The organism is Algibacter lectus, assembly GCF_900112395.1.
Classification (GTDB): domain Bacteria; phylum Bacteroidota; class Bacteroidia; order Flavobacteriales; family Flavobacteriaceae; genus Algibacter; species Algibacter lectus.
On record NZ_FOLN01000011.1, the window covers coordinates 1 to 57,671 of the forward strand.

Genomic DNA, 57,671 nt, shown 5'->3' on the forward strand with positions numbered 1-57,671 from the left:
AAGTGCTGGAGCTACCGATATTGTAAATAATGAAGATGTTGGAAACAACACTACTTATAATTTAAGTTCAGATTTACCTGAAACATCTACAATATACGTTGCCATCATACCTTATAATGCCGTTGGTGGTGCCATTGGATGTAATGAAGAATCTTTTACTACGGAGATACTTTTAACACGTCCTGAATGTACAATCCTTAACAATCCTACACAAAATGATATCGACGTTTCTTTAGATACCGATTTTAGCTGGGATCCTGTTTCTAACGCTGATGGATATAAAATTTCAATAGGTTCTTCACCAGGAGGAACAGATATTCTAAATAACGAAGATGTTGGAAACTCCACTTCATATACTTTTTCAGAAGATTTAAAGCAAGATACCTCTTATTATGTAAACGTTATACCTTATAATATTATGGGAGACGCAACTTCTTGCGCAGAAAATGTTTTCACCACTTTAACTGCTCCAAAACATGATGTAAAATATGGTTTTTCACCAGATAACGATGGTATCAACGATTTCTGGAATATTGAAGGTATAGAAATGCATCCTGATAATATGGTTACTATATATAACCGATGGGGCGATATGGTATTCCAAATTAACGGATACAATAACACAACCCATGTGTTTAGAGGTATTGCAAATAAAAAGACTAAAATGGGAGCTGATGTATTACCAGAAGGCACTTATTTCTTTAAGTTTAATATAAGTGGTCCGCATAATTTTGACAAACTAGAAGGCTTTGTAGTTATAAAAAGATAAACCCATTTCAATGATTTTTACAAAAAACATAATAGCAATTGCTATCATCACCATATTTGCCTGTAAATTAAACGCACAGCAAACACCTACATTCTCGGAGTATAATTACAACCCTTTTATTATAAATGCAGCTTATACTGGCTTAACAGAAAACCCCGAGTTCTCTTTGAGTAATACAGGATTCTTTAATCAATTTGAAGGAAGTCCGAGAAATTTTTCATTTAGTGGCCATGGTTCTATAAACAGAAACAAAATGGGCATTGGGGCAGGTATTATGCGAGACGAAATAGGTGTTACTACCTCAACCTCTTTTTTCGCGGCATATTCCTATAAAATATTTTTCGATTTTAAAAGTAATAGACCTTACTGGCAATTGTATGATGCAGGTGTTCTATCTTTTGGTATTACCGCAGGGTTACAAGAATATCAAAGTAATTTAACCCAGTTAGGCATTATAGGAGATCCTAAATTTGCACAAGATATAAACAGTACGATACCAACCATTGGTTTAAGTTTTCTTTTTAATCACGCTTCTTTTTATGTTGGTTTTTCGACTCCAAATGTTATGGGCGATAGTTTGGCATCAGACAGTGATTTGGTGTTAAATAGTCCTTACTATGGATATTTTGGTTATCGTATTTATAATAATCGTTTTGAAGATTTTATGATAAAACCAAACATGCTCATAAAATATGAAGATGGAGCACCGTTACAAGCAGATTTTAATGTAGCCCTTAGTTTTAAAAATAAGCTAGAAATAGGAACAGGTTACCGAACTAGTAATTCCATAAACTTTTTAGCAGGAATCTATTTATTCAATAATCTACGCGCTATATACAATTACAATCTCGCCAACAAAAATTCTACCCTAGGAAACACACATGGTTTAATATTAAGTATTCAACTCGGTGATGGGTATAGTGTGAATTAAATTTACTTACAACGGGAAACAAAAAAAAGACGCTTATATAAGCGTCTTTTTTTGTTTATTAAAATATGATCGAAATATTACTTCACATCTAAACTATAAGGAAATAATAACTGAATACCTTTACGTTGCGTACGTGTTTTTACTTCTTTGTAAATATTGTATTGTACATCGCCTAGCTCTTCTTTTAAAATGGTCTCTTTAGCTTTCACTAAACCAAAATCTTGAAGCATTTTATCTAAGTCCTTTTTGAAAATAGGAAATTCGTTTATCTTGTATTCTTCAATTTCAGCAGCTTCAGCAGCATATTTTAAGGCTAAATCTAATCCGCCTAATTCATCAACTAAACCATTTTTTATTGCATCGGTACCCGTCCAAACACGTCCTTGCGCAATAGCTTTTACATCATCTTGATCCATACCACGACCATCGGCAACTCTTTTTGTAAACAACTCGTATACATCAATAATTCCTTCTTTAATAAAAGTACGTTGTACATCGCTCATAGGCTCATAAAAACTAAACGACACGGCGTTTGTATTAGTGATTACTTGCTCGGCGTTAATACCAATTCTATCTGCTAACGCTTTACCATTTGGCATCATTCCAAAGACACCAATACTTCCTGTAATGGTTGTTGGTTCTGCAATAATCTTATCAGCATTGCAAGCTATATAATAACCCCCAGATGCCGCTACGTTCCCCATAGACACAATTACGGGTTTTACTTTTTTAGTTAACTCTATTTCTCTCCAAATTAACTCACTGGCCACTGCACTTCCTCCGGGAGAATTAATACGCAAAACCACCGCTTTGACCTTATCATCTTCTCTTGCTTTTTTAAGCGAAGCTCCCATAGTACCTTGACCAACTTTATCCTCATCACCTTCACCATAGATAATTTCACCTTCGGCATAAATAACTGCAATTCTATTTTGATTACTTTTTAATTTCAATTTATCAGCTGCGTGAATAGCATAATCTGCAATAGAAATGGTCTTTAATTTTTTATCATTTTCAATACCAATAGCATATTTTAGTCCATCAATATATTCATCGTGATAAGCAATTTTATCAATCATTTTAGACGATTTAGCTAAAGTTGCATTACGAGCCAAAAGGCTATCTGCAATTGTATTGAGTTCCGCTTCATCAATCATTCTACTTTTTGAAATATCACGTTTCATTTCTGTCCAAAGCGAATTTAAATACACCGATATTTGCTCACGATTATTATCGCTCATCTCATTTTCTAAAAACGGCTCTACAGCACTTTTGTATTTCCCGAAGCGCACCACTTCCATTTTAACACCCGATTTTTCTTGTAAATCTTTAAAGTATAACTGTTCAGAATATAAACCTTTAAATTCCATCGCTCCAACAGGATTCATAAAAATAGTATCGGCAACCGAAGATAAATAGTAATCTTTTTGCGTATAAATATCGGCGTAAGCCACAATAAACTTACCCGATTCTTTAAACTTCAATAACGCATCTCTTAAAGCTTTTGTTTGCGACAAACCAGCTTGTATAAAATTATTATCAATAGATATTCCTTTTATTTTATCGTCTGTAGCAGCTAATTTAATACCGTCTATAATATTGAAAAGTCCATTTTTTTCATCTTCATTTAAAAAAGGATATTCAGCAAACTCCGTTTTACCTGCATAATCTTTAATTGGAAAATCTAATGTTAATTCTAAAACAGAATTATCTTTTACAGTAATAACATCATCACCTCCCGATCCCATAATAGCACCTAGAAAAATGATTCCTAAAAAGAAAAGTAAACAAAACAACATGATTCCTGTTAATGTCGATAATACACGTTTTATAAATTCCATATTTTTTAAATTATTATTTTTCTATAAGTATTAAAAAAGCCTAAGACGTTACACTTATGCCTCATTATTATTTTTAAATTTTCTAAAAGATTTAACTTTAAATGTGCTGACATAAAACAATAATACCCACCAAGCTATAAAAACCTAGTAGGTATTATTAAAATCACACATTATCGAGGTTTTAAAAAACAACCTGTTCTAAAGTGTTTTTACGATGAATTTTTCCCGAAGCCGTATTTACAAATTTACTTACCGCGTGAATAGCTTTTGGTTTTTCGTATTTATCCAAACCATCAAAAATAGATTCGTCTAGCTTATTATCTTTTCCTTCAATAATTAGAATAGCTTTCTCTCCTAAAGTCTCATCAGGAACAGATGTAATAAAAAATTGTTGAGGTATTTTACACTGTAGCTTCTCTTCTATCACCTCTGGATATAATTTAATACCACCAGAATTAATTACGTTATCAAAACGGCCTAACCATTCAAAACTACTATCTGAATGTATTTTTACAATATCATTTGTAACTATAGTTTCATCTAAAAGCTCTGGAGCATTAATTACTAAACAACTTCTATCGTCGGTAGAAATAGTAATATTTGGTAAGGTTTTAAAGTATTTATCAGACTCCGTATCTGTAAAGTTATTTATCTTCTTAATGGCAATATGCGATACCGTTTCCGTCATACCATAAGTTTCGTAAACATTAGGTTTTTTATCCTGAATTAAAGCTTTTATACTTTCAGAAACACGTCCGCCACCAACAATTACTGTTTTAATTTTATCGAAATATTTAGCGAAGTTTTTAAGTTGCATTGGTGTAAATGCGCAAAATTCGTAATCTTTTTCATAATCGATTCTAGGGAAAGCCGCAGGCTCTACCATATCTAATTCTAAACCTAAAACAATAGCACGAACCATCATCATTTTACCTGCAATAAAGTTTGAAGGCAAACAATGCAATACTTTTTTACCAGGTCTAAGGTCGAAGAAGTTACCAGTTGCAATGGCAGATTTTACCATAGCTTCCTTTTTAATTATTATCTCCTTGGGCTTACCGGTAGATCCCGATGTACGTACTTTTATAAAATCATGCTTATCTAACCAATCGAGTAAAAACTCACCCAATTCGCGCTCGTAAGCAACGCCTTCTTTTACAAAACTATACGCAACCTCCATTAAATCTTCATGAGAATAATGGTGATTATTTAATTTAAACCTTACATGTACTTTAGTGTAATCTGGTATCATAATTATTCTATTATTTTATAGTCTTCTTTTGTTGGTTCAATAACTTTTCCTATTAGTTTATCTTTCCAATTACTCCAATTATATTTCTTAGAAAGAATAAATAAAAGTATTGGAAAAACAACAAATACAGGTATAAATATTTCGCCTAATGCCATGGTATCTGGATCAGACATATCTTTTAAAATTGAGTCGGTTTGGAAGGCAGTCCAGTCGGCAGTAACCAACAGCGCTGTAAACAAGTTATTAGCGGCGTGAAACCCTAAGGCAAGCTCTAAACCTTCGTCCATTAAAGTTAAAACTCCTAAAAACAAACCGGTACCAATGTAATAAACCATTATAACGGCCCCTAATTGCTCTACTTCTGGATTTGCAATGTGCATAAGTCCAAAACCAACCGAAGTGATTAAAAGTGGCAACCATTTATTTTTACAAACTACACCAATACCTTGCATTAGGTAGCCTCTAAAAAAATATTCTTCGAAACTGGTTTGTAACGGTATTAAAGTAATAGCTATTGCTGCGAGTATTAAAAATGGTTTTAACCTAAAATTAAGCACATAATCTTCTGGCGCAAAAAAGAAATAATCTATCAATACAAAACCAGAAGAAATAACACCCCAAAGAATAAAAATAAACCAAAAACGGCTCCAATCTATCTTTTTTCGTGCTGTTGTTAATTGTACAAACGATTGCTTATGCAAAACTTTAGCCGAAAAAATAACGCCTGCCAATCCTGCCGCAAAAGAGACTAGCATTAAAAACAGAAACAAATTACTGCCCAAAGCCTCAATCATATCCGGGATTGTAACGGGTATATTTCCGGTCTCAAAAACTTTTATGCCTAATACAACTCCCAAAGGAATCATACCAACCATTTGCCAAGCGGTAAAAACTATTAATACACCTAATAAATATCTCCACCAATCGTGTAAGCCTTTAAAGGCTTGAGCTATATACATACTTCTAAATTAAATTTCCAAGGTTCTACCTTATTATACTGCAATGTACCATTTTTAACTAAAAGCGGTGAATCAAAATTGTTAGAAAACAAACTGCCCGTACCTAAACCTTGTGGTAAATTACTATTTAAACCATAGGTGTATTGTGCAATAGCATTTAAGCCTACATTACTCTCTAAGGCACTTGTAATCCACCAACCTATGTTTTGTTTATGGGCTAAATTAATCCAAGAATCGCTCCCTTTAAAACCGCCTATTAAAGTTGGTTTTAAAATAATGTACTGCGGACAAATGTTTTCTAATAATGCTTGTTTTTTTTCTTCGGAAAACACACCTATAAGTTCCTCGTCTAGAGCAATGGGCAATGGTGTAGCCTTACAGAGTTTTGCCATTTCGGCTATCTGGCCTTGCTTTATAGGTTGCTCAATGGAATGTAAATCGAAATCTGATAATATTTTCAGTTTTTCTAAAGCTTCCGAAGGTTTAAAAGCTCCATTAGCATCTACTCGTAATTCAATATCATTTGAATTGAATTCTTTTCGAATTGATTTTAAAAGATTAATTTCTGTTTGAAAATCGATAGCACCAATTTTCATTTTAATACAACTAAAACCAGCTTCTATTTTATCCTGAATTTGTTGTTTCATGAAACTTTCCGTCCCCATCCAAATTAATCCGTTAATAGCAATGCTATCTTCCGTTTTAGTGAATTTTGAAGGAAACAAATCGAAACCATCTATGCTTTCAATAGATTTAAAAGCCATTTCTAATCCAAATTGAATACTTGGAAATTCTTCTAACTGAAGTAATAAAGCATCTAAACCTAATTGAATATTTTTACAAACCCATTTTAATTTATCTTCAAAATCGGGTCTATCATCAATGGAAAGTCCGCGAAACATGCCGCACTCTCCAACACCTTTTTTTTCACCTTCATTTAAAATAATAAACCAAGTATCTTTAGTCTTTAAAATGCCGCGCGAAGTTCCGCTAGCTTGTTTAAAGTTTAAAGTGTATGGTTGGTAAGTTGCCGTCATAGTCATGCTAAAATAACGATTTATTTTATGGAACATCAAAACTAGAGAAGGATTATAATAAAAATTTGAGATTGATTAATTGTTCAATCTTTTACTATAAAATCGATAATTATTTGATGTATAATATTACAAATAACCACTTTCATCCATACACAAGGTATAGACTAAATAATTCAAAATCAATTTAATCAGTTTTAACGACTAATATAATACGTGTTAAAATGAATTTATTAAAGTTCGATGCTTTCTCCTATTTCTAAAAGCATTAAATCTTTATCCTTCTCGAAAAACTTGCGTTTAGCAGCTTCATGATCAATTTCAATATAGCCGAAAGTATCAAAATGGTAACCTAAAATTTTATCACATTCTACAAAATCGCTCGCTAAAATGGCATCGTTAATACCCATGGTAAAATTATCTCCAATAGGAAGAATAGCCAAATCTAACTTAGTTTGAAGCGGTATTAATTTCATATCAAAAGTAAGAGCCGTATCGCCTGCAATATAAATATTTTTATGTTCGCCTTCTATAATAAAACCGCCAGGTTGCCCACCATAAGTACCATCAGGAAAAGACGATGTGTGTATGGCGTTTACATATTTTACATTTCCAAATTCAAAATCCCATTGCCCACCATGGTTCATTGGGTGACCTTCGAAACCAAGATTACCAAAATGCGTAACAATTTCGAAGTTAGAAATTATAACAGCATTGGTACGTTTGGCAATAGCTTCAACATCTAGAATATGATCTTGATGTGCATGAGTTACCATAATATAGTCAGCTTTTAAAGTACTAATGTCAACGTTTGCAGCCTTTTCGTTTCCTGTAATAAAAGGATCAACAAGTATATTGATATCATCTATTTGAATACCTAAACAAGCGTGACCGTAAAATGTGATTTTCATTCGAAATGAATTATAAAATTGAACTCTAAATTTACTAAATATTTACAACACTTGCCCCAACCCCATCAAAATAGATAAAAGCACTGTTGTTAGCGCTAACTTTTTTAATTCGGGATCAAAATGTTTTGGGTTTTGTGTGTTATTCACTTTTTTAAGATGAAGAAATAAAGGAATAAAAGCGATAATAAAAATGAAATTAAATGGTGAATTATAAAACAGAACACCAAATAAAACGGATAACAAAATTGCCGAAACCACAAGAGTAATATGATAAGTTTTAGCTTTTTGACTACCTAATTTTAAGGCTAGCGTAATTTTGTTCGATTTAGTATCAGATTCTATATCTCGCATGTTGTTTAAATTAAGTACAGCTGTACTTAACAAACCTATTACCACGGCAGGTAAAACCACAACAAAATCTATGGTTTTTGCATACAAAATATAACCACCAATAACACTCACTAAACCAAAAAACAGAAACACAAAAACATCGCCCATAGCATTATAGCCATAGGCATTACCGCCAACAGTATATTTTATGGCTGCAATTATAGCAGCAACGCCAAGTGCAAAAAACAACACAGCCAGAAAGAAATGAGCTTGACCAAACGCATAATAAACAGTAAGTAAGGCTAAAATAACAGAAATCGCTACATTTATTGTAATGGCACGTTTCATTTCTATTGGAGATATCACACCACTTTGTATGGCACGCTCTGGCCCTATTCTATCATCATTATCCGTGCCTTTTACGCCATCGCCATAATCGTTTGCTAAATTTGATAGTATTTGAAAACTTAAAGTCGACAAAATAGCCAATAAACAAATCACCCAATTAAAAACACCTTGATAAGCTGCTAAAAACGAAGCTAAAATAATTCCTGAAACAGATAAAGGTAAAGTGCGCAAACGCATGGAAGAAATCCAAACTTTTGTTTTATTCATTTATGGAATCCATTTTTTTTCAAAATTAGGCTTACGTTTTTCTAAAAAGGCATTTCTACCTTCGGTAGCTTCCTCCGTCATGTAAGCTAAACGTGTTGCTTCTCCAGCAAATACTTGTTGCCCTACCATACCATCGTCTGTTAAATTCATAGCGAATTTCAACATTTTAATAGATGTAGGCGATTTTGCTAATATTTCCTGAGCCCACTCATAGGCTGTACTTTCTAATTCATCGTGAGGAACAACAGCATTCACCATGCCCATATCAAAGGCTTCTTGAGCCGAGTAATTTCTTCCTAAAAAGAAAATCTCACGTGCTCTTTTCTGTCCTACCATTTTGGCTAAATAAGCCGATCCGTAACCACCATCAAAACTAGTAACATCAGCATCGGTTTGTTTAAAAATAGCATGCTCTTTACTCGCTAAAGTTAAATCGCAAACTACGTGTAAACTATGTCCGCCACCAACAGCCCAACCCGGAACCACAGCAATTACTGCTTTTGGCATAAAACGAATTAAACGTTGCACTTCTAATATATTTAAACGGTGATACCCATCTTCACCAACATAACCTTGGTGTCCACGTGCTTTTTGATCTCCCCCACTACAAAATGAATAAACACCATCTTTAGTCGATGGACCTTCGGCAGACAATAATACCACACCTATATTCACATCTTCGTTAGCATTATATAAGGCATCGTACAATTCTGATGTTGTTTTCGGACGAAATGCATTTCTCACATCTGGTCTATTAAACGCAATACGCGCAACACCATTACATTTTTTATATGTAATATCGGTGTATTCTTTAACAGTTACCCAATTTTCTTGACTCATTTTCTTTATTTTAGCCAAAAATAAATTTTATTTCATTAAAACCCTTCATTACCTATGAAAAATAATATTTCACTACTCGTTTTACTATTTATTTGCCTTTCTTTAAATGCGCAATCGTATAAATTTGAAACGGTTATAGACCTTGAAACTACCGATGTTATTAGCCAAGGAAATACCGGGACTTGCTGGAGTTTTTCTACATCGTCTTTTTTAGAGAGTGAAATAATAAGAATTACAGGTAAAAAGATTGATTTATCTGAAATGTATACCGTAAGAAACACCTACCCGAAAAAGGCCTGGAATTACATTATGCGCCAAGGTAAAACACAATTTAGTGATGGTGGTTTGGCTCACGATGTTTTAAATAGCGTAAAAGATCATGGTTTAGTACCAGCTTTCGCTTTTACAGGTCTTGAAGAAAATGCGACCAGACATAACCACAGTGAAATGCTTACCGTTTTAAGAGGTTTATTAAACACCTATACTAAAGATGTAAAGAAACCATTATCTCCAAAATGGAAACAGGTTACAGAATCCGTTTTAGATATTTATTTAGGAAAAAATGTTGAAACTTTTAATTATGAAGGCGTACAATACACACCACAATCATTTTTAGAATTCACAAAAATAAACCCTGATGATTATGTAAGCTTAACATCATTTTCTCACCAACCATTTTACACAAGCTTCATTTTAAATATTCCTGATAATTTTTCTAACGGAAGCTTCTATAATATCCCAATTGAGGAAATGATTAAAGTTGCAAATAATGCACTTAAAAAAGGATATACTATTGCTTTAGATTGCGATGTAAGCGAAAGTACATTTACAGCAAACCCTGGTATGGCTATAATTCCAGAAGACGGTAATGTTGATTTAAAGGACTTAACAGAAATTGTAGCAGAAAAAGAGATTACACAAGCCTACAGACAACAAGAATTTGAAAACTTTAATACTACCGACGACCACTTAATGCATATTACAGGTTTAGTAAAGGACCAAAATGGCAATATTTACTATAAAGTAAAAAACTCTTGGGGTAAAAACTCCGAACGCGTTGCGAACAATGGTTTTATATACATGAGTGAAGCTTATTTCAAATTAAAAATGATTTCAATTACCTTAAATAAAAACGTACTTGATAAAAAATATCACAAAATTTTGAATTAAAGTTAATTTTATCAGGAAGTAAATTGCGGATATCACAAAAGTGAATACTAGTGATAATAAAGCAATGTTACTGTGAATATAATTATTAATTTTGTGGCGTAATAACAGTTTGTCAAGAAAACTTGCAAATTATCGAGATAAATCGTACATTACAACGTATTTAAACCCAGATTAATATGATTTTAACAGTTACTCTTACATTTACCCTACTTGTATTCGTTAATTTATTGCTTTTAAAATTTAGCTGTAACAAAACAGTTAAAACAACAAAAGTTAACAAACAACCAGTTATTTTAGCTCCGTATCTAGAATTAGATGCCATGCAAGAAAGACTGGCACCAACAGGTAGCTAATTTGTAGCAAGCGTTTTAATTTTCCCTTTTCTTTTTTTACCACTCTATTATTTCTTCTCCAAGAATTTCAAGCTTTTGATTAACCTTTGAGAAATGTTTATTTCCAAACCAATACCCTCTATTTGCAGATAATGGCGACGGATGCCCACTAGTTAATATCAAATGCTTAGTCGCATCAATTAATTTAGCCTTCTTTTTTGCAAAACCACCCCAAAGTAAAAATATTACATCTTCCTTATTATCACTTACTGCTTTAATTACAGCATCTGTAAACGTTTCCCAACCTTGTTTTTGATGGCTCGCCGCTTCGTGAGCTCTAACGGTTAGTGTCGCATTTAAAAGTAATACACCTTGCTTTGCCCAACGTTCTAAATTACCGCTTTCAGGATACGGAATACTTAAATCCGTTTCAATCTCTTTGAAGATATTAACTAATGATGGTGGATGTTTAACACCATCTGCCACAGAAAAACATAAACCATTAGCCTGCCCATGATCATGATAAGGATCTTGACCAATAATAACCACTTTTACATCATTAAAATGGCAATAATTAAAGGCATTAAAAATGGCTTCTTCCGGAGGAAAACATTTTGAGTCCTTATATTCTTTAGAAACAAATGCTATTAAGTTTTTAAAATAATCCTTTTTAAACTCTGCCTCTAAATAGGGTTTCCAACTTTCGTGAATCTCTAAATTCATTTATAAAATTTTATTAAGAAACTAAATTAACACTATCTTTATTGTAATTTCAATTTAAGAAGAAAAAATGTCGCTTAATTCTTTAGATATAAAAACAGATGCCAGAATGGAGCACGTGTTTAACGCCTATCCGGAATTTGTTAAAAATAAAATATTACATCTTAGAGCTTTAATTCTAGACGTAGCCAACAACATTGAAAGTATAAACACCATTGAAGAAACCTTAAAATGGGGAGAACCAAGCTATTTAGTAAAAAAAGGCAGCACCCTTAGAATTGACTGGAAACCAAAGAAACCAGACCAATACGCTATGTATTTTAAATGCACAAGTAAGCTTGTTGAAACATTTAAAATTGTTTTTAAAGATAATTTTGAGTTCGAAGGCCACCGTGCTATTGTTTTTCAACTTAACGATACCATACCCGAAACCGAGTTAAAACAATGTATTACTGCGGCTTTAACCTACCACAACGTTAAACAATTACCTTTTTTAGGATTATAGCTTAACTAAAAATACGTACCAAAAGTTCTTTTAGTAAATCGCCTTGCGGCACGGCATTAGAACCTACACCTTTACTTTTTACATCAAACTCCCTTAGCGTAGCTACTACGCCACTCACCTTTCTCATTGGGAAATTTCGAGCAGCCGTTATATAATCGTTCACAAAATACGGATTAACTCGAAGCGCAGACGCGACACTCCTTGGCGACTTATCACTTAAACCATGAAACGTAAGCAATTGTGAGAAAAACGCAAATAACAACGATACTGTAACCACCATTGGGTTATCTTTTGGGTTATCACCAAAATAGTGTACAATTTTAAAAGCTTTAACGGTGTTACGCTCACCTACCGCTTTTCTTAACTCGAAGTTATTATAATCTTTACTAATACCAATATTTTCCTCAACGTGCTCTGGAGTAATTTGAGTGCCTTGCGGTAAAATAATTTGAAGTTTTTCTAACTCATTATTTATTTTGCTTAAATCTGTACCTAAAAATTCCACAAGCATTTGTGCTGCTTTTGGAGTTATCTCGTACTTTTTAGGTGTTAGAACACGACGAATCCAATCGGCAACCTGGTTATCATAAAGTTTTTTACTCTCAAAAACAATCCCGTTTTTCTTAAGCGTTTTATAAAGCGCTTTACGCTTATCAATTTTTTTATACTTGTAATTAAAAACTAAAACTGTAGTTGGCTGTGGGTTTTCGGCGTATTTAGCCAATTTCTCAATACTTCGAGCTAAATCTTGCGCTTCCTTTACAATTACCACTTGGTGCTCTGCCATCATTGGGTAACGTTTAGCATGCCCAACAATATCATCTATAGTAACATCACGACCATACAATACCATTTGGTTAAAGCCGCGTTCGGCTTCATCTAAAACAGAGCTTTCAATAAAATCAGAAATTTTATCAATATAGTAAGGCTCTTCACCCATTAAAAAGTAAATAGGCTTTAAGTTTTTGTTTTTTATATCGGTTACTATTTGTTTTACTTCGTCCAAATCTAGTATAAATTCCTATTTTATAAATTTCAAATTCCTAAAAACGATTGCAGTCTTTAAAACTTGATTATTTCCTTAACTTTGAAAAAATTTAAAATTTCAGTGTTACAAAAATTAAATTTTCCTGAGTTTTCATTTCGTTTCAAAAATAGCGAAAATAAAGTATCTATATTCGATTGCATTCGCAAAAAATTTGTGATTTTACAACCCGAAGAATGGGTAAGGCAACATTGTGTGCTTTATTTAATGGAGGTTAAAAAATATCCCATCTCGTTAATTAACGTCGAAAAAGAACTCACTATTAACGATTTAAAAAAACGATATGATATTGTTATTTTTAATCCCGACGGTAGTATCCATTTAATTGTAGAATGTAAAGCCCCAAAAATAAATATTAATCAAACCACGTTCGACCAGATTGCACGCTATAACACCGCGCTAAACGCCACGTATTTAATGGTTACTAACGGAATTAATCATTATTATTGTCAAATGGATTTTGAGAACGAACGTTATCAGTTTTTAAAAGATATACCGGAGTATAGTTCTCAGTGAGCAATAATTTAATTATTCAGAATAAAACAGATAACCTTTTAACCCATAAATAAACCATCTTTTGAAACTTGCCATTGTTATATTAAACTGGAACGGAACACAACTATTAAAGCAATTTTTGCCATCGGTAGTTACGCATTCTAAAGAAGCCGATATTTATGTGGCCGACAATGCCTCTACAGATAACTCCGTTGCCTATATAAAAACCCGTTTTCCTGATGTAACAATAATTCAGAATCAAGAAAATGGTGGCTATGCCAAAGGTTACAACGATGCTTTACAACATATTGAAGCCGATGTGTTTTGTTTATTAAACAGCGATGTAGAAGTTACAGAAAATTGGTTGAAACCTATAATAGAAACCTTTAATAAAAACCCAAAAACGGCCATACTTCAACCTAAAATATTAGACTTTAAAAACAAAGCCTTCTTTGAGTATGCCGGCGCTGCTGGTGGTTTTATAGACAAATATGGATACCCATATTGCAGAGGTCGCATTTTTGATACAATAGAAAAAGATAACGGACAATACAACGACACCATCGATATTTTTTGGGCAACTGGGGCATGTTTATTTATAAAAAGTGATGTTTTTAAAGCACTCAATGGGTTCGACGCTCACTTTTTTGCACACATGGAGGAAATAGACCTCTGTTGGCGTGCAAAAAACCAAGGCCACCAAATAAAATACGTAGGCACATCTACCGTTTACCACGTTGGTGGCGCTACACTAAATGCTATAAACCCCAAAAAAACCTTTCTTAATTTTAGAAACAGCCTATTCATGGTAACTAAAAATGCGAAAGGCAACATATTCGCTCTTATTTTTATTCGTTTAGTTTTAGATGGTATTGCAGCTGTTAAATTTCTATTCGATTTAAAACCCAAACATACATTCGCTATTTTAAAAGCACACTTTAATTATTACTACAATTTAAACCGGTTATTAAAACAACGTAAGGCCACAAAAAATAAAATTATTTACTACAACAAAACATCTGTGGTTATCGATTATTTCGTAAATAAGAATATGTATTACAAAAGTTAAAAAGAATAAGTAAAAGTTTTGTTAATAACTCTGCTATCAACCTATTTTTATATACTTTTGTTAATTATAGAAAGAACATTTTTTAATCCAAAATTATAAAACAACTTATGAAAAAAGTTTTATTACTTAGTCTATCAGCCATGTTACTTTTAAGTTCATGTGTTACTAAAAAACAATTTACAGATCTTGAAGCAAAGCAAAAAGAAACTCAAGATTTACTTAATTCTGCAACCGTAAAATTAAACTCATGTTTAGAAGAGCGTGCTGCTGCAACTGCAAAAGCAACTGTATTAGAATCTCAAGTAAACGATTTACGTAAAAACAACGATAACCTTCAAATATTATCAGCAAAAGGAGCTAGTAGTATCGAAAAAACGTTAGAAAGCATCAAAGAAAAAGAGCTTAAAATTACACGTTTACAAGATGCCATGACTAAAAAAGACAGCATGACTTTAGCACTTGTAACAAGTTTAAAACGTGAAGTTGGTATCAATGATCCAGATATTGAAGTAAACGTAGAAAAAGGTGTGGTATTTATCTCTATTGCAGATAAATTATTATTCCAAAGCGGAAGCTACAATGTAACATCTAAAGCTAAAGAAGTATTAGCTAAGGTTGCAAAAGTAATTAACAGCAAACCAGATTTCGAAGCTATGATCGAAGGTCATACCGATAGCCAATCTTACCAAAAAGGTGTGCTTTTAGACAACTGGGATTTAAGTGTTAAACGTTCTACATCAATTATCCGTGTATTACAAGACTTAGGTGTTAATCCAGGACAGTTAATCGCTGCAGGACGTAGTTCTTATGTGCCTTTAGTAGATAACAATACTGCAGAAAACAGAGCAAAAAACAGACGTACTCGTGTTGTTGTTCTTCCCAAAATTGATCAATTTTACGATATGATCGAAAAAGAAATGAAAAACTTAGAGGCTGCAGGAAAATAAGCAACCTAGTTTAAAATATTTAAAAGCCCGACTGTAAAGTTGGGCTTTTTTTATGTCCTTTTTTTTCTGGGCGTTACCCTATCGGGTCAGGCTTTACGCTACAATTCCTCGTTCGTGCCTCTCTGCGGGATTTTCACTGCAATCCTTAACGCAGGGCTAAGCACAAAGGTTTGGTCATTACAGTAATCTTCTAGTAGCTTAATTATTACATTTTTTTATGGGTTTTGATTTTGGAATTGTATTTTTACTTCTTAATAAGTAAGCCTAGGCCTTAGTTGGCAATAATATAAATGACACTCGAAACTATATACCAAAAAGCAAATGGCGTAATTGGAATTGATGGAATGACTGTCAATGAAAGACTTTATGTTTCAGGATTAATTGACATATTTGACCAAGCGAAAAGAGATGATAAGGAATTAGCAAAAACAATTCTTAAAGCACTAAAGGTTGACCAAAAATCAATCGAAAAAATTATTTGATAATGAAATATAGCATTACAGATAAAAGAGAATTAAGCAATTCTGAAATTAAATTTCTGCCCCATCTGTTTGAAAAAGAAAAATCGGAATGGACTAATTTAATTGGTAACTTGAAAGTAATCGCGAGATGTGGGTGCGGAAAGTGTCCGACCATAATATTTGGTAAAACACTCGAATCAGAAATTCAAAAAGGAAAATTAATGATTGATTATGTTGGTAAAGGTGAAAACGGAGAATTGATTGGAATATCTGTATTAGGAACTAACCAAATGCCGACTGAATTAGAGTTTTACTCAATAGACGGAGAATCTGACATTACTAAAATACCGAAAATTGACACTCTGAAATCTAACTGAATGAGAAAATATTTGATTTATTTGAACATACTTACTCTCTTCTTATGTTCTAGCTGTGCGTATGAATCAAAAAACCGTGAAAAACTAATTTCATCTTTCGAAGATAATTTTGGATTTAAACCACCTGAATCAATTAAAAAAATCAAACTCAAAAATCGAGGATATTTTGATTTTCAAGTTCAGTATCTGTCATTTACATATGACTCAAATGTTTTGGAAAAAATTATTGCACACGACCAACCTCTGAATATTGCCGAAAGTAATAATGCGAAATTTGGAGTTATAATTGAGAATTTGGAAAAAGACGCGAGTCCACCAAGTTGGTTTGATTTACCTAATAAAAACGTTGACCGAATTTATTATAAGAATGATTTTATAGACCATACATTTAGTGAATATTATTTGTGGATTAATAAAGAAACTGAAATGACTTATTTATATGTTCATTTCTTTGATTAAAAATAAAAATACTATTGCCAACACGGTATAAAAAACATAGGGCATTCGTGCTAAACCAAAAGGTCTGTGAATATTAATAAAGTCCGATAAATATAAAATTTGGCATTTATAGGAGAAAAGATAAAAGCAAAATATTTATATTTAGCTAAGTAATAAACCGAAAAAAAAGTGCTTATCACCAGCCCTACGTTTCTTATACTTAACGTTGTAAAAACATTTAAAAATGCACAAATTCATAACATATCTTTTAATTTCATTTATATCCTTGAGTGTGTTTTCTCAAGATAAATATTTCAAATTACCACAAGCTAAAACCCAAAAACCCACCTACATTTTTAATAAAACAATAATTGGAAGCGAATTATTAATGAAACGTTTGGGATCTTCTAAAGAAGAGATTCTAAAAAAGGTTAATAAAATATCAGTTATAAAAGATAAACAAAGTAGAGGATTTAGCGACTATTATAATCTTACAGGGCAAGGTGTTTTATTTGTGGATTTAAAAGAAAAACCTATAAGCAAATCTCAATCTGAACTAAATGATTTTTTCGGACTGAATAAACAAAATGAAATCTATATTGACGGTTATTTATTAGAAAGTAAAAAATATCGAATATCACTAATTGGAGTTACGGAGATTGAAATTGTAGAGCCAGATAACATAAACGGACTTAAAAGCCAAGTACTGAATATATGGACTTTAGCAAAAAGCGAAAGATATATGGAAAACACAAACTAACCGATATTTTTTTTTGGCTAAGTGCTTAATTAGAAATTTACTATTTTAGTGTAAACTCTAACCTTTTACTTGTGTAACCATGTCTCTTAACGAACATTTTAAAAAATCGAATTACGAATAAAATGAGTGATAATTATATAACTATTTGTACAGTAAAAGAAGTTGAAAACCCAAAAGAATTGAGTGAAAAAATTCTAAAATGGTTACAATCAAATGAAACAATAGAAACTGAATTATCTTACTGCATTTTTAGTATGAGTAACAAAGGTTATAAACCAGGAAACAAACATATAGATGTAATTGGCTCTAACGAAAATATATTAAGACTCAAAGTATGCGGAGTTGAAATAAAAACGGAACGAGAAGTATTTAACGCAGGTGCCTTTACTGCAATGACTAAATTAGAATGCCCAAATTGTATTACCGACAGATTTGAAGGAATAACACCTCAAGATTTTTTCACAGACAATTGTACCGAGGAACAATTAAATAGATTTGATACTGTTTTTCCAGAATTTGACAAATGGACAAATAATGAAAATGCATCTTTAATCTGTCCACATTGTTTAAAAGAAAGCAATTTAATAAATTATAAAACGGACAATTCAATAGCGTTTTCAAATTTTGGATTTACTTTTTGGAACTGGCCAGATTTAAAAGAAGAATTTCTAATGGAATTAAAAGCTAAAATTGGAACAGATATAGTTAGAATGAATGGACACATCTAAAAAATGCACTACAGCTCCCTATAAAAACAATTACTATTTTAAATCTAACCAAAGATAGTTGCCCTTTTGATACGTCTAATTTTCCTGCGAAAAATTCTAGCATGCAAACACAAAACTATACTTACACGGCGCTATTATAACAGTTAAAAGCAACAGATAAAGAAAGAATGGAAGAATTATTCAATCAAGCTAAAGAATTTATGTCACAGAATCCACATTATGGATATTTAGTTGGTTCAATAGTTCTTTTTATCTTTTCCGTTGGGAATTTTAAAAAATGGAATTGGGCAGTTTCGCCTTCAGGATATAGCCAACGTTGGTGGTATAACTTTTTAGGAGAAAAATATTTTAGCACAATTATGGGAATACTATTTTCGATTGGTGCAATAGCTTGTTTTTTGGGTTTCTATTTATCAAATTAATAACTATACTATGGAAAGTGTAAATATTTTTAAGGTAGAGAAATTACTCCAACCCCGTTGTTTTTTAGCTGATAATGAAAACTTAAAAAAGACAATCCCTACAATCAATTTGCCTTTTCGAGAGCGATAACTGATAACTGATAACTGATAAAATATTAATTTAAATTTTCAATAAAACCACTTTATCATAATTGGATTGGCGTTGAAAAAAAGATGGAAAATTATATCTTAAACAGATAATTATGAAAAACATTAAACTTGAAATTTTAAGTATTTTAATTTTATGCATCACAGTAAGTTGTTCGGAAAACACAATCGAAGGTTTTGAATTTGGAGAAAATTTTGACCGAAATAAAATGGATACTTTCTTTTTAGCACTTGAAGAGCAAAATCTTGGAATGGGAAGTGTGGCCATATTTAAAAACGGACAATTAGATTATCAAAAATCATTTGGAGAAGCAGATATTGAAAATAGCATTTCAGCAACACCGCAAACCAAATATAGAACTGCATCAATAACAAAGACGTTTACAGCATCTATGATTATGCAATTAATTGAGGAAAACAAACTCACACTATCAACAACACTTGATACTTATTTTCCAGAGTTACCCAATTCAAACTTAATAACAATAGAACATTTATTGAGGCATAAAAGTGGTCTTTTCAATTACACAGATACCGCATACGGTACTGATATTGTAACCCAACCAGCAACACAGCAACAACTAATTGACTTATTTATAGAGAATGGAACTGTATTTCAACCAAATGAACAAACGCTTTACTCCAATACAAACTATGTTGTTTTAGGCTTTATTATTGAAAGCATAGACCAAAAACCTTATTCAGATGCTTTGAGAGACCGAATAGTAATACCATTGGGTTTAACGAACACCTATAATGGAGAAGCAATAGATACAACTGATAAAGAGGCATTATCCTATAATCCCGAATCTAATGATTGGATATTAGCAACTGAAACAAATACAACTCTTGTGAATGGAACGGGTTCTATAGTTTCAAACCCTGAAGATTTAAATACTTTTTTTCAAGAACTTTTCGATGGCAATGTAGTTTCAGCAATCTCATTGGAACAAATGCAAGCAAACAGTACAGACATTTATGGATTAGGCTTAATAGCTATTCCCTTTTATCAAAAAATGGGTTTTGGCGGCACAGGCCTTTTAGACGGTTTTCAATCTATTTCTATTCATTTCCCTAATGATAATGTTAGTATCTCTATCACTTTAAATGGAGTTTCTATGTCAAGAAACGATATTGTAATTGGAGCTTTAAGTATATATTCTGGGTTAGAATACACTTTACCATAAAATTGAAGCTTAAAAAGAGAATTAATAGATTTAAAACAACAAGAAAATACAAAACAGATTGTTGACTTTTAAGGTAAAAATCTTGATTTAAAATCTAAAATACATAGCCCGAATTTTAATCAAAAAAGGAAGGGTAAAAAAGTTTGAAAATAATTACTATTTTGGCTTCATCAAAGGCCGTTGTATTTTTTGTTATACATAGACCTTACTCAACATTAGTAAAGAACCAAGCATGAAAAAAATAGTTTTAGTCTTATTACTTGTCTTCATTTTTAGTTGTTCTAACGAGAGCAAAACAGATAAAGAATTACTAGAAAACGACAAAAAAGAATTAGTAGAAAACCTAGATTCTTATAAAGTTGCTACTTACAAATTTGGTAAAATACTCATTAGAGCTTCCGCAGAAAAAAACACCATATCGCCAGAATTTCAATCTTTTAAATCTGACCTGGATAGAATATTCAACAAGGTCGTAAAATACGATTTAGATAACCCGGAAAGCCTTTCTATGCTCGATTACATTTCTATTTATCGTGATTATAAAAACATGGAAGATTTTATAATGGAAACCGACGAAGATATTTTTCCAACATTAATAGACGCCTTCAATTTGGCTTATGGAGATTCTATTAGCAAACAAAGAGAATATCTAAAAGGAGAAGATAAAGTATATGTTCAAAATATAGAACACTCCGTTTTAAGCGCCATTGTAATTTTAAGTAAAGATTTAGGTAAAGAAGTATCGCTCTATGAGTGCACAAAAACATACCCAGAATTACTACCAGATTCTGAGATAAAAACACTGTTACAGTATTTTAGAGGATTTTTATTTTTTGAAAAAGGGCTTTATTATTTATCCGAAGATGAAATTTCTAGAAACATAGACTGGTTAAACCACAACGAAAAAATCGACTTGCCATATACAAGAGCGCTATTTCAATGGGGAAACCTCAATAACGAGCAAACCCATATAGGAATTCATTCTTTAAATCATTTATTTAGAGGGTTTGATAGATTAATGATGGAAAGGGAAATTGATGAAAAACGTGCCATGGAAGATTTTGAAATGTTTTTAAAAGACACCAAGAAAATTGGTTTAGACAATGAAATTGTATGGTCTGTTGAAAGCTATTTATATCTAAAAAATGAAGATAATGAAAAAGCAATTGCAGCCTTAACCAAACTAAAAACAAGCAAATTACTTTCCTCTGGAGACAAAGAAAGAATAGACGAGTCTATAGAGTATGTAAAGAACCGAAAGCCCGGAAAAGTACTCAATGGCGTTTACGACAAGTACTTTTTAAGTAAAATAGCTACAAAATATATGTTTTCAATTTTAGCACAAGTAGATTGGAAAAAAGTAATGAAAGAACAAAATGTGCCTCATACCGACGAAATTTTTAAAACCATCGATAACCTAAAAGTCTTTTTAGAAAACATGGAGAAATACTCTAGCACAGAAAACCTAAAGCAAACTGGAGACGAGATTAAAAATACAGGAAAAAACCTTTGGAACAAAGCAAAAGCGTTAGCCGAATAAAAATAACCTTGGCCAAATACCATCTCTAAATAATTGTTTGGCCCTGCCCTATTCACCAAAATTCTCACACGTTTTCTATATGGTTTTTGTTTGGTCACTTTAACCTTTGAACACGTAATATACATACATCAAGATTAAAGAACCAAATTAATAACATATTCCTAATTTCGCTTTTTGGGCGTTACCCTATCGGGTCAGGCTTTACGTTACAATTCCTCGTTCGTACCTCTCTGCGGGATTTTCACTGCAATCCTTAACGCATGGGCACAAAACCAATGTTTAGTTTACACAGCAACCTGCTAGTAGCTTAATTATTACATTTTATTCATGGGGTTTCCCTTTGGAATTGTATTTTTACTTCTTAATAAGTAAGCTTATACCTTAGTTGTAACACATTAAAAACAAAACTGATGAAAAATAATATTATCTACATATTACTTATAATTCTAACTGTTAGTTGTAAGAATCAAGCAATTGTTTATGACGACCCAATTCCAAAACACGACAGCTTAAAAATAAATTCAAAATTCACTAATGAAGAACGAGTAATAAATATTTGGACACCACCAAACTATGATGGTTCTACAGATAGTTTGACCGTCCTATATATGCCTGATGGTGGAATAAAAGAAGATTTTCCGCATATTGCAAATACTTTGGATACACTAATTAAACAAAATAAAATACCTAATCTTATATTAGTAGGTATTGAAAATACAGAAAGAAGAAGAGATTTATCTGGTCCATCAAACATTGAATACGATTTAAAGTTTATTCCAAATCCAGGAGGAGCTGATAATTTTAGAAAATTCATAACAAATGAATTATTTCCAGAGATTAATAAAAGATATAGGACAACAGATAAAAAGGCAATTTTAGGCGAGTCCTTAGCTGGCTTATTCGTAATTGAAACATTAATTTTAGAACCAAATATGTTTGATTACTATATTGCTATGGATCCTTCCTTGTGGTTTAACGAAAACTATTTAGTAACAAATTTTCAAAAGTTAACCGAAGAAAATAATTATGAAAATAAAAGTCTTTGGTATGCTGGGTCAAGCGTAACTGATATATCCACTTATACAAATAAATTAGAACAAATATTAAAAGATACTAAAGGTGGATTAATATGGAAATATGAAGATGAACCTGAGGAAAAACATAATACAATATTTAGAGCTACAAAAGAAAAAGCGTTGATTTGGACATTTAGCGAAAAAAAATAACGTGTTACAACAATGTATATAAAAAACAGGCTAGATAGCATTAAAATCAAGGGGTTCGGCTTGTATCAAGCTTTGTGTTTAACGGAATTTTTTGTGCTTCGTAATCGCCTACTTTTCATATACTAACCGTTGTAAGCGATTTGAGAAAAACCTATGAAAACACAAAAAGCATTAGATAAATTAATGAAATCTGACAAAGACCATAAAGTAATTTCTGCATTTGCAGGAGTAATCTATGAAAACTCTCTGAATATGCAGATTAATGTTATCGGAGCAATGCACACTTCTAAATGGTTAAAAAATAGAATAAAGCCTTTTTGGACAGAATATAATCACGGAACTAGTGAATGGATAGAAAAGTGTCTTAATAGGGCAATAGATTTTGATTCAGATGATTATGCTGTTTCTGCACTTTTGAATTGTAAAATTCATTCAGTTATTTTGAGTTTAAAAAAAATGAAAATGATTTTTATATCTTCTCGCTATTATGAAGATTTTAAAAATGGAAAAGTAAATGTTTTAACATTTGCTAAAAGTATTGATAAACATTCAAGTAAAGTTTTACCGAAGGTTGTCGAGTTTGGTTGGATCGATGGAACTGATGAGATTATAGATGTTTCTGTAATGCGAGCAATGGTTTTTAACACTAAATATGAATTAAAAAACAAACAAGTTTACGGGAAAAACTACTCAACTAATTTTCGAAGAGCAACATTACCTTATGGAAATTGGAATCTAGAAAATTCAGAAGGATTTGAATTAAGAGAAGAATGGAATATTTTTAATGAACTTAACTCTGAAATCAAGAGTGAGTTAATATTAATTGAATAAAAAACGGCTTACAACAAAGTATAAAAACAATTGCGATTTAGTACTTAATCAAAGGTCGTTACGTGTTTGTAACGTCTGATTTTCCTTCGAAAAATCCTCGGATAAAAACACGTAACTATTATTATACATGAACGTTGTGCTAGATCATAAAAACCTACACTAATGAAAGAAATTTCGATTTTAGACTGTGAAAATTACGAATCTATGCTATCATCTTTAGCTTCGATTTTCACTACTTCTGGAAATGATATTTTATCTTTTTTAAAGTCAACCGATTTAAACGAAATATGGAAAAAAAGCCTAAAAGAAAAATACGCTAACGAATACTTATTTGATGAGTTTCTTAATGAATTTAAAATTAATGAATCTAAAATAATCAAAGCTTACTGGTTTCATAATACCAGAGTTTTGAAAGGTTCTGAATTTAAGGAGGGAATTTTACCACTATCAATAGCAATAAATAAAATAGAAACTCTTATAAATGAGATTATAAAAAAAATACAAATTCCAATAAATAATAATTCTTTGTTAGGATGTTCTGTAATTCAAAATAAATTAAATTCTAAAACAAATCAAGGTCCTTGGGCTTTTTTAATACGTGATTTTGCTTTTGAAAAAGCGGATGGAATACACGACTATTTGAAAAGCCCTGAATTAATTGAAGATATTATATATTTTAAATATCCCGAAAAATATGATTTAATATTCCGTGAATTTCAAAATACAACAGTTAAATGTATAATTAAATTTAAAACAGAAAAAGAATTTCATCCACAAAGACTGTTATACGTTATAAATTATCTCTATAATAAAATAAATGATAAAAAAATGGATTGGAGGTCTAATGCAAACTTTAGTAACAATGGCAAAATTATAAGTCCAGAAATGATTTTAAAAATTGACTACTTATAAAAATAACGAGGCACAACATTGTAAATAATTTACAAAAACGTCAAAACAAATTGAATAAAACAAAAAAATGAAACGAAAATGCCATTTCCAGTAGAAGAAAAATATATTATCGAAACAGAATCGGAATTGAGTGTGAAATTTCCATTCGAATTTAAAAACCGAATGATAAAATCAAATGGTGGAGAAATAGATTCAGGTGAATTTTTCTTCCAACTTCACCCATTTTTTGATAAATCTGACAAAAAAAGAATAAGTCGGACTTGTAATCATATTGGTCTTGAAACAAAAAACGCAAGAGAATGGCAAGGCTTTCCCAAAAATGGAATTGTAATTGGTAATGGCGGTTCTGGAGATTTAATATTTTTACAACATAATGGAAATGGAATTTTAACTGATGAAATTTATTTATGGGATCATGGAGAAATTGAAAAAATAGCGGAATCGATTAATAAACTTGATGAATAACACAATAACACATTCACCTCCATGAAAGCAGAAAAAATAGGCTTCCTTATTCTTAAATATGGCATTTACAGCATTTTAGTAGGCTTAATTTTAATGAAACTCTTTGGCAATTCTTTTGAAGAAATGATTCATAACTACAAGGCTAAAAGAGAAATGGAAATGATTCATTACGGAGGCCCCGTTTCTGAAGTAAATAAGCATATTACAGCAAGAAATAATAAAGTTGAAGAACTCAATAATTTAACAAGTAACCTAGCAAACAAGATAAACACAATTCTATACTATACAAACGACACAACAACAATACACTCTGCGTTAATACAGGCGAATAGAAAATATAGTAGTAATTACACCAATCCTTACCAAATTGGTAGAAACCATATTGCAGAATCTAATAAAATCATTAAATATATAAATGAATTCGAAGAAAAGATAGATAGTTTAGGGTTCAATATTTTTATTAACAGAGGAAAAGGAAATGAATTTCTTACTAATGTTTTTCAAAACAAATTAGGTAGTGAAATACGCATTAAAAACGTTAATGAACAAGATAGTGTAAACAAATATAAAGTTATAGAACTTCATTATTATCCAGATAGAACAAAACAGCGTTTAATAGAGCGAATAAAAGAAAGAGAGGTATCATGGTTTGCTGCAGTTGGATCTACGCCTGAAAAAGAAATAGCATTATTGGATGAAATACAATATTCTATTGCCATTTTTACAGAAAAAGAACTTCAAGAACAAAAACTAGAATTTCAAGGAATTAAATCACTTTTAGCTCCAAGACTAAACCTACCTAAAAACAGTACATTCTACTTTAGTTGTTACAATAAAAAACTAGACAGCCTTACCTTTGTAAAAAAAACAGAACTTTTTGAAACTATGTTCTTAAAAAAACAACATAATATAAAAGGTGAAATTAGATCTGTTAAGGTAATATTAAATCAAAATAAAGACTCAATATCAACTATAGATAATGATGGGCTATAGTTAACAAGGCTTTTCATTACACCTCCTGGCTCGTATCTCTCTGCGAGATTTTTATTTTAGCATCGTAGTAGCCTAATTATTACAAAATTCTTTATGAGTTCCGCTTTCGAAATTGTATTTTTACTTCTTATTAAGTACGCATATACCGTAGTTACCAGTAATACAAGAACACTATGAACAAGAATAAAATATTTTATATAGTTATATTTATTCTCTTAACTTCTTTCATTTATCTCTTTATTAACTTTGAGTTAAAAATTTGGATTTTTTGGGGAATTGTACCTTTAGTTATATGGATTATAAATAAAGATGTTATTACTGGTAATAAATGGTTTCCTAAAAAAGAATCGATGAAAAGTTCTAATTCTCTTAAAACTCAAAAAACTTTAGAGCAAATAATTACTGAATTACCTAAACTAAAGCAAATTGAAAAAGAAGGCTATATTGAGTTATCAGAATTATGTTGTTCAAAAGAGGTTCAAAAAAAAGTAATTCCTTTTCTTGAGGACTTAAAAGATTTTTCAAACGAAGAAGAGTATTTAACTACATTAAATTTTGTAATGGAATATTTAGATAACAATAATATCTTTTTTATTATGTCTCTTGATTGGAAACAAGATGTGGAAACATTAAAGTGGAGAATAGAAAATTCATTACAGAACAATTTCAATCTCTTTGTTGAATTACCTGATTTAAATAATTATTCGGACAGAACATCTGTCTCTTTTGATAATATATTTGAAGATTTTGACAAACCTTTAAGAAAAAAAGGAAAGCAAATAGGGTTTATTGATACTAAGAGTGATGAATATGTTATCATAATTCATGAAATTATTGATAGAGAAAAAATTATTGAGACAGTTAGTAAAATCGGATATAACTATTTTGACAAATAAAGAACTACTGGTACAATGGCTATAATTAATACGGGTTTTGGTGCTTAACCCAAAGTTTAGAGCTTTTAAGCAAGTCCGCCAAATCAAAAAGATTTGGCTTCATAAAGAAAAAGATAAAACAAAATAAAAAGTTTTAGCTAAGTGCTTAATCGAAAGTTCAGTACTTTTAATTCCCGTACTAACCATAGCCGAGACGTTGGCAGTAATTAGAAAAAAATGACAAACATAGGAGATTTAAGTGCAGATGGTTATGGGATAATGATATTTTCACCAGACGTTTTTTGTGATTATTTAAAATTAAAGAAATGTCGGGCAAAGAAATACATATCATATTTTGACAAAAATAAAGAGTTCTTTCATCAAACAATCAAAGACGGAAAAATTCTTCCAATATACCAATTAGCATCATTTGAGTATGAACTATTTGTTTCTGTAAATGAAAGTGAAATGAATATTCCAAAAGATTATTTAAAAGTGTATGAATACAATGGATTCTATATCGAAGTTGGAAAAGAAAATAAATTGTGTTTTTCAAGTTTTGATTTTATGGAATATGAATCAAGTCTAATAAAGCAAAACATAACTGAAAAAAGTGATTTAACTCCAAGTGGACCTGAAGGAATTCTAGAGAAGTATAATACATCTCTTGGTTTAGAAATTGAAGAAGGAATATACTCCTTAGATATTATTGGACTTAAAAGAAAAAATGAATTAGAAAGAGAAAGTAAAAATTTTGGTTATTTAATGCGTTTAACATTAGGTGAAAATATAGAAAATGACAATTTTCTGAAAGCTGATAATGATAATTGCACATTTGATATATTACAGTATGAAAAGCAATAACTACTGCCAACAAGGTATAAAAAACATAGGGCGTTTGTGATAAACCGAAAGGTCTGTACATATTAATGAAGTCCGCTAAATATAAAATTTGGCGTTTATAGTAGAAAATATAAAAGCAAAATATTTATATTTAGCTAAGTAATAAACCGAAGCGGAAGTGCTTATCACCTGCCCTACGTTTCTTGCACGAGACGTCACAAACAATTTAACCCAAGTTATACCCAATGAAGAAACTAAAGTTATTGATTGGATTTTTAATTGGATTTATCATTTTATCCTGTTCAAATGCTGACAGTTCAGGAAATCAAGACCCAATAATTGGAAACTGGAAACTTGAATCCGTAACAATACTTGATTTAAATGAAATCCTAATATCCGAAGAACCACTTTCTGAATGTGAAGAAAGAAATCGTATGATATTTTATTCCAACCAAAGTTATACTTTCTCAAAATTTAATGAAGATATAAACGGAGAGTGTTACGATTCAGTTCAATCGATTTCTGATGGAAATTGGTCTTATAGTTCAATAAACAGTTATCAAATATCTGGCATTGTATCTTTTGGAATGGTTTTAGCTAATTTAAGTCAGAAATACGATGAAATGATTTTATCAAATAATAACAGTCTTTTGACCGTCAGAAAAGAAAATCATTTTTTTGATGCTGCAGGTAATTTAATTACAGGATCAATATTAATCGAAGAATATTCAAAAGAATAAAAACTAAAAAAAGAGTTACAGACTATCAAATGTGAATATAGAATAAACGAAAAATAACTAAACAAACCACCAACCCATGAAAAATTCAAACCATAAAAAAAACTACTATATTTTAATTCTCATCGCGTTTATTATTTTTAGCTGTAATTCTGGTAAAGAAAAATGTATAATTGAAGAAATTGAAAAATCTACTGATGATACAGCCATATCCATAAGAAAACATGAAGTTACTAGTTTTGGTTCGAGTTTCTCTTATTCCACGAATTCTAATGATGAGGCTCAGGAAGTAAAAGACGTTAAAATAAGTTTCAGCAACGAACCACTAAGTGCTATACTAGAAAAATTAGAATACCCGTACAATAAAGCCGACCTTAAAAAAGACCCAATATTGAACATTGACTATTACAGAGAAAACATAACCAAGAAAAAAGCTATTAAAGACATCATTTCTAAATTAACAGAAACGTACCAGTTTTAAAAAAGAGTATCAATTAAAAAATATCTAAACTCCCCTTACCTTCACGAACAATTATAGGTTCACCATCAGAAAGGTCAATAACTGTAGAAGCCTCGTTATCACCATAACCACCATCGATTACTAAATCGACTAGGTTATCCCATTTTTCCAAAATTAATTCTGGATCTGTGGTATATTCCAAAACAGCATCTTCATCATGTATAGATGTTGATATAATCGGGTTTCCTAGAAGCTTCACAATATCGAGCGCAATAGCATTATCTGGCACACGAATACCAACTGTTTTTCGCTTTTTAAACGGGTTTGGTAAGTTTTTAGAACCTGGTAAAATAAATGTATAAGGCCCAGGAAGCGCACGTTTAAGTATTTTAAAAACAGACGTATCAATTTGCTTTACGTAATCACTAATATTACTTAAATCGTGACAAACAAACGAAAAGTTAGCTTTTTCGAGCTTAACACCTTTAATACGTGCAATTTTCTCTAAAGCTTTAACGTTAGTAATATCACAACCTAAACCATAAACAGTATCGGTTGGGTAGATTATGAGTCCGCCGCGTTTCAAAATAGCGACTGCTTTTTCAATCTGTTTTGGATTTGGGTTCTCCTCATAAATTCTTAAAAATTCAGCCATAATAACTATCTTGCGTTACATTATTTAACGCTACAAAGTAAATATTATTTTTAACATATAATGAAGTAGTTTAAAATACTTCAATTAAAGCTTTTACAAAAAACATTATTTATATGAAATTTCTTAAAATTTTATCCATAAACCTCTTGGCGGTTATAACTATTTTAAGCTGCTCAGAAAAAATAGAACCTATTGCCACAGCTGATATCTTAGACACGACTTTGGAGTACGAAGAGTTAGATATAGTATATGGTGATGATGAGAATCAAACTTTTGATTTATACCTGCCTGCCGATAGAACCGTAGATACTAAAATTATAATATTAATACATGGTGGTGGTTGGTCTGCTGGTGATAAAGCAGAAATGGATCCGTTAAAAACACTTTTAATTCAAGACTTTCCAGATGTAGCCATAGTGAATATGAACTACCGTTTGGCAGATAGCAATAACAAGCCTTACCCAATGCAAACTAATGATATTAGCACGGTAATTAGATATTTAAAAACGAACCAAATAAAGCTTTCTATTTCCGATCAGCTTGGGTTTATTGGAGCAAGCGCTGGTGGGCATTTAGCCTTATTATGGGCTTATAGTTTTGATACCTTACAAAAAACCAATATGGTTTGTAGTATTGTTGGTCCAACAAATTTAACCGATCCTAATTTTGCTTTAGCAGCAGAAGAAAGTAGTGAATTAGATGCTTTTTTAACCTTGTTTGGAGAAGATCCTACCGTAGAATATTTAGAAGAAGTAAGTCCGTTACACCAAGTAACAGCTAATGCACCTGCAACTATTTTGTTTTATGGCGGACAAGATCCATTGATACCAATAAGCCAAGGAGCAGATTTAAACGAGAAACTATCTAAACTTAACGTTACCCACGAGTACACCCTTTATCCCGAAGCTGGACACGGCTGGACCGGAATAGAGTTTATAGATACGTGGACCAAAATAAAAGCATTTACCATAGATAACTTATAAACTAAAAAAGGCTAAAATTCAAATTTTGAATTTTAGCCTTTTTTTTTATTCTATACTTATTTTATTAACGCATGCCACCACCTGGAGGGCCACCTTGTCCGCCGCCACGAGACATTCCCGAATCACTATTATTATTCGATTCTGGTTCTTCAATTAATTCCGATTTTACTTTTGCTTGATATTTAAGCCATTTGCCATATTGCTTTTCGCTTAAAATAGATTCCAAATGCGTGTTTAATTTTCCTTCGGCAACTTTAACTTCTTTTTTAGCAGGATCAATTTTTTGTTTAATTTTAGCACGCTCCGGATCGTCTTTAGAGTCATTAGAAGAGGTATCGCTTCTATCCATTCTAGAACCACTTTGGTTCTGACCACGACTAGATTGCATTGCTTTCATTTTTGCATTAACATATACATTTAGAGTATCAAAATTATCCTTGTTTAAAAGTGCAATTTCGTTAACACGAATATTATACTTCTCGATTGCCTTACGCACCTTTAAAGTTAAATCTTTATGTTTTTTCTTAATTTTAATCTTCTTAATAGCAGCTTCATCATCATAATTAAAAATACCTGCTACTTTAGCCGCATTAAACTCTACCATTTTTGGGCGTTCTTGGCTACTGCTCATACTTCTGCCACCACCTGGAGGGCCACCTTGTCCGCCACCACCTGGTTGGGCATAAATAAAACTAAAGCTTAATATGCATACTAATACTAAAAGAATTCTCATATCTATTTGTTTTTCTATTGTTTTAACTTTAGATGCTAAATAACAAAATAACATGCGCTGTTAGGATAATTTTAACGAATTATAAACATAAAAAAGCCTTTTAAGAGGACTTAAAAGGCTTTTTCAAATTGTTTAAATAAACGGTTAACCAATAACATCTAGTTTAGCAAAACGTAGTAATAATTTTTTAGTACCTCCATGCTGAAAACTAATTTCGGCTTTAATATCGGCACCTGTTCCTTCAATTTTCTTTACTTCACCTGTACCAAAACGAATATGTTTTACAATATTACCAACAGCCAATTTACTATCAAATAAGTTAGTATCATTGCTGGTTTTAGCCATAGGCTTTAAATTTTTAGGTGTAGTCACCTGGAACTTATCAGAAGAAGATTTTGTTGGTCCTCCTTTTTTAAGTACGGCTTGTTTTGCCGGCTTAAATCTTATTTTCCCAGAACTTGTAGGTTTATTTTCTGAAACATCACCAAATATTTTAGAATCTAGCATAGGGTTAAACCTGCGCTCTTCTATAGGCGTTACAATATCAAGATACTGCTCATCTATTTCTTCTATAAATCTACTCGGCTCAGAATCTACCAATTTACCCCAACGGTATCGCGATAAAGCATAGGTTAAATACGCTTGTTTTTCGGCACGTGTTAAGGCTACGTAAAACAAACGGCGTTCTTCCTCGAGTTCGCTACGCGTATTCATACTCATGGCGCTTGGGAATAAATCTTCCTCTAAACCAACAATAAATACATGCTGAAACTCTAACCCTTTTGCTAAGTGAATCGTCATTAAAGCAACGTGATCGGCATCACCTTTATCGGAATCCATATCTGTAGACAAGGCTACATCTTCTAGAAACTCGGCTAAATTACCTGTGGTATCGGCTATTTCTTTTTGGCCTTCCACAAAATCCTTCATACCATTGATAAGTTCCTCTATATTTTCAATTTTAACAACACCTTCGGGCGTATTATCCTTTTTATATTCGGTAATAATACCTGCTGTTCGTGTTACGTATTCTGCTAACTCAAAAACATCGGCCGTTTCATTTAATACCTGAAACGTTTCTATTAAAGTAACAAAGTTCTTAAGCTTAGTTTTTGTTCCTGCATTGATTTTAACATCGGTTTTATCGATATTTTTCATCACCTCGAAAATAGAGCGTTTGTAGCCATTGGCCGAAACAATCAATTTATCTACAGTAGTTTGGCCAATACCACGGCCTGGGAAGTTTATAATTCGTTTTAAAGCTTCCTCATCGGCAGGGTTAATAATTAACCTTAAATAAGCTAAAACATCTTTAATTTCTTTCCTTTGGTAAAAAGATAAACCACCATAAATTCTATAAGGAATATCACGCTTTCTTAAAGCATCCTCTATAGAACGGGATTGTGCATTAGTACGATACAAAATAGCAAAATCACTATTTGGTAACTGCTCGTTCATTTTAGTTTCCCAAATGGTACTCGCAACATAACGCCCCTCATCTCCATCAGTAAGCGATCGGTTTACTTTTATTTTTGGTCCTTCATCATTGGCTGTCCAAACTACTTTATCTAGTTTAGTTTCATTTTTATCAATAATGGAGTTTGCTGCGTTTACAATATTTTTTGTAGATCTGTAATTTTGCTCTAGTCTAAATTCCTTAACATCATCATAATCATTCTGAAAATTTAAAATGTTACTAATATTTGCACCACGGAAGGCATAAATACTTTGCGCATCATCCCCAACCACACAAATATTTTGAAACTTATCAGATAACGCTCTCACTATTAAATATTGCGAGTGGTTTGTATCCTGATACTCATCAACCAAAATATATCTAAATCGGTTTTGATATTTTGCTAACACTTCCGGAAAACGGGTTAAAAGCTCGTTAGTTTTCAATAATAAATCATCAAAATCCATGGCACCAGCTTTAAAACAGCGATCTACAAATTCTTTGTAAATATCTCCCATTCTTGGTCGGCGTGCCATAGCATCGGCTTCTTTCAATTCGGGGTTCTGAAAATATGCACGAACGGTAATTAAACTGTTTTTGTAAGATGAAATTCTAGAACGTACTTGCTTGTATTTATAAAGATCTTTATCTAGACCCATTTCTCTAATAATAGAAGAAATTAATCTATCGGAATCTTGAGTATCATAAATAGTGAAATTTGACGGGTAGCCTAGTTTATCGGCTTCCATACGTAGAATTTTAGCGAAAACCGAGTGAAAGGTTCCCATCCATAGGTTTTTCGCTTCGCTATTTCCTACAATAGTAGCAATACGTTCTTTCATTTCCTTTGCCGCTTTATTGGTAAAGGTTAACGACAAAATATTAAACGCATCAATACCCTGACTCATTAAATATGCTATACGAAAAGTAAGCACACGTGTTTTTCCCGATCCTGCGCCGGCAATAACTATCATAGGGCCATCCTTTTGTATGGTTGGAGCTAATTGAGCCTCGTTTAACTTAGCTAATTGCTCCTGTAATTCCCTCTCTAAATCCTTTTTCAAATCCTAATTCATTTTAAAGCGTGAAATTAACCATTGTTCAGCATTTTCTAAGTCGGAATTATTAAAAATTATGAACAATTCACTTAAATATTTAAGTTTTAAATATCTTTACGTCTAAGTTATTCAAATAAAAAAAACATATGTTAGATTTTCTCGGAACAATTTCATGGTGGGTGTGGGTACTAATAGCACTAGCCATTGTAGCTATTCGTGATGTATTGCAAAAGCACCACACTATAAGTCATAATTTCCCTATTGTAGGGCATTTACGCTATTGGCTGGAAAGTATAGGGCCAGAAATGCGCCAGTATTTCGTAGCAAATAACCGAGAAGAATTACCGTTTAATAGAATTGAACGTGGCTGGATTTATGCCTCTGCAAAAAACGAAAATAACTACGAAGGTTTTGGAACTGATAGAGATATTTTCCAACACCAGCACTTTTTTGTAAATAATGCCATGATGCCTCATGAAATTAAAGACGAAAATCATCCTAATAAAATTGACAAATCGTTTTTACCATGCGCCAAAGTTATGGGTGAATTCAATAAACGAAGAAAACCATTTCGTCCTGCTTCTATTATAAACGTATCGGCCATGAGTTTTGGTTCACTTTCTGCAAAAGCAGTAGAGTCTATGAACAAAGGGATAAAGCTTGCCGATGCTTACCACAATACAGGTGAAGGTGGTTTATCACCTTATCACAGTCATGGTGGTGATGTTGTGTTTCATTTTGGAACAGGTTATTTTGGTGTGCGTAATGCCGATGGTGGATTTTCTTTAGAAAAACTAGTAGAGTTGGTAGAGAAAAAACCTTTTATCCGTGCCATAGAGATAAAACTTTCTCAGGGTGCAAAACCAGGAAAAGGTGGCGTATTGCCAGGCGCAAAAATTACTCAAGAGATATCTGAAATTCGCCATGTTGAAATAGGGAAAGATGTGCTTTCTCCTCCAAACCACAAGGCCTTTTCTAACGTACCAGAAATGGTAGAGTTTATCGAAAAAATTGCCGAAGCTACAGGTTTACCTGTAGGTATAAAAGCAGCTATTGGTAAATTAGACCAATGGAAAGAGCTTGCAGATATTATGCAAAAAACAGGTAAAGGACCAGATTTTATTACCGTAGATGGTGGTGAAGGTGGTACTGGTGCTGCACCTCCAAGTTTTGCCGATCACGTATCACTACCATGGGTTTATGGTTTTTCGGATTTATATAAACTTTTTAAAGACAAAGGATTAAGCGAGCGAATTGTATTTGTCGGTAGTGGAAAATTAGGTTTTCCGGCAAAAGCAGCTATGGCATTCGCTATGGGTGTAGATTGTATAAATGTTGCCAGAGAGTCTATGATGAGTATTGGCTGTATACAAGCGCAAGTTTGCCATACTAACCGCTGCCCTACCGGTATTGCTACACAAAATAAATGGTTGCAAAATGGTATCAATCCAGAATTAAAAGCACAACGTTTGGCACAGTATTACAAAACATTTAGAAAAGAATTAATAGAAATTACTCACGCTGCGGGTTACGAACATCCTTGCCAGTTTAAAATGACCGATATAGAAATTAATATCGATGGTAACGACCTCGCAAAAGACCTCAGCCGTACGTATATGTACGAGAAAACAAAAGTCCCTTTCAACGGGATGCAAAGCCTAAAAGATTGTAAATATCTAGGAGGCGTAAAATAAAAAAAAAGCCATTTCTTTAAAAGAAATGGCTTTTTAATTTTAGGATCAAGATCTCATTAATTATCTCTTAATACATGTATTGTTATTGAAAGGGTTCTTATGTTTCCTGATAAATCTGTATAGGTTCCGTTAATGGTTGCATCAATATAATCACCAACATTACCATAGCTCGCCAAGTTTAGCTGTAAACTATTAGCGACATTATAATCTAAGTCTACATTCCCTGCTTCAAAACCAAATTGAGAAAAAGCATAATTTCCAGGCGTTATTGTATCGATTCCAATATAAAACCAATCGGTAATAGGTCCGGTGTTCGATTTTGCATTTATAGTAAAACCTGTTCCTTGCTGATATGCATTTGCATCTATACCTATAACGTAATAATCTACTGGATTAGCATCTACCTGTATACTAACGTATTCTGTTATAGTGTTACACGCTATAATATTACCAACATTACTATTTGTAAAATTGAATGTTAACTCATTTGTTGTTTGAAAACTATCATAATCTACACCTTCTAACGTAAAATCAAGAACAGAAGCACATTGTAATACTGAAAATGAAAACAAACCATTTGTTACTTGAGATGTTGCGTAGAAATTACCATAGTCTAAAACTACATATCCGTTTGTTACGTTAACACTAGAACAATCTACCAAACTCCCTGTAATAGTTGAAGAAACAACCGAAGTTAGTACAATATCACCTAAATTAGTATCTGAAGAAAAAGGACCTATTGTTGTAGTATACTCTAAATCGCTACATTGATTAAAGGCTTTTAATGTTAATACTTCATTTGCAGGTATTAATCCACAAATTTCGCCGTCTCCATTAGTATAACCAGTTCTTGGATAAATAGCACCAGTTCTCCATAACTCCACTTTTACATTAGAAATAGGGCTATTAGCATTGTCTACAATATTTAAGCACAAGTTTACTGTTGGAAATTGAGCATCGCAGTTCCACCAAGAAAAATGAGCAACTTCACCTACGTACTTTCCTCCTACTAATGTAGCAGCACCATCTTCTATCCAATAGCCATTAACCTCATCAAAATGCCATAACGGTATACTTGCTGGCGCTACACTTATTTGAGCAGGATCTACAGGTAATTCAATTTGTGCAAAACTACCATCTGCTATGTTTAATTTTTCTCCAGAATCTCCTTTTAATTCAACATTTATCATACCGTAAGTTTCTAAAACACGCTCTTGTCCATTAGAGTTTTGAGCTTGTAAACTTCCTGGCATTAAATCTTCCACATCAGGATTAGCTGGGTCTAGGTGATATACAAATACCTTAACATTCCCTGAGTATGCGTTTCCGTTTTCATCTTTAAAATCACCATCAAAACTTACTTTTGTTCCATTGGCTAAATAAACCTCACTATTACTTCCAGAAGCCACTGTACCGGCTAAATGCTCTGCAACCAGCATAATTTTAATTTGGTTTGTACCAGAAGTTGGCACTACCGCTCGCATACCTTTTAAATAACCCGATTTTTCGGCTGTAATAAATGCTTGATTTTGGTTTACATCGGTATTATTAATAATAAACATTCCGTTTTCGTCTGTAGAAGCCGCTTTACCTCCTATTGTAATGTTTACATTTTCTAAAGGTAAATTTGCTTCATCAACAATTCTTCCCATAAAATCTCTTTGAATACTAGAGCCTAAATCTAAAGTGGCTTCGTTGTTTTCTCCAGGATCTAAAGAAGAATCGTTACTATCATTTGGGTTGCATGACGTAAATAATGTGCTTAGCACTATAACTAGGCTAAGGATAAATCTAAAATTTTTGCTTACTATTTTCATAATTTAAATGTTTAAGTGTTCGAATTTTATTGCTTATACACTTATATACATTTACCTTATTTTTTGTTACCCTATTTTTTGAATTTATTTAAATAAACTTAAAAATGCCTTTCTATTTGCTTTTGAAATAGGCACACGGTAGGTATTATCTAAAACCACATAACCCTCATTTTCAAAATGTCGTACTTTTTCTAAATTTATAATATGAGATTTGTGGCATTTGAAAAATTTTGAATTTAATAGCTTTTGAAATTTCCCTAAATTATACGAACTCATTATGGTTGTTTTATCTATTAAATGAATTTTAGTATACCCATCATAACCTTCTAAATGTAAAACCTCATCTTGAGGGATAAATGAAACGCCTTTTTTAGTAGGCACCACAATTTTGTTATTGTTCGCTATGTTTTCTTCTAATAAACTAACCAGCTTAGAGTTGTTATCACTTTCATTCTTTAACTTAATTAAGTCTAAAGCCTTATTTACAGCGTTAACCAAATCTTCATTATCTACCGGCTTTAAAACATAATCTATGGCCGATTTTTTAAAAGCTTCAATAGCATATTCACTATACGCTGTTACAAAAATGACCTGGAAATTGACGTTTTTTAATTGAGCTAGCAGTTCGAAACCATTCATTCTAGGCATTTCTATATCTAGAAACAAAATTTGCGGTTCTTCTTTATTTATTGCGACTATGGCTTCTTCTGGTTTTTGAAAAGCACCCGAAATTTTAATAACAGGAAATAGTTTTTCAATCTTGCGTTGTAAACCTTTTAAGTTTGAAATTTCATCGTCTACCAAAATCGCCGTTATACTATCCATTATTTATTTTTTTCAATTATAAATATCGACTTATTCCCTTTATCTTCTCGATCTGGATACATTTCTTCTTTGCTATAACTTATGTTCCATTTTTCCGAAGAATTTAAAAAGTGTAATCTATCTTTTAAAACATTTGAAGATTTAACTTCCTTGTGTGTCCTTTTTTTGGTGTTAACAAACCCAACTCCATCATCAATAATTTCAACCTTAAAAGTGAGCGGACTGATATAAACAAAATTGAGCGTAATTAAACCATTATCCATTTTATTAAAAACTCCGTGATTCACTGCGTTTTCTACAATAGGCTGCAATAACATCGTTGGTATGGTAATACTTTCTTTATCTAATTTTACATCGATATTGATAGTGAAATTTAGCTTTTCTTTAAACCGAAGCTTCTCAATCTCCAAATAGTTATTAAGCACGCTAATTTCGGTTGCTAAAGAAATTTCGTTTTCTTTAGATAACTCGAAAAATTGACGAATAAGTTTTGAGAATTTCACCAAATATGTTTCCGAAGCTTCAAAATTATTTTCACCTATATAGTACTGTATTGCCGATAAGGAATTAAAAACAAAATGAGGATTCATTTGAAACCTTAGTGCTTTTAACTGTAATTCTGACAAACGCTTGTCTTGATATATTTGTTGATTTCTTTTGAATTGTGAACGTTTTACAAAAAATCTAGAAATTAATACAATAAGAAATATACTTAACAACACCATGAACGCTTTTACCCAAATGGCTTGCCACCACAAAGGCTTAATAGTGAAGCTCAATTGTTTTTTCGCACTACCGGCATCGATATGCAGCGTATACTTTCCGGGTTGAAGATTATTAAAACTAAAATTATTAGTAGTTGTTGTTACCCAATCTTTTTGAATAGGTTTTAATTTGTATTTATATGAAAAAACATCGTATCCCGACGAAAAATCAATATGCGATATATTGAAATTTAAATTATTATTTTTTTGATATTTAAAAACAGAATAATCTGCTAAAATATCTCTTTTATTATATGTAGCCTTATCTATATAAACATCTAACAAATGGGTTTCGTTTTTTACATCTTTAGGTAAAATTACAATCCCTTTGTCTGTACTCGCCATTAATTGATTTTTGTAAACAATAACATTACTCACACTGTTAGAGGATAATCCGTTGTTTTTATCTATGACCAATTGCAGACTAAAATCTCCATTACTTTTTGTGTATTTTAATATACCAGACTCTGTTGCCAACCAAATAATATTATCTTCAATAAAGGCATTATTTACAATTTGAAATTCGGAACCAGGAAGCTGCTTTATGGTTTTTAAATCTGAAATGTAAGCGCCAAAACCATCTGTGTTTATTAAAATGTCGTCTTCTGAAACTGCTTTCAGGTTTAAAATAGACTTATTTAAATCTTGATTGGTAAATAGTATAGATTGAAATTCTTCATCTATAAACTCTTTTAAACCACTAGATGTAGCAACTAAAAGCTTTTGATTGAACAGAAATATTTGATTAATCCCTTGTTGGTTATATTGTGTTTCAATACTGTAATTATTTGGGTTTATTTTATTCATTCCAAATGCAAACCTTGTATAAAAATAATCGTCATGATAAACTAATTGCCTAATTTTATCATTAATATCGTTGACATTGTTTAAAAAATCGAGCTTCTCAATTTTATTGTTTTTCGCGATTATTACACTTGATTTAGATAGATAATATTCTGCGTCTAAAGCTTTAATATAAGACGCATCAAAAATATAATCGTCCTCTGCTATAAATTGAACAAACTCTTTTTTAGTATCATCATATTTATAAAATCCTTTATCAAAAACATTGGCAATTATTTTATCATTTACATAACTAATATCACTTACGGTTTCTGTAGATAAGCAATATTTAACTTGTTGTTTTTCTTTAGGTAAGTGGTAAATACCATTTGTAAATGTGCTTAACCAAATAGACCCTACTTTATCATAAAAACCAAAATGTGCTTTTAATTTATTCGGAATATAATAGGTATTGGTGATGTAAAAATCGGGATCTAGCATACCTACAAAGCTGGCTCCTGAAATTTGTAAACGATTATTAATAAGATTAATCCTTACGTATTTAGAGGTTTCAATATTAATCTCATTTTTAAAATTTCTTCTGTATAACTTTAAAGTATTTAAATTGAGAAAAGCATATTCTTTATTATTCACCCAATAAAATAAACTATCAGTAATCTGGCCTCTTACATTCTTGTTTTCAAGTACATCTTTAAACTCAAACCCCTCTATAACAGTCTTATTTTTATCTCTAATAAAAATAGAGTCTTTAGCTGTATTTGTTGTAAAACTGGAAACCTTAGCATGCTTAACATAAGCCACTCTTATTAAATCTTCTGTTTTAGAATCTGTTAGGTTATGCCATTTTTCACCTTTTAAAATATGGAACTTATTAGATCCAGTTAAAATAATAGAGTTATCAACTTGACTTGAAAATATTGGACTAAAAATTTCTCCTTTTTGTTCACTCTCAAAACCGTATACACTATCATTTTCTATGTAACCTAATTTTGATGATTTAGATAAATACCACAGTTTATTGTCTGGTGTTGGGAAAATTCCCCAAACATCATTATTTGCCAAACCATCTTTAGTAGTAAACACTTTAAAAGTATTGCCATTGTATTTAACTAAACCTTTAGCCGTAGCAAACCATAAAAAACCTTTTTGATCTTGGGCTATTTTATAAATATGGTTACTTGGCAAACCATCATCGGTAGTGTAATTTGTAAATTGTTGTGAAAAGGAAAAACTCCATATCGAAATAAGTAATAAAGCGATATAGAGTTTTTTATATTTCAATAGTATTTCATTTAAGTGATTAAAACAAAAGTAAGGGTTTTAAGTATTTATTGATCCATTTCTCGTAATACTCTACCTTCACCTTCTACATAACCTTGAATTGTAGGATCTAATGCATCAATATAATCTCCAGAAAAGGTGAATTCTATATAATCACCAACAATTACCGGATGTGCTGTAACTGTGCACATAATAGGTGTGCTTGGCAAATTTGTTGTACTAGAAATAAACATATTTCCTGCAAAAACATCTGTAAAATAAAAATTACTAGTAACACCATCTGAAACTCCCCAACCAAAATTAGTAGTAGATGTAAACGTGCTGAAATCTTGAAAAGTAAAACTTCCATCTATAATCGGGCTTGATCCTGACGCTGTTTCAGCACCTGCTCTAAAAAAGAACTTTTGGTATACGGAATTAGTATTTGAAGTAAACCAACCTTTAGCTTGCGAATCGAAAACTCTTTCTACTCCGTTATTAACGGTATATTTAAAATACTCATCGGTATTACCTGTAGACGTTAATGCATCATCATTACTACAATTGTATATTAATAACAATATAACAGCTAGGCTTATTGATTTTAAAATTGAATTCATTCTTATTTATTATTAATCTTGAAAAACACCTAATGTGCCTTCATAATGTCCTGTAAATGTTTCTCCAAGATAATTTACATAAACATAATCTACATTAATTGTACTTTCTTCAGGGTTGATGGTATCAATATTAATGGCATTTACCGTTAATGTAGGTGTAGCATTTCCTGGACCTTGAGCATTAGTATAATCATCTGAAGATGGATTTCCATACTCAACTCCATCAATAAAATAAGGCGTACTTAAAGACTCAAAAGCACCTATATAATTTTCTACTATCACAGTATCTGGAGTTGAATTAATTGTTGCATGATAAAGATCACCGACATACGTATTTCCTGCAGTAGGTGCGGAATTTGCTAAGCTTGGATTATCTTCAACTGTTAAATTAAAGAACACAAAGTTAGACGTGTTTAATGTAAATATATACTCGTTCGCATCTGCTGGCGCTCCCGTGCTAGAATCGCCATCTGCCATACGCCCATCAATAAAGAAAAAGTTGTATTGATCTGGAGGGTTATTATCTTCATCTACTTCAAAATAAGCATTGGCCGTTTCGTAAAATGTGCCATTATGTGTAAAACCATCTGTTGGGTTTACTGGATCTGTTTGAGCATCATCATTATTATCACAACTATACATTGAAATAGTAAGAAGTACTAAAAGTGCTTTTATTGTTTTCATCTTTATTTCTTATTGAATCTTATTAATGATATAAATCGATAATTACGCAGTATTCGGCTTCTAATCCGCTTGCTGTAATATCATATCTAAATTCTTCACCAATAGCATTACCCGCTCTCTGGCAAGCAACATTTACATTATAGATTGTACCATTAACACTTAATTGTCCTACTCCAGTTGCTCCGTCTGTTACCACTAATGTTACAAACCAAAAATTCCCTGGGTCGCTAGATTTATATATTTCTACTTCTGGCCCATTTGATGATGTGTAAAAGAAATCTGTAGTTAAATCTGCTTCGTTAATTAATGTTTGTGTATTATCTGAAGTGTCTAAAAAAGTAAACCCAGCAAAATTACATTCATCTTGATTATCTGCATTGCCATCATCATTATCACAGTTAAATAAAACTAGTGTTAAAACCAGTAGACAAAGCGTTTTGATAGTTGTTTTCATAATTGTTAATTTGTTTTTATATTTATTATACATTTCCCTTATATCAAAGCAACTAAGAAATTGTTACCCCTTTAATTTATTTTTTTTTAATTATTTAAGAAACTTCATCTACTATTCCATCACAATCATTATCAATACCATCCTTAATTTCTAAAGCATACGGATGTATTTCACTATTAGTATCATCACAATCTAAGGCATTATAAACCCCCTCTTTTTCTGCTTGTACCTGAGAACCGTAACCATCGCCATCATCATCTACATAAAGTATATCATCTTTATCTGTTATTCCATTACAATTATCATCTATATCATTACTAGCAATTTCGTCTGCAATTGGGTTTACGTTTGGATCTTTATCATTACAATCTGCACTATTTGTAACAAAGTTTTCTGGAGTATCTTCCCATAAAACAACTTCAATAACTTCGGACACATCTGGGTTTCCAAAACCATCACCATCATTATCATAATAAAAAGTAATGGCATGTAAATCATTACAATCTTCGTCTATAAGATTATCTGGAATCTCTGTAGCTCCAGGATTAATATTGGCGTTGGCATCATCGCAATCTGTATTGTCTAACACATAATCTGCAGGTTCATCACCAGATGTATAAGAAACAGCATTTACTGATGAGTCGCCAAAGCCATCTTGATCTAAGTCTGGCCAATAATTATATTCGGCAGTACCACCAATACTACAGCCGGAACCTATTATAAATACAGCGGTTACTAATAACATAATTGGTAATATTATTTTTAAAAATCGATTTTTCATAATGTTATATATTAATTGTTTTTAAATCTGTTTGTTTATAATATTTATAGTAGAAATAAGCTGAAATTGAAATAAGGCATAAGCCGATAAATTGCGAATGCGAAAGCACATTTTCTATAATAAACCCTCTATCATCTCCTCTAAAAAACTCTAGAATACCACGACCTAAAGCATAAAGCATTAAATAGATTAAGAAAACTTGCCCATTAAATTGTTTGTGTTTTTTAACCATTAATAATGTTAGCATAATGCAGACCAATAATAATACTTCGTACAATTGTGTTGGATGTACAGACGCACCATGTGTTGTTGGGAATATTAAACCAGAGCTACCAGTTGTTGGAGCTCCATAACAACATCCTGCACTAAAACAGCCTAATCGGCCTATAGAATGTACAATAGTTGTCGTAATCGCAAAAATATCTAGCATTGGTAAAACCGGTATCTTCTGCTTTTTTAAATACCAAATGATATATGGAATAATGACTACAAATGAACCATAGAATACAAAACCTCCCGAAAAATTATCAGACATTAAACCAGGATTTTGTGTGTAAAGCAACGGATCTTGTAAATAGAAAAACAACTTTCCGCCAACAAACCCCGCTATAAAAATGAGATAAAAAAATGTATTAGAAATATTAGTGATACCTAGTTCTCTTTTAGCGCTCCATCTGGTATAAATAGCTGCGGCTAAAGTTCCTAATGCTATTAAAAAAGCATAAGAGTAGACGGTAACATGTTTTACACCCAATAGATTTGATAAAAACACTGGTAAATCAAAAGTGAATAGTTCTGGATACATCTCGTTATTTTTTTCTTAAAAATTATATGCTAACTCGTTATACTTCTCTCTTATATAGATAACATATTAAAAATGTCATCCTTATTTCAGAAAAATATGTTTAAAGAGTTTTAGGTTGAAATAACTAATAGCTATTGCAAAATAACATCTATATGCAGAGTTTTACAGACGCATTTACGGAGATGAAGTTTTGATTCGATGAAAGAGCTATTTCATTCAACCATTAGAAAATTTATGTTTTTATAAAAAAACACCTTATGTTTGTAAGAGTATTATTAAACCTATGGAAGAACAAGTTTTAAACCTAATTATGTATACAGTCCCATCTATAATTACGGGACTAATAGCTTTTTATTTTTTTAAAGAACATACCAAAAATGAAGATGGTCGTAGACGTTTTTTACTAAAAAAAGACATGCAAGTACACGCCTTACCACTTCGCTTACAAGCTTACGAACGTATGGCTATTTTTTTAGAGCGCATTACACCATCAAAACTACTAATACGTATAGCGCCAACATCTTCTAATAAAGAAAACTACGAATCTTTGTTAATACAAAGTATAGAGCAAGAATTTGAGCATAACTTATCGCAACAAATTTATATAACCGATAAATGTTGGAACATTATTACAGCATCTAAAAATGCAACTATTCAACTTATTAGAAAAGCGAGTTTATTGGAAAAAACCGACACAGCAAATAAATTACGAGAAGTTGTTTTAACCGAAATGATGGACCGTTTAGCACCAACCGATGCGGCCTTATCTTATATTAAAGAAGAAGTTTCCGATTTATGGTAAAATATCTTGGCGCAACTCATTAGAGCGTGCCTCCAAGCTTTTACTCTTAGCATAATCGAAACCTTGTTTCCACCAAACTGTCATGTGTTTTTTATTGAAAATTAAAGAATTCTCGGTAAGTTTAGATGGCGTATAATATAAATTAAGTTGCACATTTCTATATTTTGCAGCCAGCTTACCAATAGTAATATCACTACGTTCTACCTGATCTAATAAATGCCCAAATAAATTAAGCATTAACGAAAATGGGTTTTTACCAAGTACTTTGTTGTACTCCATATTTTCCGATTCTAAAATTACTGCATCAATTTCGGTAGCACCACGTAAAATAGCTTCTCTTATTGGCACAACACAGCCAAAAGCACCATCGGCATACTCAAAACCATCAACTTTAGCCAAAGACATAAACGGAATATAATTACAGGAAATCCATATCCATTCGCAAAACTCGTCGTAACTAAAATCTTTTATAGACTTATACTCTACTCTATTTTTTGATAAATTCGAAACCGTAACCACAACATCTTCTTTAGTTGCTCTAATTAAGTCGAATTCTTCCTTGGTAAAATGCCTTTTTAAATAGCGTTTAAGCGCTTTACTCTCACCAAAAGTCCTCTTACTCTTTATAAACTGTAGTAACGTATTAAAGTAGTTAATAGTAACATAATCTCGCCCTTCCTTTTTGCGCATTACAAAAGGATTAATACTAAAAATATTACTCTGTTTCACATTAGTAAAAACATCATAAATTTTATCAATTTTACCTGCAGCTAAATGAGGCACAAGCAAACTTCCGGTAGATGTTCCTAAAAACAAATCGTATTCACGACCTTCCTCCTGCATTAAATATTGAGCTACGCCACCTGCATACGCACCTTTACTTCCTCCTCCCGATATTACTAATGCTTTCATTTAAAATATTTAAAGGGTAAATATAAACAAGAATTTACAGATAGCTTATTATTCGTTTAAAACTTATTTCACGACCAGTGCAGAAACATAAAAGCTTGTTAAAAGAAATCTTACAAAAAGTACATATCTCTTTAATAAGTATTTACTCTTTCAAACTTTCGCTCACCTATTTTATCGATTATTTAAGCTGTAGAAATACAACGCAAGCAGAAAACCCAAAGAAAACTACTCTGCTTTAAGCAACGTTTTAGCAAACTTAGAAAACCTCCAATTATGATGCTTAATCGCCTGTTCTAAGCTTTTATGGCAAAGCGCATTACAAGCTTGTATTTGATGTAAATATTGAAAGGCGTTTTGGCGCGTTTCAAAACCATAATTAGAACCTGTGTAGCTAGTTAATTCATCAAAATATTTCGATTTATTTTCAGTCTCATAATCCTCAGTCACCAAAGCTAACGTTAACCAAAGCTGTCTTATATTTTTATCATTAAACCCTTGAACATCTTTTGTTTTATTCAAATAAAAGTTTCGCTTACGCGGAAAATTAACCCATAAATTAAATAAAGCCGTTTCTATGGTTGAATAAGAATCATCTGCCAAAAGTGTTTCATATTCGGCTTGTAATGTTATTGGAATTTTAGTTAAAGTCTGAGCTACTAACTGACGTATTTTGATGTCTTTAGAATTCAAAATCCCTCGAAATAAATTAGTTTTATCAATCAACGAATCTTCCACAAGTCTTTTAAAATAATCCATACGCGCAAAATCACTCATGCTTCCATAAAGCAAATCCCATTTAGCAAAACTTATTTGATTAATAGATGCAGATTTACAAGAAAAAATGTCATTTTTATTTCTCAAATTATTCAATATAGTTTCAGACTGCTTTATTAATTCATCCTTAAAAAACTCTGTATTAATTAAATAATTTTCAACAAACAGACTTAAATCTTTACCACTAGCAAGTTCTACTTCATCTATAAAATTTTTAGTTTCTACATTTTTAAATTGATATTTCAGTAAATAGTTTTTTACAGCAACCTTAAAAGCATCATCACCAACTTGTTCCCTGAGCATATACAATACCCAAGCGCCTTTTTTATAAAACGTAACACTGCTCGATTTTGGATTTAAAAGCGAGGTGCTTTCACCCGCTTGATCTTGAGCTAGCAATTCCTGTGCATACTCGTATAAACGCCCAAAATAATAGTCGTCTCCAAACACATTACGTTCCGCTAAAAGCGCATAATACGTTGCAAAACCTTCTTGTAACCAGTGATGCGTACCAGAAGTTTCTGTTACCAAATCGCCAAACCATTGGTGCGCTAACTCATGCGCATTAACGTTTACATAGTTTTTATCTACAAAACCAATAGAGTCTACCACAAAAGCATCTGAAAACAAGGTTGTACTCGTGTTTTCCATGCCAGCATAAAGAAAATCTTTTACAGGAATTTGCTTGTAATTCTGCCAAGGATACGCAACTCCAATTTCATCTTCTAAAAAATCGAACATTTGTTTGGTATAGCGGTATGTAGGCTCAAATCTCAAGGAATCTTCCGGATAATAATACATTTCTAACGGCTTATTACTTTTAGAAACTTCTTGATTTTTACTGTATTTACCTATTGCAATGGCTAATAAATAACTCGACATTGGTTTCTGCATATCATAATGCCAAGTAGCAAAACCGTCCGAAACCTCTTTATTTACAAAGTTTCCATTTGCTATAACCTGATAATCTTTACAGAACGAAATACTTAAATCGAACACCACCTTCTCGTTCATATCATCAAAACTAGGCAGCCAATTGCTTGTATATTTCCCCTGACCCTGTGTCCAAACCTGCTTATTACCTTCTAGATACTCCCAATCTATAAAATACATGGCTTTTTTAGGCTGTACTTTAAAAGAAACAACAACGCTATGATGTGAACCTGCTTTAAAATCACGCCTCAAAATCAAATGATTACCATCGTAATCACTTCCCGAAAACCGATTATCCAAAACATAAGATATAGTCTTGAAGTTTTTAGCATCAATATACACCGAATCGGTGTTTTTTAAGATTTCAAATTGATAGGTAATCTCGCCTTCAACTTCTTTCTCTATTAAATCGCCAAAAGCGATATGAGCTTGAGCCGTAGTAAAGTTAACATATTCGGTTTGTTGTCCAAACGCACAATTGAAAACCATAAAAATTAAAATAAAATACAATCTCATAAATAAAACCCTTCAAAAACAGCACCAATATAGTTGTTTTGATGTTTAAAAGTTAAAAACTAGCACCAAAATTATTGTAGTTTAATTATTATTTCTAGTTTAGTTATGTGAAAAGTAATTACCTGCAAACACCCATAGATTATTTAAAAGGCGTAGGCCCAAATCGCGCAAACTTACTGCGGAAAGAACTCGGTATTCACACCTATCAAGATTTAATAAACCTGTTTCCAAATCGCTACATAGATCGCACGCAATACTATAAAATAAAGGGTTTACAACCCAATACAGCCGAAATCCAAGTCATTGGAAAAATAACCAAATTTACCGAAGTGGCGCAAAAACGAGGCAAACGCCTAGTAGCTACTTTTGTTGACGACACAGGCGCGATGGAGTTAGTTTGGTTTCGTGGTCAAAAATGGATTCGTGAAAACCTAAAATTGAATACAAAATACGTTGCTTTTGGAAAAACCAATGCCTTTGGAGGAAAATACAGCATGCCTCATCCAGACTTAGAACCACTGGAAGAACACGAAAAAAACATGCGTTCGGCCATGCAACCCGTTTATCCTTCCACGGAAAAACTTTCGAATAAAGGAGTTTCAAACCGAATGATTAGTAAAATAATGCAGCAAATTTTCATTGATACAAACGGAAGATTTGTTGAAACTTTATCTCAAAATATACTTTCAGAATTAAAATTAATAAGCAAAAGTGAAGCGCTTTTTAATATCCATTTCCCGAAGAGTCAAGAGCTACTTTCTAAGGCTCAATTTCGATTAAAATTCGAAGAATTATTTTATATTCAATTGCAATTAATTATTAAAAATTTAATTCATAAATCTAAAATAAAAGGCTTTCCGTTTGATAAAGTCGGCACATATTTCAACACCTTTTTTAAAGAGCATTTACCCTTCGATTTAACAGGTGCACAAAAACGCGTTTTAAAAGAAATTAGAGCAGATTTAGGCAGTAATGCTCAAATGAATCGTCTTTTACAGGGCGATGTAGGCTCTGGCAAGACCATAGTAGCCTTCATGTCAACATTAATGGCGCTTGACAACGGTTTCCAAGCTTGCTTAATGGCTCCGACTGAAATTTTGTCAGTCCAGCACTATAACGGATTACTAGAACTATCTAAAGATTTAAATATCAGTATAGAAATACTCACAGGCTCAACAAAAACTTCAAAACGAAAAATTATTCATGAAAAGTTAGAAAGTGGCGAATTACAGCTTTTAATTGGCACGCATGCCTTACTGGAGGATAAAGTAAAATTTAAAAATTTAGGCCTCGCTATTATAGACGAACAACATAGATTTGGTGTTGCTCAACGAAGTAAATTATGGCACAAAAACACATCGCCACCACATGTTTTAGTCATGACGGCTACACCTATTCCGCGAACCTTAGCCATGTCTGTTTATGGTGATTTAGACATCTCAATAATCGACGAATTACCACCCGGAAGAAAGTCGATAAAAACAGTACATCGCTATGATAAAAACAGGCTAAATGTTTTCCGTTTTATTCGTGATGAAATTAAATTAGGTAGGCAAGTCTACGTGGTCTACCCTTTGATAAAAGAAAACGAAAAAATGGATTATAAAGATTTAATGGACGGCCACGAAAGTCTCTCTAGAGATTTCCCAATGCCAGAATATCAAATCTCCATTGTTCACGGAAAAATGAAGCCCGCCGATAAAGAATACGAAATGCAACGTTTTATAAAAGGCGAAACTCAAATTATGGTTGCAACTACCGTAATTGAAGTTGGAGTAAACGTACCCAACGCTTCGGTAATGATTATTGAAAGCGCTGAGCGTTTTGGCTTATCGCAACTGCACCAATTGCGCGGACGCGTTGGTCGTGGAGCAGAACAAAGTTATTGTATTCTAATGACGGGGTATAAACTAAGTCAAGACAGCAAAAAGCGCTTAGAAACCATGGTTAAAACCAATGATGGCTTTGAAATTGCAGAGGTAGATTTGCGACTACGCGGCCCTGGAGACATCATGGGCACACAACAAAGTGGTGTTTTAAACCTTAAAATTGCCGATATCATTAAGGATAATGATATTTTACAGCACGCTAGATACCATGCTAAAAATATACTCAACAAAGATAAAAGCTTATCGACACCAGAAAACCTGCCTATTTTAAATACTTATAAATCGTTGAGTAAGTATAAAAATATCTGGAATTATATTAGTTAGGTTTTATTAAAACTACACAAAACAGTTACTTTTACAAAAAAAATTAAATATCATGCTTGGTTTAAAATTAGCAACAGACCCGCGATGGGTAAACATTGTAGAATCTAATATTGAAGAAATATTAACCGACCATGCTTGGTGCGAACAAAAAGCCGCAACCAATGCTATTACTATAATTACTCTAAATCCTGAATATGACGATTTAGTTACCGATTTGCTAGAATTAGCTAAAGAAGAAATAGAACATTTCCAAATGGTGCATGAAATTATAAAAAAACGCGGTTTTAAGCTCGGACGTGAACGAAAAGACAGTTACGTTAACGAACTATATAAATTTATGAATAAGGGCGGAAATCGTCTGCAAGCAATGGTAGACCGCTTATTATTCTCTGCCATGATAGAAGCAAGAAGTTGCGAGCGGTTTAAATTACTTTCAGAAAAAATTAAAGATCCAGAATTATCTAAATTCTATCACAACCTAATGGTTAGTGAAGCTGGACATTACACCTTATTTATTGGTTTCGCGAGAAAATACGGAAAATCAATCGATGTAGATAAACGTTGGCAAGAATTAATAGATTTTGAAGCAGAAGTGATTCAAAACTATGGAAAACAAGAAACCATACACGGTTAAGTATATGGTTTCTTGTTATATTTTATAATGTAATTTCTGGATTAATGAAACTCACTATACTCGTGTAACGATTTAAAAGTTTCTTCGTAAAACAATATGGCCGAAATTAAATTATCGGTATCAGAGTATGGTAAAATACGACCTTGAAATCGCCTCATTTGGTCCAAGTATTCATCGGTAGCTTCAAATTGATCATCTAAAGCACCACTATTATCACTATCATTTGGAATACCTAAACTCGTCATGGTAATACCTGGCTTAGTAGCAAAAGCTATATAAGGCAAAAGCTTTACTAAGCTTTCAATACGTTCTACATACAAAGTTAATAATTGACCTTTTTGCATACGATCTAACTCTGCCTTGTTATGGTATTTTTTAATAGCTACCTTTTCACTAATAATACTTCTAGCTGGTTTATTCTTTTGAGCGAAACCAATACTAGTTACCATAAAAAGGCTAAAACAAAATAATACAACTTTAAATTTCATATTGAATTTTTTGGGGATCAACATTGCAAATTTAAGCTATTAAACGTAAAAAACAAGCGTTTTATCGATTATATGTTCATTTTTATAACAATTAGAACACTTAACAAATCATAACACCCTTGTTTTCTAACTATTTAATAGAAAAACCACACAATGTTTTCTTTCTACTAAATTAGTACAATTCTTTCATTTAAAATACTTAACAATAAAAAAAATTAACTTACATAGCTTTTTAAAGCCTCAAATAAAAGGATTAAACTTAAAATAACTGACCTAATTCATCTAAAAAATGAGCCCTCATTAAAATCTTATTCCCTAAATAAACGCAAAGAAACTAATAATAGTATTTATCTTACTAAAACGTTTTATTTATACATATAAACTGTTTATTCTAGTTAATTAGCTACATTTGTTGTTAAACATCAACTAAAGCTCACTCTTTTTTTGATTAAATTTTATGTTTTTAAGTAAAAAATTTTTCCCTACAAAAAATGAACTATTTACAAGAAGAACTCTACAGTTCTTTAAAAACAAACCCTAAAATTTTTGAGTTTATTGAAAAAAACTCATTAGACGGTATTTGGTACTCAGATCTTGAAAATCCTGAAAATGAATGGATGGACGATCGTTTCTGGGAAATTCTAGGCTACGACCCTCAAAAAATGCCTTCCAAATCTTCTACTTGGCGAGATATTATAAACCAAGACGATCTAAAAGCAGCCCTTACAAACTTTAACCAGCATATTGAAGACCCTAATATTCCGTACGACCAAGTCCTTAGGTTTACCCATAAAAAAGGTAGAACAGTATGGATTAGATCTAAAGGCATGGCTATTAGGAATGAAGAAAATAAAGCCATTAGAATGGTGGGTTCTCATCTTGAAATCACCGAACTTAAAGAAAATGAAGAATTTCTGCACCGCTGCAACCAAGAAGCCAATATTGGTTTTTGGGATATGTCTGTAGAAAACAAAACTATAAAATGGAGTAATACAACCAAAGCCATACATGGTGTAGACTTAGATTTCAAACCTTGTCTTGAAACTAGTATCAATTTTTACAAAGAAGGCTCTAGCAGAACAAAAATTACAGAACTTGTATTTAGAGCTCTAAATTTTGGAGAACCTTTTAACGATGAACTACAAATTGTTACCATACAAGGCGAATACAAATGGGTTAAGGTTATTGGTTTTCCTGAAAAAATAAAAGACAATTACAATAGAGTTTATGGAACGATACAAGACATAAACGATCTTAAAAAATCTCAAATAAAATTAAAACAGAGCGAACAAGCCTTTAGAGGTAACTTTGAAAATGCGGCTATTGGAATGGCTTTATTTGACAACGATAAAAAATGGATCAAAATAAACCAAACGTTTTGCGATATATTGGGTTACACACACGATGAGCTTTCTTTATTAAGCTTTGAAGATATAACACACCCTGAAGACTTACATACAGATGCTGCTGAAATAGAAGAAATTATTGATGGCGCTAGAGATCATTACAAAGTAGATAAGCGCTATTTTCATAAAAACGGACACCTTGTTAATATTCACTTTGCCGTCTCTGTTGTAAGAGACACAGATAACGAAGTGCTTTATTTTATTTCTCAAATTATAGACATAACCCTTTTAAAGGAGCAAGAAAAGGCCTTAAAACGCATTATTTCTATTACACAAGATCAAAATGATCGTCTTAAAAATTTCGCCCATATTGTATCTCATAACTTAAGATCTCATTCCGGAGGAATTTCTGCTCTATTACAACTTTTAAGAGATGATGAACCCGAACTTTTCGAAAATGAAATGATTCAATTATTAGAAACCTCATCTTTTAATTTACAAGAAACCATTAACCACTTATCAGAAGTTGTTAAAATTAATTTATCATCAAACGATAATTTAACATTAATACCTTTAAGTAATATTATTAACAAGCAAATTGCATCTCTCACACCTATTGCTGAAAAAAACAACATAAAAATTACAAACAATACCGAAGAAAATATTAAAGTACTCGGTATTTCTGCTTATGTTGAAAGCATAATTTTAAACTTCATAACGAATGCTATAAAATATAGTTCTAGTGAGCGAGACAGCTTTTTAAATATAAATTCGGAGAAAAAAGGTCCATACATCATTATATCTTTTACTGATAATGGTATTGGAATCGATCTTGATTTAAACAAAAACAAATTGTTTGGAATGTACAAAACATTCCATGACAATGAGGATGCCCGAGGTATTGGTTTATTTATTACAAAAAACCAAATAGAAACTTTGGGAGGAAAAATAGAAGTAACTAGCGAACTAAATAAAGGAACCACTTTTAAAGTATTTTTTAAACATGAAAAAAATTAATTTAGCCTGTATTATTGAAGACGACCCAACCCACGTTTATATTACCAAACGGTTTTTAAACTTAACCGGACTTGTGGAATCGATTCTAATATGCTCCAACGGAAAGGATGCTTTCACCAAGCTAAAAGCCATAATCTCTAGCGGAGAAAAGCTACCAGAACTAATATTATTAGATTTAAACATGCCAGTTTGGGATGGTTGGCAATTTCTAGATGCTTTTAAAGAGATTCCTGTAGAAGATAAAATTGATATCTACATACTAACGAGCTCTAACAACGAAGCCGATATAGAACGTGCTAAAAACTATAATATCGACAGCAATTATATTGTTAAACCAATAACATTAGAAAAACTAAAAGATGTTATCTTTAGCGAATAAATTCTTTTAACAAACTATCTAAAGGGTAAAGTATTATGTTCTCAACATGTATTTTACCCTTTTTAAATGCTAAAGCCCCTATATAATCATGATCTACAGTAAAACTTACCACTTGTGTATTTTGTTTTAATTGAAAAGTGCTATCAATAAAATTACCTCCATCTAAAACGTTTATTTTCAACAAATTATCATCAATTCCCTTTCCGGTAGCTTTTACAATAGCCTCCTTTCTAGTCCAAAATTTATAAAACGTTTTATTTTTATTTTCAGCAGTTAAAACCGCATTAATTTCAGGTACACTAAAAACTGTTGGCAATATTTCAGTAAAATTAAAATCTTTAGAAAGATACTCAACATCCACACCCAATTCCTGCAAACCTAAAGCTATTAACGCATAGTTTTCTGCATGAGACACGTTGAAGTGTAATTCGGGGCAAAAAGCTAAGAATGGCTTTTTATTAGCATCTTTACTTAATTCTATTCTCGAAACATCTACACCTACTTCTTTTGCTAAAATTAGTTTTAGCAAACCTCTGCACACTATAAACCTATTAGCATCCTTTTGATGATAATATCTTTGAGCACGTTCTATTTCCGAAGTATTTAAAAGCATTTTTAACTCCGAGAGCACATCTACATAATCGGATATTTTAAACTTGAAAAGCTTCACACCTTTCTCATCTAACTTAGAATCGTAAATCTGACTAGAATTCAACTTTACAAATTCACAACATATTTTAATACGGGAATCAATCATAATCTCTATCTAAAATAGCTTGTAAAATTTGCCCTAACACCTTATCATTTGGACTTTGAAACATGTTTTTATGATTTCCAGGAATAACATGCCTAATTACTCCTCCTTTTGCGACTTCTCTCCAACCTAAATAATTGGTGTCATGAGCATAAAATATATTATTATCTTCAACTTTAAGTAAATCTATTTCCAAATCTTCAGGTATAATTTGGTAATTATTAACAGCTAATCTATGCATATCATCCAACTCCAAAGGCCAAGGATACTCTAATTTATGCTGTGCTTCGCGGCCAAGTTTAATTCTTAAGTAAGACGATTTAATTTTTGATTTTATAATACCTAGCCATCGACTAAAATTCTCCTTATCTAAAAGCATCATTTTAGCCACAAAAACAACTTGCCCTAAACTATAAGATAAATGCACTCTAGTTTTCTTAAAAGAAACTTCATAATTATAAGTTGGATACACATAACTATCTAACATAATGAGTGACGACACTTTTCGGTTTTGAACTTTTAAAATCTTAACCATTTCAAAAGCAATAATCCCTCCTAGCGAATACCCAGCAATAGCATAAGGTCCGGTTGGGTTAGATTCAACAATTTCCGCAACATAATGTGCCGCCATTTTTTTAATAGAATCATGTGGTGCATCAATGCCGTTAAGGCCTTTTGCTTGCAATCCATAAACGGGTTGCTCTTTATCTAGCGTTCTCGATAAGGTTTCGAATATTAAAACATTGTGATCGGCACCATGTATCACGTAAAGTGGCGTTTTATTTCCAGAAGTTTTTATTGGTGTAAGGGAACTCCAACTAGAAATATCTTTATCCGAATCTATAAATTTAGCCAACTTCGCAATGGTTGGATGTTCTAATAAAGAAGAAAGCGGATAGTTTTTCCCCGTTTCCTTTTCTATACGCACCATAACTTTTACAGCGATTAAAGAATGGCCACCAAGTTCGAAGAAATTAGCAAATATATCAATACTATTAACCCCTAGAGACTCTTGCCATATTTCGGCTACTATTTGTTCTGTTTTATTTCTAGGTGCTGTAAAATGCGTTGTTTCTCTTTTTTCCGAAGCATTTTTTAATAAAGACTTTCTGTCTATTTTACCATTTAATGTTTTTGGAAATTCGGTTACTAAGTTAAAGTCCTGAGGCACCATGTAATCAGGAAGCTTTGTAGAAAGATTCTTTTTCCATTTCGCCATGTTATCTTCGGAAAAATCACGAGCCTCATTAGTAATAATAAAAGCCATTAAACGACTTGAATTAACAACCACAACAGACGACAGTATTTCAGATTCCTCTTCTAAAGCTTCTTCTATTTCACCTAACTCAATACGGTGTCCACGAATTTTAACTTGATGGTCTATTCGTCCTAAACACAAAATATCTCCAGATGGTAGTAATTTACCTAAATCTCCTGTTCTGTAAAGTTTGGTTTGTTGTTCTGTATCAAAATCGTTGCTTGTAAATTTTTCTGCCGTAAGCTCAGGTCGCCTCCAATACCCTTTAGCTACACCGTCTCCAGCAATACAAATTTCGCCAGTTTTCCCTGCTTCCACCAATAATCCTTGTGAGTTCAATAAATAAATATGAGTATTTGCTATTGGAGCTCCTATTGTTATTTGCTCATCACCCTTATTAATTTCCTTTACGGTAGACCAAATTGTAGTTTCAGTAGGTCCATAAACATTCCATAGCTCATCTACCCTACTTAATATTTTTTTTGCTAGAGGCAACGGTAACATTTCACCACCGCAAAGCGCTTTAATCGCCAACGGGTTTTCCCATCCTGCATCTAATAGCATTTGCCAAGTAGTTGGCGTTGCTTGAAGCATCGTGATGCGTTCTTGCTTTAATAACTTCAACATTAAACGACTATCTCTAGCCGTATCATCGTTTGCAATTACCAATGTAGCACCTACTAATAATGGGAGAAAAAGCTCAAGACCAGCAATATCAAATGAAATTGTTGTAATCGATAACAGCTTATCATGGTTTTTAATACCAGGCTTAAGCATCATGCTAAATAAAAAATTGACTAAATTCTTATGAGTTACCGATACGCCTTTGGGCTTACCTGTAGAACCTGAAGTATAAAGTATGTAAGCAACCTCATTGTTACTCACGTTTAAAGAAAGTGGTGTTGAAGCGTATTTTGATAAGTTTGAAAATACATCTTCATACAATAACACCGATGCATTTGTTTTTAAACTTAATGAAAATGTTTTAGATGAAATAAGAAAATTTGCTCCCGAATCATCTAACATAAATTCCAATCTATTTATTGGATAATTTGGATCTAATGGTAAATACGTTGCTCCGCATT

The 57,671-nt window shown here is 32.0% G+C and carries 57 protein-coding genes (1 of these 57 running past the window's edge); 32 read left to right on the top strand and 25 right to left on the bottom strand.

The features are described 5' to 3' along the window. Together BM246_RS16270 and BM246_RS16275 are read left to right on the top strand one after the other, a co-directional pair. The coding region (locus BM246_RS16270) for a T9SS type B sorting domain-containing protein (protein ID WP_139221912.1) at nt 1–769 on the top strand (769 nt) is incomplete at its 5' end. Nucleotides 770–779: 10 nt separating this feature from the next. After that, on the top strand, nt 780–1,700 hold the full coding sequence (locus tag BM246_RS16275) for a PorP/SprF family type IX secretion system membrane protein (RefSeq protein ID WP_074939342.1): 921 nt from the start codon (nt 780–782) through the stop codon (nt 1,698–1,700). Between the two features lie 77 nt (nt 1,701–1,777). Here BM246_RS16275 and sppA read toward each other — a convergent pair whose 3' ends face one another. The 7 genes from sppA to BM246_RS16310 all read right to left on the bottom strand — a co-directional run bounded on the left by sppA (nt 1,778) and on the right by BM246_RS16310 (nt 9,482). Beyond that, the gene (gene sppA, locus BM246_RS16280; protein ID WP_074939344.1) at nt 1,778–3,541 is read right to left on the bottom strand and encodes a signal peptide peptidase SppA; all 1,764 of its coding nucleotides are present in this window, start codon (nt 3,539–3,541) and stop codon (nt 1,778–1,780) included. A 181-nt stretch (nt 3,542–3,722) separates the two neighbouring features. Next, the gene (locus BM246_RS16285) at nt 3,723–4,793 is read right to left on the bottom strand and encodes an AMP-binding protein (protein WP_074939346.1); all 1,071 of its coding nucleotides are present in this window, start codon (nt 4,791–4,793) and stop codon (nt 3,723–3,725) included. 2 nt (nt 4,794–4,795) lie between these two features. Continuing rightward, on the bottom strand, nt 4,796–5,752 hold the full coding sequence (locus BM246_RS16290; RefSeq protein ID WP_074939347.1) for a CPBP family intramembrane glutamic endopeptidase: 957 nt from the start codon (nt 5,750–5,752) through the stop codon (nt 4,796–4,798). Then, a complete protein-coding gene (locus tag BM246_RS16295; RefSeq protein WP_074939349.1) occupies nt 5,743–6,789 on the bottom strand; it encodes an o-succinylbenzoate synthase in 1,047 nt (348 codons plus the stop codon). Before BM246_RS16295 ends, BM246_RS16290 begins: the two co-directional genes overlap by 10 nt. 230 nt (nt 6,790–7,019) lie before the next feature. Further along, entirely contained in the window at nt 7,020–7,697 is a 678-nt protein-coding gene (locus BM246_RS16300; RefSeq protein ID WP_042501661.1) for a metal-dependent hydrolase, read from the bottom strand. A 42-nt stretch (nt 7,698–7,739) separates the two neighbouring features. Further along, entirely contained in the window at nt 7,740–8,642 is a 903-nt protein-coding gene (gene menA, locus BM246_RS16305; RefSeq protein WP_042503768.1) for a 1,4-dihydroxy-2-naphthoate octaprenyltransferase, read from the bottom strand. After that, nucleotides 8,643–9,482, bottom strand: coding sequence for a 1,4-dihydroxy-2-naphthoyl-CoA synthase (locus BM246_RS16310; RefSeq protein WP_074939351.1), 840 nt, complete (start codon nt 9,480–9,482; stop codon nt 8,643–8,645). It lies immediately after the preceding gene. 54 nt (nt 9,483–9,536) lie between these two features. Here BM246_RS16310 and BM246_RS16315 point away from each other — a divergent pair, with 54 nt between their 5' ends. Both BM246_RS16315 and BM246_RS20040 read left to right on the top strand, forming a co-directional pair. After that, entirely contained in the window at nt 9,537–10,652 is a 1,116-nt protein-coding gene (locus tag BM246_RS16315; RefSeq protein WP_042503766.1) for a C1 family peptidase, read from the top strand. A gap of 176 nt (nt 10,653–10,828) precedes the next feature. Continuing rightward, nucleotides 10,829–11,005, top strand: coding sequence for a hypothetical protein (locus BM246_RS20040; protein WP_159140118.1), 177 nt, complete (start codon nt 10,829–10,831; stop codon nt 11,003–11,005). Between the two features lie 36 nt (nt 11,006–11,041). On the opposite strand, the gene BM246_RS16320 is transcribed toward BM246_RS20040, so the two are convergent. Then, on the bottom strand, nt 11,042–11,707 hold the full coding sequence (locus BM246_RS16320; RefSeq protein ID WP_042503765.1) for a uracil-DNA glycosylase: 666 nt from the start codon (nt 11,705–11,707) through the stop codon (nt 11,042–11,044). Nucleotides 11,708–11,774: 67 nt separating this feature from the next. Between BM246_RS16320 and BM246_RS16325 the strand changes: the two genes are divergently transcribed. Continuing rightward, nucleotides 11,775–12,209, top strand: coding sequence for a DUF1801 domain-containing protein (locus BM246_RS16325; protein WP_042503763.1), 435 nt, complete (start codon nt 11,775–11,777; stop codon nt 12,207–12,209). A gap of 1 nt (nt 12,210) precedes the next feature. Here the strand turns inward: BM246_RS16325 and holA are convergent, their stop codons facing one another. Further along, complete coding sequence (holA, locus tag BM246_RS16330; protein ID WP_074939353.1) at nt 12,211–13,215, bottom strand: DNA polymerase III subunit delta; 1,005 nt, start codon at nt 13,213–13,215, stop codon at nt 12,211–12,213. A gap of 102 nt (nt 13,216–13,317) precedes the next feature. Between holA and BM246_RS16335 the strand changes: the two genes are divergently transcribed. The 20 genes from BM246_RS16335 (at nt 13,318) to BM246_RS16430 (ending at nt 29,188) form a co-directional block, all read left to right on the top strand. After that, nucleotides 13,318–13,770 carry a type I restriction enzyme HsdR N-terminal domain-containing protein gene (locus BM246_RS16335; RefSeq protein WP_074939512.1) on the top strand — a complete coding sequence of 151 codons (453 nt, stop codon included), beginning with the start codon at nt 13,318–13,320 and terminating at the stop codon, nt 13,768–13,770. A 61-nt stretch (nt 13,771–13,831) separates the two neighbouring features. Further along, nucleotides 13,832–14,818, top strand: a complete 987-nt coding sequence (locus tag BM246_RS16340) for a glycosyltransferase family 2 protein (protein ID WP_074939355.1) — start codon at nt 13,832–13,834, stop codon at nt 14,816–14,818. A 107-nt stretch (nt 14,819–14,925) separates the two neighbouring features. Next, nucleotides 14,926–15,765, top strand: a complete 840-nt coding sequence (locus tag BM246_RS16345) for an OmpA/MotB family protein (RefSeq protein ID WP_042503760.1) — start codon at nt 14,926–14,928, stop codon at nt 15,763–15,765. 290 nt (nt 15,766–16,055) lie between these two features. Then, entirely contained in the window at nt 16,056–16,247 is a 192-nt protein-coding gene (locus tag BM246_RS16350; protein WP_074939356.1) for a hypothetical protein, read from the top strand. Nucleotides 16,248–16,249: 2 nt separating this feature from the next. Next, the gene (locus BM246_RS16355; RefSeq protein WP_074939358.1) at nt 16,250–16,603 is read left to right on the top strand and encodes a hypothetical protein; all 354 of its coding nucleotides are present in this window, start codon (nt 16,250–16,252) and stop codon (nt 16,601–16,603) included. Beyond that, nucleotides 16,604–17,062, top strand: a complete 459-nt coding sequence (locus tag BM246_RS16360; protein WP_074939360.1) for a hypothetical protein — start codon at nt 16,604–16,606, stop codon at nt 17,060–17,062. A gap of 223 nt (nt 17,063–17,285) precedes the next feature. Continuing rightward, on the top strand, nt 17,286–17,801 hold the full coding sequence (locus BM246_RS16365) for a hypothetical protein (protein WP_139221913.1): 516 nt from the start codon (nt 17,286–17,288) through the stop codon (nt 17,799–17,801). Nucleotides 17,802–17,923: 122 nt separating this feature from the next. Beyond that, the gene (locus BM246_RS16370) at nt 17,924–18,529 is read left to right on the top strand and encodes a hypothetical protein (protein ID WP_074939364.1); all 606 of its coding nucleotides are present in this window, start codon (nt 17,924–17,926) and stop codon (nt 18,527–18,529) included. A 167-nt stretch (nt 18,530–18,696) separates the two neighbouring features. Next, nucleotides 18,697–18,951, top strand: coding sequence for an Imm17 family immunity protein (locus tag BM246_RS16375; RefSeq protein WP_042503755.1), 255 nt, complete (start codon nt 18,697–18,699; stop codon nt 18,949–18,951). A gap of 242 nt (nt 18,952–19,193) precedes the next feature. Further along, on the top strand, nt 19,194–20,285 hold the full coding sequence (locus tag BM246_RS16380) for a serine hydrolase domain-containing protein (protein ID WP_074939367.1): 1,092 nt from the start codon (nt 19,194–19,196) through the stop codon (nt 20,283–20,285). Nucleotides 20,286–20,517: 232 nt separating this feature from the next. Beyond that, the gene (locus tag BM246_RS16385) at nt 20,518–21,825 is read left to right on the top strand and encodes a short-chain dehydrogenase (RefSeq protein ID WP_074939369.1); all 1,308 of its coding nucleotides are present in this window, start codon (nt 20,518–20,520) and stop codon (nt 21,823–21,825) included. 410 nt (nt 21,826–22,235) lie between these two features. After that, nucleotides 22,236–23,051, top strand: coding sequence for an alpha/beta hydrolase (locus BM246_RS16390; RefSeq protein WP_074939371.1), 816 nt, complete (start codon nt 22,236–22,238; stop codon nt 23,049–23,051). A gap of 153 nt (nt 23,052–23,204) precedes the next feature. Continuing rightward, nucleotides 23,205–23,882 carry a hypothetical protein gene (locus BM246_RS16395; RefSeq protein ID WP_074939373.1) on the top strand — a complete coding sequence of 226 codons (678 nt, stop codon included), beginning with the start codon at nt 23,205–23,207 and terminating at the stop codon, nt 23,880–23,882. Nucleotides 23,883–24,044: 162 nt separating this feature from the next. Beyond that, the gene (locus BM246_RS16400) at nt 24,045–24,794 is read left to right on the top strand and encodes a hypothetical protein (protein ID WP_074939376.1); all 750 of its coding nucleotides are present in this window, start codon (nt 24,045–24,047) and stop codon (nt 24,792–24,794) included. 78 nt (nt 24,795–24,872) lie between these two features. Then, the gene (locus tag BM246_RS16405) at nt 24,873–25,259 is read left to right on the top strand and encodes an SMI1/KNR4 family protein (protein WP_042501410.1); all 387 of its coding nucleotides are present in this window, start codon (nt 24,873–24,875) and stop codon (nt 25,257–25,259) included. A gap of 21 nt (nt 25,260–25,280) precedes the next feature. After that, nucleotides 25,281–26,252 carry a hypothetical protein gene (locus tag BM246_RS16410; protein ID WP_074939378.1) on the top strand — a complete coding sequence of 324 codons (972 nt, stop codon included), beginning with the start codon at nt 25,281–25,283 and terminating at the stop codon, nt 26,250–26,252. 173 nt (nt 26,253–26,425) lie between these two features. Then, on the top strand, nt 26,426–27,148 hold the full coding sequence (locus BM246_RS16415) for a DUF6630 family protein (RefSeq protein ID WP_231961872.1): 723 nt from the start codon (nt 26,426–26,428) through the stop codon (nt 27,146–27,148). 216 nt (nt 27,149–27,364) lie between these two features. Continuing rightward, nucleotides 27,365–27,991: a hypothetical protein gene (locus BM246_RS16420; RefSeq protein WP_074939380.1), complete on the top strand. Its 627-nt coding sequence runs from the start codon at nt 27,365–27,367 to the stop codon at nt 27,989–27,991. A gap of 224 nt (nt 27,992–28,215) precedes the next feature. Then, nucleotides 28,216–28,710: a lipocalin family protein gene (locus tag BM246_RS16425; RefSeq protein ID WP_139221914.1), complete on the top strand. Its 495-nt coding sequence runs from the start codon at nt 28,216–28,218 to the stop codon at nt 28,708–28,710. Between the two features lie 76 nt (nt 28,711–28,786). Then, nucleotides 28,787–29,188, top strand: a complete 402-nt coding sequence (locus tag BM246_RS16430; RefSeq protein WP_074939383.1) for a hypothetical protein — start codon at nt 28,787–28,789, stop codon at nt 29,186–29,188. A 13-nt stretch (nt 29,189–29,201) separates the two neighbouring features. Here the strand turns inward: BM246_RS16430 and BM246_RS16435 are convergent, their stop codons facing one another. Continuing rightward, nucleotides 29,202–29,822 carry an L-threonylcarbamoyladenylate synthase gene (locus BM246_RS16435; protein ID WP_042503747.1) on the bottom strand — a complete coding sequence of 207 codons (621 nt, stop codon included), beginning with the start codon at nt 29,820–29,822 and terminating at the stop codon, nt 29,202–29,204. A 113-nt stretch (nt 29,823–29,935) separates the two neighbouring features. On the opposite strand from BM246_RS16435, the gene BM246_RS16440 reads away from it, so the two are divergent. Next, nucleotides 29,936–30,805: an alpha/beta hydrolase gene (locus BM246_RS16440; RefSeq protein WP_074939385.1), complete on the top strand. Its 870-nt coding sequence runs from the start codon at nt 29,936–29,938 to the stop codon at nt 30,803–30,805. A 64-nt stretch (nt 30,806–30,869) separates the two neighbouring features. Here the strand turns inward: BM246_RS16440 and BM246_RS16445 are convergent, their stop codons facing one another. Then, entirely contained in the window at nt 30,870–31,538 is a 669-nt protein-coding gene (locus BM246_RS16445; protein ID WP_139221915.1) for a hypothetical protein, read from the bottom strand. Between the two features lie 144 nt (nt 31,539–31,682). Then, on the bottom strand, nt 31,683–33,968 hold the full coding sequence (locus tag BM246_RS16450; RefSeq protein ID WP_394363855.1) for an ATP-dependent helicase: 2,286 nt from the start codon (nt 33,966–33,968) through the stop codon (nt 31,683–31,685). Between the two features lie 230 nt (nt 33,969–34,198). Between BM246_RS16450 and BM246_RS16455 the strand changes: the two genes are divergently transcribed. Continuing rightward, nucleotides 34,199–35,746 (top strand): FMN-binding glutamate synthase family protein, encoded by a 1,548-nt coding sequence (locus BM246_RS16455; RefSeq protein WP_074939392.1) that lies wholly within the window; start codon nt 34,199–34,201, stop codon nt 35,744–35,746. A 56-nt stretch (nt 35,747–35,802) separates the two neighbouring features. Here BM246_RS16455 and BM246_RS16460 read toward each other — a convergent pair whose 3' ends face one another. The 8 genes from BM246_RS16460 to BM246_RS16495 all read right to left on the bottom strand — a co-directional run bounded on the left by BM246_RS16460 (nt 35,803) and on the right by BM246_RS16495 (nt 44,560). Continuing rightward, a complete protein-coding gene (locus BM246_RS16460; protein ID WP_074939394.1) occupies nt 35,803–37,563 on the bottom strand; it encodes a hypothetical protein in 1,761 nt (586 codons plus the stop codon). A gap of 84 nt (nt 37,564–37,647) precedes the next feature. Further along, complete coding sequence (locus tag BM246_RS16465; protein WP_074939396.1) at nt 37,648–38,388, bottom strand: LytR/AlgR family response regulator transcription factor; 741 nt, start codon at nt 38,386–38,388, stop codon at nt 37,648–37,650. Next, a complete protein-coding gene (locus BM246_RS16470; RefSeq protein WP_074939398.1) occupies nt 38,388–41,237 on the bottom strand; it encodes a sensor histidine kinase in 2,850 nt (949 codons plus the stop codon). Before BM246_RS16470 ends, BM246_RS16465 begins: the two co-directional genes overlap by 1 nt. 47 nt (nt 41,238–41,284) lie before the next feature. Continuing rightward, nucleotides 41,285–41,836, bottom strand: coding sequence for a hypothetical protein (locus tag BM246_RS16475; RefSeq protein WP_074939400.1), 552 nt, complete (start codon nt 41,834–41,836; stop codon nt 41,285–41,287). Nucleotides 41,837–41,848: 12 nt separating this feature from the next. Continuing rightward, nucleotides 41,849–42,520, bottom strand: coding sequence for a hypothetical protein (locus tag BM246_RS16480; protein ID WP_042500992.1), 672 nt, complete (start codon nt 42,518–42,520; stop codon nt 41,849–41,851). Nucleotides 42,521–42,542: 22 nt separating this feature from the next. Next, the gene (locus BM246_RS16485) at nt 42,543–42,974 is read right to left on the bottom strand and encodes a hypothetical protein (protein ID WP_042501023.1); all 432 of its coding nucleotides are present in this window, start codon (nt 42,972–42,974) and stop codon (nt 42,543–42,545) included. Nucleotides 42,975–43,068: 94 nt separating this feature from the next. Continuing rightward, entirely contained in the window at nt 43,069–43,719 is a 651-nt protein-coding gene (locus tag BM246_RS16490) for a putative metal-binding motif-containing protein (protein WP_074939402.1), read from the bottom strand. 40 nt (nt 43,720–43,759) lie between these two features. Next, a complete protein-coding gene (locus tag BM246_RS16495; protein WP_042500987.1) occupies nt 43,760–44,560 on the bottom strand; it encodes a prolipoprotein diacylglyceryl transferase in 801 nt (266 codons plus the stop codon). A 283-nt stretch (nt 44,561–44,843) separates the two neighbouring features. Here BM246_RS16495 and BM246_RS16500 point away from each other — a divergent pair, with 283 nt between their 5' ends. Beyond that, entirely contained in the window at nt 44,844–45,362 is a 519-nt protein-coding gene (locus BM246_RS16500) for a DUF7935 family protein (protein ID WP_074939404.1), read from the top strand. Here the strand turns inward: BM246_RS16500 and BM246_RS16505 are convergent. Both BM246_RS16505 and BM246_RS16510 read right to left on the bottom strand, forming a co-directional pair. Then, nucleotides 45,354–46,274 (bottom strand): patatin-like phospholipase family protein, encoded by a 921-nt coding sequence (locus BM246_RS16505; protein WP_074939406.1) that lies wholly within the window; start codon nt 46,272–46,274, stop codon nt 45,354–45,356. The two genes, BM246_RS16500 and BM246_RS16505, sit on opposite strands and share 9 nt — an antisense overlap. A 225-nt stretch (nt 46,275–46,499) precedes the next feature. Beyond that, nucleotides 46,500–48,497: a M1 family metallopeptidase gene (locus tag BM246_RS16510; protein ID WP_074939409.1), complete on the bottom strand. Its 1,998-nt coding sequence runs from the start codon at nt 48,495–48,497 to the stop codon at nt 46,500–46,502. Between the two features lie 107 nt (nt 48,498–48,604). Between BM246_RS16510 and recG the strand changes: the two genes are divergently transcribed. Further along, nucleotides 48,605–50,710 carry an ATP-dependent DNA helicase RecG gene (gene recG / locus BM246_RS16515; protein WP_074939411.1) on the top strand — a complete coding sequence of 702 codons (2,106 nt, stop codon included), beginning with the start codon at nt 48,605–48,607 and terminating at the stop codon, nt 50,708–50,710. 52 nt (nt 50,711–50,762) lie between these two features. Then, nucleotides 50,763–51,344 carry a MiaE family protein gene (gene miaE / locus BM246_RS16520; protein ID WP_074939413.1) on the top strand — a complete coding sequence of 194 codons (582 nt, stop codon included), beginning with the start codon at nt 50,763–50,765 and terminating at the stop codon, nt 51,342–51,344. Nucleotides 51,345–51,385: 41 nt separating this feature from the next. On the opposite strand, the gene BM246_RS16525 is transcribed toward miaE, so the two are convergent. Beyond that, complete coding sequence (locus BM246_RS16525) at nt 51,386–51,832, bottom strand: hypothetical protein (RefSeq protein WP_042500975.1); 447 nt, start codon at nt 51,830–51,832, stop codon at nt 51,386–51,388. A gap of 491 nt (nt 51,833–52,323) precedes the next feature. On the opposite strand from BM246_RS16525, the gene BM246_RS19795 reads away from it, so the two are divergent. Together BM246_RS19795 and BM246_RS16540 are read left to right on the top strand one after the other, a co-directional pair. Next, nucleotides 52,324–54,195, top strand: a complete 1,872-nt coding sequence (locus BM246_RS19795) for a PAS domain-containing sensor histidine kinase (protein WP_083415835.1) — start codon at nt 52,324–52,326, stop codon at nt 54,193–54,195. Beyond that, nucleotides 54,182–54,574 (top strand): response regulator, encoded by a 393-nt coding sequence (locus BM246_RS16540; protein ID WP_042500966.1) that lies wholly within the window; start codon nt 54,182–54,184, stop codon nt 54,572–54,574. The genes BM246_RS19795 and BM246_RS16540 overlap by 14 nt, the downstream gene beginning before the upstream one ends. Here BM246_RS16540 and BM246_RS16545 read toward each other — a convergent pair. Both BM246_RS16545 and BM246_RS16550 read right to left on the bottom strand, forming a co-directional pair. Continuing rightward, complete coding sequence (locus BM246_RS16545) at nt 54,564–55,331, bottom strand: 4'-phosphopantetheinyl transferase family protein (RefSeq protein ID WP_074939415.1); 768 nt, start codon at nt 55,329–55,331, stop codon at nt 54,564–54,566. The two genes, BM246_RS16540 and BM246_RS16545, sit on opposite strands and share 11 nt — an antisense overlap. Beyond that, nucleotides 55,324–57,671 carry the 3' portion of a non-ribosomal peptide synthetase gene (locus BM246_RS16550; RefSeq protein ID WP_083415836.1) on the bottom strand. 1,627 nt of this gene lie beyond the right edge of the window, so 2,348 of the gene's 3,975 nt are visible here — the last part of the coding sequence; the start codon falls outside the window, past its right edge; the stop codon is at nt 55,324–55,326. Before BM246_RS16550 ends, BM246_RS16545 begins: the two co-directional genes overlap by 8 nt.

What these genes read in the sequence shown, in the direction of transcription:
- BM246_RS16440 (WP_074939385.1), top strand. Translation starts at nt 29,936, where the DNA reads ATGAAATTTCTTAAAATTTTATCCATAAACCTCTTGGCGGTTATAACT.
- BM246_RS16525 (WP_042500975.1), bottom strand. Translation starts at nt 51,832, where the DNA reads ATGAAATTTAAAGTTGTATTATTTTGTTTTAGCCTTTTTATGGTAACT.
- BM246_RS16285 (WP_074939346.1), bottom strand. Translation starts at nt 4,793, where the DNA reads ATGATACCAGATTACACTAAAGTACATGTAAGGTTTAAATTAAATAAT.
- BM246_RS16380 (WP_074939367.1), top strand. Translation starts at nt 19,194, where the DNA reads ATGAAAAACATTAAACTTGAAATTTTAAGTATTTTAATTTTATGCATC.
- BM246_RS16325 (WP_042503763.1), top strand. Translation starts at nt 11,775, where the DNA reads ATGTCGCTTAATTCTTTAGATATAAAAACAGATGCCAGAATGGAGCAC.
- BM246_RS16310 (WP_074939351.1), bottom strand. Translation starts at nt 9,482, where the DNA reads ATGAGTCAAGAAAATTGGGTAACTGTTAAAGAATACACCGATATTACA.
- BM246_RS16365 (WP_139221913.1), top strand. Translation starts at nt 17,286, where the DNA reads ATGCACAAATTCATAACATATCTTTTAATTTCATTTATATCCTTGAGT.
- BM246_RS16420 (WP_074939380.1), top strand. Translation starts at nt 27,365, where the DNA reads ATGACAAACATAGGAGATTTAAGTGCAGATGGTTATGGGATAATGATA.
- BM246_RS16395 (WP_074939373.1), top strand. Translation starts at nt 23,205, where the DNA reads ATGAAAACACAAAAAGCATTAGATAAATTAATGAAATCTGACAAAGAC.
- BM246_RS16390 (WP_074939371.1), top strand. Translation starts at nt 22,236, where the DNA reads ATGAAAAATAATATTATCTACATATTACTTATAATTCTAACTGTTAGT.
- BM246_RS16500 (WP_074939404.1), top strand. Translation starts at nt 44,844, where the DNA reads ATGGAAGAACAAGTTTTAAACCTAATTATGTATACAGTCCCATCTATA.
- BM246_RS16400 (WP_074939376.1), top strand. Translation starts at nt 24,045, where the DNA reads ATGAAAGAAATTTCGATTTTAGACTGTGAAAATTACGAATCTATGCTA.
- BM246_RS16385 (WP_074939369.1), top strand. Translation starts at nt 20,518, where the DNA reads ATGAAAAAAATAGTTTTAGTCTTATTACTTGTCTTCATTTTTAGTTGT.
- BM246_RS16465 (WP_074939396.1), bottom strand. Translation starts at nt 38,388, where the DNA reads ATGGATAGTATAACGGCGATTTTGGTAGACGATGAAATTTCAAACTTA.
- BM246_RS16345 (WP_042503760.1), top strand. Translation starts at nt 14,926, where the DNA reads ATGAAAAAAGTTTTATTACTTAGTCTATCAGCCATGTTACTTTTAAGT.
- BM246_RS16370 (WP_074939364.1), top strand. Translation starts at nt 17,924, where the DNA reads ATGAGTGATAATTATATAACTATTTGTACAGTAAAAGAAGTTGAAAAC.
- BM246_RS16415 (WP_231961872.1), top strand. Translation starts at nt 26,426, where the DNA reads ATGAACAAGAATAAAATATTTTATATAGTTATATTTATTCTCTTAACT.
- BM246_RS16485 (WP_042501023.1), bottom strand. Translation starts at nt 42,974, where the DNA reads ATGAAAACAACTATCAAAACGCTTTGTCTACTGGTTTTAACACTAGTT.
- BM246_RS16360 (WP_074939360.1), top strand. Translation starts at nt 16,604, where the DNA reads ATGAGAAAATATTTGATTTATTTGAACATACTTACTCTCTTCTTATGT.
- BM246_RS16480 (WP_042500992.1), bottom strand. Translation starts at nt 42,520, where the DNA reads ATGAAAACAATAAAAGCACTTTTAGTACTTCTTACTATTTCAATGTAT.
- BM246_RS16375 (WP_042503755.1), top strand. Translation starts at nt 18,697, where the DNA reads ATGGAAGAATTATTCAATCAAGCTAAAGAATTTATGTCACAGAATCCA.
- BM246_RS16475 (WP_074939400.1), bottom strand. Translation starts at nt 41,836, where the DNA reads ATGAATTCAATTTTAAAATCAATAAGCCTAGCTGTTATATTGTTATTA.
- BM246_RS16455 (WP_074939392.1), top strand. Translation starts at nt 34,199, where the DNA reads ATGTTAGATTTTCTCGGAACAATTTCATGGTGGGTGTGGGTACTAATA.
- BM246_RS16445 (WP_139221915.1), bottom strand. Translation starts at nt 31,538, where the DNA reads ATGAGAATTCTTTTAGTATTAGTATGCATATTAAGCTTTAGTTTTATT.
- BM246_RS16405 (WP_042501410.1), top strand. Translation starts at nt 24,873, where the DNA reads ATGCCATTTCCAGTAGAAGAAAAATATATTATCGAAACAGAATCGGAA.
- BM246_RS19795 (WP_083415835.1), top strand. Translation starts at nt 52,324, where the DNA reads ATGAACTATTTACAAGAAGAACTCTACAGTTCTTTAAAAACAAACCCT.
- miaE (WP_074939413.1), top strand. Translation starts at nt 50,763, where the DNA reads ATGCTTGGTTTAAAATTAGCAACAGACCCGCGATGGGTAAACATTGTA.
- BM246_RS16495 (WP_042500987.1), bottom strand. Translation starts at nt 44,560, where the DNA reads ATGTATCCAGAACTATTCACTTTTGATTTACCAGTGTTTTTATCAAAT.
- BM246_RS16275 (WP_074939342.1), top strand. Translation starts at nt 780, where the DNA reads ATGATTTTTACAAAAAACATAATAGCAATTGCTATCATCACCATATTT.
- BM246_RS16545 (WP_074939415.1), bottom strand. Translation starts at nt 55,331, where the DNA reads ATGATTGATTCCCGTATTAAAATATGTTGTGAATTTGTAAAGTTGAAT.
- BM246_RS16295 (WP_074939349.1), bottom strand. Translation starts at nt 6,789, where the DNA reads ATGACGGCAACTTACCAACCATACACTTTAAACTTTAAACAAGCTAGC.
- BM246_RS16505 (WP_074939406.1), bottom strand. Translation starts at nt 46,274, where the DNA reads ATGAAAGCATTAGTAATATCGGGAGGAGGAAGTAAAGGTGCGTATGCA.
- BM246_RS16540 (WP_042500966.1), top strand. Translation starts at nt 54,182, where the DNA reads ATGAAAAAAATTAATTTAGCCTGTATTATTGAAGACGACCCAACCCAC.
- menA (WP_042503768.1), bottom strand. Translation starts at nt 8,642, where the DNA reads ATGAATAAAACAAAAGTTTGGATTTCTTCCATGCGTTTGCGCACTTTA.
- BM246_RS20040 (WP_159140118.1), top strand. Translation starts at nt 10,829, where the DNA reads ATGATTTTAACAGTTACTCTTACATTTACCCTACTTGTATTCGTTAAT.
- BM246_RS16355 (WP_074939358.1), top strand. Translation starts at nt 16,250, where the DNA reads ATGAAATATAGCATTACAGATAAAAGAGAATTAAGCAATTCTGAAATT.
- BM246_RS16510 (WP_074939409.1), bottom strand. Translation starts at nt 48,497, where the DNA reads ATGAGATTGTATTTTATTTTAATTTTTATGGTTTTCAATTGTGCGTTT.
- BM246_RS16430 (WP_074939383.1), top strand. Translation starts at nt 28,787, where the DNA reads ATGAAAAATTCAAACCATAAAAAAAACTACTATATTTTAATTCTCATC.
- BM246_RS16435 (WP_042503747.1), bottom strand. Translation starts at nt 29,822, where the DNA reads ATGGCTGAATTTTTAAGAATTTATGAGGAGAACCCAAATCCAAAACAG.
- BM246_RS16450 (WP_394363855.1), bottom strand. Translation starts at nt 33,968, where the DNA reads ATGATAGTTATTGCCGGCGCAGGATCGGGAAAAACACGTGTGCTTACT.
- BM246_RS16290 (WP_074939347.1), bottom strand. Translation starts at nt 5,752, where the DNA reads ATGTATATAGCTCAAGCCTTTAAAGGCTTACACGATTGGTGGAGATAT.
- BM246_RS16490 (WP_074939402.1), bottom strand. Translation starts at nt 43,719, where the DNA reads ATGTTATTAGTAACCGCTGTATTTATAATAGGTTCCGGCTGTAGTATT.
- BM246_RS16460 (WP_074939394.1), bottom strand. Translation starts at nt 37,563, where the DNA reads ATGAAAATAGTAAGCAAAAATTTTAGATTTATCCTTAGCCTAGTTATA.
- BM246_RS16315 (WP_042503766.1), top strand. Translation starts at nt 9,537, where the DNA reads ATGAAAAATAATATTTCACTACTCGTTTTACTATTTATTTGCCTTTCT.
- BM246_RS16300 (WP_042501661.1), bottom strand. Translation starts at nt 7,697, where the DNA reads ATGAAAATCACATTTTACGGTCACGCTTGTTTAGGTATTCAAATAGAT.
- BM246_RS16425 (WP_139221914.1), top strand. Translation starts at nt 28,216, where the DNA reads ATGAAGAAACTAAAGTTATTGATTGGATTTTTAATTGGATTTATCATT.
- BM246_RS16320 (WP_042503765.1), bottom strand. Translation starts at nt 11,707, where the DNA reads ATGAATTTAGAGATTCACGAAAGTTGGAAACCCTATTTAGAGGCAGAG.
- BM246_RS16350 (WP_074939356.1), top strand. Translation starts at nt 16,056, where the DNA reads ATGACACTCGAAACTATATACCAAAAAGCAAATGGCGTAATTGGAATT.
- BM246_RS16410 (WP_074939378.1), top strand. Translation starts at nt 25,281, where the DNA reads ATGAAAGCAGAAAAAATAGGCTTCCTTATTCTTAAATATGGCATTTAC.
- sppA (WP_074939344.1), bottom strand. Translation starts at nt 3,541, where the DNA reads ATGGAATTTATAAAACGTGTATTATCGACATTAACAGGAATCATGTTG.